This window comes from Pseudomonas sp. SK3(2021), from assembly GCF_016772375.1.
Taxonomy (GTDB): Bacteria; Pseudomonadota; Gammaproteobacteria; order Pseudomonadales; family Pseudomonadaceae; genus Aquipseudomonas; species Aquipseudomonas chlororaphis_I.
Genome location: NZ_CP061943.1, coordinates 5,457,340 through 5,513,650, shown reverse-complemented (window position 1 = coordinate 5,513,650; position 56,311 = coordinate 5,457,340). Strand labels below are relative to the sequence as shown.

The 56,311-nt window shown below is 62.0% G+C and carries 53 protein-coding genes (2 of these 53 running past the window's edge); 29 read left to right on the top strand and 24 right to left on the bottom strand.

What is annotated here, in order from left to right:
* The 4 genes in view from IF690_RS24310 to IF690_RS24295 are tightly spaced (at most 9 nt apart) and all read right to left on the bottom strand, a layout consistent with a single transcriptional unit that may run on beyond the window.
* Window positions 1–1,332, bottom strand: partial view of a heavy metal sensor histidine kinase gene (locus tag IF690_RS24310; RefSeq protein ID WP_202697690.1) — the 5' portion only. The gene continues 33 nt to the left of window position 1, outside the view; the window shows 1,332 of its 1,365 coding nt (coding positions 1–1,332); its start codon is at window positions 1,330–1,332; the stop codon falls past the left edge of the window.
* On the bottom strand, window positions 1,322–1,999 hold the full coding sequence (locus IF690_RS24305) for a heavy metal response regulator transcription factor (RefSeq protein WP_081359866.1): 678 nt from the start codon (window positions 1,997–1,999) through the stop codon (window positions 1,322–1,324). The genes IF690_RS24310 and IF690_RS24305 overlap by 11 nt, the downstream gene beginning before the upstream one ends.
* A gap of 9 nt (window positions 2,000–2,008) precedes the next feature.
* Window positions 2,009–5,104 carry a multidrug efflux RND transporter permease subunit gene (locus IF690_RS24300; RefSeq protein WP_202697689.1) on the bottom strand — a complete coding sequence of 1,032 codons (3,096 nt, stop codon included), beginning with the start codon at window positions 5,102–5,104 and terminating at the stop codon, window positions 2,009–2,011.
* Window positions 5,101–6,270 carry an efflux RND transporter periplasmic adaptor subunit gene (locus IF690_RS24295; RefSeq protein ID WP_202697688.1) on the bottom strand — a complete coding sequence of 390 codons (1,170 nt, stop codon included), beginning with the start codon at window positions 6,268–6,270 and terminating at the stop codon, window positions 5,101–5,103. Before IF690_RS24295 ends, IF690_RS24300 begins: the two co-directional genes overlap by 4 nt.
* A gap of 237 nt (window positions 6,271–6,507) precedes the next feature.
* On the opposite strand from IF690_RS24295, the gene IF690_RS24290 reads away from it, so the two are divergent.
* On the top strand, window positions 6,508–6,750 hold the full coding sequence (locus IF690_RS24290; protein WP_202697687.1) for a hypothetical protein: 243 nt from the start codon (window positions 6,508–6,510) through the stop codon (window positions 6,748–6,750).
* A gap of 122 nt (window positions 6,751–6,872) precedes the next feature.
* Here the strand turns inward: IF690_RS24290 and IF690_RS24285 are convergent, their stop codons facing one another.
* The 5 genes from IF690_RS24285 to norR form a co-directional block, all read right to left on the bottom strand.
* Window positions 6,873–7,622, bottom strand: a complete 750-nt coding sequence (locus tag IF690_RS24285; protein WP_202697686.1) for a YkgJ family cysteine cluster protein — start codon at window positions 7,620–7,622, stop codon at window positions 6,873–6,875.
* 92 nt (window positions 7,623–7,714) lie between these two features.
* Window positions 7,715–8,050, bottom strand: coding sequence for a hypothetical protein (locus IF690_RS24280; RefSeq protein ID WP_202697685.1), 336 nt, complete (start codon window positions 8,048–8,050; stop codon window positions 7,715–7,717).
* A gap of 171 nt (window positions 8,051–8,221) precedes the next feature.
* Window positions 8,222–8,713, bottom strand: a complete 492-nt coding sequence (locus tag IF690_RS24275; RefSeq protein ID WP_202697684.1) for a GNAT family N-acetyltransferase — start codon at window positions 8,711–8,713, stop codon at window positions 8,222–8,224.
* Between the two features lie 3 nt (window positions 8,714–8,716).
* On the bottom strand, window positions 8,717–9,619 hold the full coding sequence (locus IF690_RS24270) for a chemotaxis protein CheV (RefSeq protein ID WP_202697683.1): 903 nt from the start codon (window positions 9,617–9,619) through the stop codon (window positions 8,717–8,719).
* A gap of 268 nt (window positions 9,620–9,887) precedes the next feature.
* The gene (gene norR, locus IF690_RS24265; RefSeq protein WP_202697682.1) at window positions 9,888–11,438 is read right to left on the bottom strand and encodes a nitric oxide reductase transcriptional regulator NorR; all 1,551 of its coding nucleotides are present in this window, start codon (window positions 11,436–11,438) and stop codon (window positions 9,888–9,890) included.
* Between the two features lie 156 nt (window positions 11,439–11,594).
* Here norR and hmpA point away from each other — a divergent pair, with 156 nt between their 5' ends.
* The 10 genes from hmpA (at window position 11,595) to queC (ending at window position 20,566) form a co-directional block, all read left to right on the top strand.
* Window positions 11,595–12,776 (top strand): NO-inducible flavohemoprotein, encoded by a 1,182-nt coding sequence (gene hmpA, locus IF690_RS24260; RefSeq protein ID WP_202697681.1) that lies wholly within the window; start codon window positions 11,595–11,597, stop codon window positions 12,774–12,776.
* Window positions 12,777–13,057: 281 nt separating this feature from the next.
* A complete protein-coding gene (locus IF690_RS24255) occupies window positions 13,058–13,597 on the top strand; it encodes an ester cyclase (protein ID WP_202697680.1) in 540 nt (179 codons plus the stop codon).
* Between the two features lie 24 nt (window positions 13,598–13,621).
* The gene (locus tag IF690_RS24250; protein ID WP_202697679.1) at window positions 13,622–14,131 is read left to right on the top strand and encodes a disulfide bond formation protein B; all 510 of its coding nucleotides are present in this window, start codon (window positions 13,622–13,624) and stop codon (window positions 14,129–14,131) included.
* A gap of 288 nt (window positions 14,132–14,419) precedes the next feature.
* Window positions 14,420–14,581: a hypothetical protein gene (locus IF690_RS24245; RefSeq protein WP_202697678.1), complete on the top strand. Its 162-nt coding sequence runs from the start codon at window positions 14,420–14,422 to the stop codon at window positions 14,579–14,581.
* A gap of 343 nt (window positions 14,582–14,924) precedes the next feature.
* On the top strand, window positions 14,925–15,863 hold the full coding sequence (gene cyoA / locus IF690_RS24240) for a ubiquinol oxidase subunit II (protein ID WP_202697677.1): 939 nt from the start codon (window positions 14,925–14,927) through the stop codon (window positions 15,861–15,863).
* Between the two features lie 3 nt (window positions 15,864–15,866).
* Entirely contained in the window at window positions 15,867–17,885 is a 2,019-nt protein-coding gene (gene cyoB, locus IF690_RS24235; RefSeq protein WP_007929700.1) for a cytochrome o ubiquinol oxidase subunit I, read from the top strand.
* A gap of 3 nt (window positions 17,886–17,888) precedes the next feature.
* Window positions 17,889–18,515, top strand: a complete 627-nt coding sequence (locus IF690_RS24230) for a cytochrome o ubiquinol oxidase subunit III (protein WP_007929702.1) — start codon at window positions 17,889–17,891, stop codon at window positions 18,513–18,515.
* Window positions 18,515–18,850 (top strand): cytochrome o ubiquinol oxidase subunit IV, encoded by a 336-nt coding sequence (gene cyoD, locus IF690_RS24225; RefSeq protein ID WP_053262544.1) that lies wholly within the window; start codon window positions 18,515–18,517, stop codon window positions 18,848–18,850. The genes IF690_RS24230 and cyoD overlap by 1 nt, the downstream gene beginning before the upstream one ends.
* Window positions 18,851–18,861: 11 nt before the next feature.
* Complete coding sequence (gene cyoE, locus IF690_RS24220) at window positions 18,862–19,749, top strand: heme o synthase (protein WP_007929705.1); 888 nt, start codon at window positions 18,862–18,864, stop codon at window positions 19,747–19,749.
* Between the two features lie 118 nt (window positions 19,750–19,867).
* Window positions 19,868–20,566 carry a 7-cyano-7-deazaguanine synthase QueC gene (gene queC, locus IF690_RS24215; protein ID WP_202701708.1) on the top strand — a complete coding sequence of 233 codons (699 nt, stop codon included), beginning with the start codon at window positions 19,868–19,870 and terminating at the stop codon, window positions 20,564–20,566.
* A 93-nt stretch (window positions 20,567–20,659) separates the two neighbouring features.
* Here queC and IF690_RS24210 read toward each other — a convergent pair whose 3' ends face one another.
* Window positions 20,660–21,541, bottom strand: a complete 882-nt coding sequence (locus IF690_RS24210; protein ID WP_081359873.1) for a queuosine precursor transporter — start codon at window positions 21,539–21,541, stop codon at window positions 20,660–20,662.
* Window positions 21,528–22,130, bottom strand: a complete 603-nt coding sequence (locus IF690_RS24205; protein ID WP_202697676.1) for a helix-turn-helix transcriptional regulator — start codon at window positions 22,128–22,130, stop codon at window positions 21,528–21,530. Before IF690_RS24205 ends, IF690_RS24210 begins: the two co-directional genes overlap by 14 nt.
* Before the next feature lie 493 nt (window positions 22,131–22,623).
* On the opposite strand from IF690_RS24205, the gene glyA reads away from it, so the two are divergent.
* Window positions 22,624–23,979, top strand: coding sequence for a serine hydroxymethyltransferase (gene glyA, locus IF690_RS24200; RefSeq protein ID WP_202697675.1), 1,356 nt, complete (start codon window positions 22,624–22,626; stop codon window positions 23,977–23,979).
* Between the two features lie 82 nt (window positions 23,980–24,061).
* Here glyA and IF690_RS24195 read toward each other — a convergent pair whose 3' ends face one another.
* From IF690_RS24195 to IF690_RS24185, 3 genes are all read right to left on the bottom strand, one after another.
* On the bottom strand, window positions 24,062–24,766 hold the full coding sequence (locus tag IF690_RS24195; RefSeq protein ID WP_202697674.1) for a hypothetical protein: 705 nt from the start codon (window positions 24,764–24,766) through the stop codon (window positions 24,062–24,064).
* Between the two features lie 234 nt (window positions 24,767–25,000).
* On the bottom strand, window positions 25,001–26,143 hold the full coding sequence (locus IF690_RS24190; protein WP_202697673.1) for a fatty acid desaturase family protein: 1,143 nt from the start codon (window positions 26,141–26,143) through the stop codon (window positions 25,001–25,003).
* A 14-nt stretch (window positions 26,144–26,157) separates the two neighbouring features.
* Window positions 26,158–27,627, bottom strand: coding sequence for an amidase (locus IF690_RS24185; RefSeq protein WP_202697672.1), 1,470 nt, complete (start codon window positions 27,625–27,627; stop codon window positions 26,158–26,160).
* Between the two features lie 348 nt (window positions 27,628–27,975).
* Between IF690_RS24185 and IF690_RS24180 the strand changes: the two genes are divergently transcribed.
* The 3 genes from IF690_RS24180 (at window position 27,976) to IF690_RS24170 (ending at window position 31,730) form a co-directional block, all read left to right on the top strand.
* Window positions 27,976–29,817 carry a fatty acyl-AMP ligase gene (locus tag IF690_RS24180; RefSeq protein ID WP_202697671.1) on the top strand — a complete coding sequence of 614 codons (1,842 nt, stop codon included), beginning with the start codon at window positions 27,976–27,978 and terminating at the stop codon, window positions 29,815–29,817.
* Complete coding sequence (locus IF690_RS24175) at window positions 29,814–30,683, top strand: LuxR C-terminal-related transcriptional regulator (RefSeq protein WP_202697670.1); 870 nt, start codon at window positions 29,814–29,816, stop codon at window positions 30,681–30,683. Before IF690_RS24180 ends, IF690_RS24175 begins: the two co-directional genes overlap by 4 nt.
* Window positions 30,684–31,328: 645 nt before the next feature.
* Window positions 31,329–31,730, top strand: coding sequence for a DUF6124 family protein (locus tag IF690_RS24170; RefSeq protein WP_202697669.1), 402 nt, complete (start codon window positions 31,329–31,331; stop codon window positions 31,728–31,730).
* Window positions 31,731–31,794: 64 nt separating this feature from the next.
* On the opposite strand, the gene IF690_RS24165 is transcribed toward IF690_RS24170, so the two are convergent.
* Window positions 31,795–32,061, bottom strand: a complete 267-nt coding sequence (locus tag IF690_RS24165) for a bacteriocin immunity protein (RefSeq protein ID WP_202697668.1) — start codon at window positions 32,059–32,061, stop codon at window positions 31,795–31,797.
* Window positions 32,062–33,366, bottom strand: coding sequence for a pyocin-S2/colicin E7-DNase domain-containing protein (locus tag IF690_RS24160; protein ID WP_252189509.1), 1,305 nt, complete (start codon window positions 33,364–33,366; stop codon window positions 32,062–32,064).
* A gap of 349 nt (window positions 33,367–33,715) precedes the next feature.
* Here IF690_RS24160 and IF690_RS24155 point away from each other — a divergent pair, with 349 nt between their 5' ends.
* The 9 genes from IF690_RS24155 to IF690_RS24115 all read left to right on the top strand — a co-directional run bounded on the left by IF690_RS24155 (window position 33,716) and on the right by IF690_RS24115 (window position 43,707).
* Window positions 33,716–33,994 carry an acyl carrier protein gene (locus IF690_RS24155; RefSeq protein WP_009045481.1) on the top strand — a complete coding sequence of 93 codons (279 nt, stop codon included), beginning with the start codon at window positions 33,716–33,718 and terminating at the stop codon, window positions 33,992–33,994.
* Window positions 33,987–36,599 carry an aminotransferase class III-fold pyridoxal phosphate-dependent enzyme gene (locus IF690_RS24150; protein ID WP_202697666.1) on the top strand — a complete coding sequence of 871 codons (2,613 nt, stop codon included), beginning with the start codon at window positions 33,987–33,989 and terminating at the stop codon, window positions 36,597–36,599. The genes IF690_RS24155 and IF690_RS24150 overlap by 8 nt, the downstream gene beginning before the upstream one ends.
* A 28-nt stretch (window positions 36,600–36,627) precedes the next feature.
* The gene (locus IF690_RS24145; RefSeq protein ID WP_202697665.1) at window positions 36,628–37,764 is read left to right on the top strand and encodes an acyl-CoA dehydrogenase family protein; all 1,137 of its coding nucleotides are present in this window, start codon (window positions 36,628–36,630) and stop codon (window positions 37,762–37,764) included.
* Window positions 37,765–37,843: 79 nt separating this feature from the next.
* Complete coding sequence (locus tag IF690_RS24140; RefSeq protein ID WP_202697664.1) at window positions 37,844–39,148, top strand: fatty acid desaturase; 1,305 nt, start codon at window positions 37,844–37,846, stop codon at window positions 39,146–39,148.
* Window positions 39,145–40,176: a ferredoxin--NADP reductase gene (locus tag IF690_RS24135; RefSeq protein ID WP_202697663.1), complete on the top strand. Its 1,032-nt coding sequence runs from the start codon at window positions 39,145–39,147 to the stop codon at window positions 40,174–40,176. Before IF690_RS24140 ends, IF690_RS24135 begins: the two co-directional genes overlap by 4 nt.
* Window positions 40,177–40,202: 26 nt before the next feature.
* Window positions 40,203–41,159 (top strand): fatty acid desaturase family protein, encoded by a 957-nt coding sequence (locus IF690_RS24130; RefSeq protein WP_202697662.1) that lies wholly within the window; start codon window positions 40,203–40,205, stop codon window positions 41,157–41,159.
* 48 nt (window positions 41,160–41,207) lie between these two features.
* The gene (locus tag IF690_RS24125) at window positions 41,208–41,705 is read left to right on the top strand and encodes an HIT family protein (protein ID WP_202697661.1); all 498 of its coding nucleotides are present in this window, start codon (window positions 41,208–41,210) and stop codon (window positions 41,703–41,705) included.
* A gap of 109 nt (window positions 41,706–41,814) precedes the next feature.
* Entirely contained in the window at window positions 41,815–43,320 is a 1,506-nt protein-coding gene (locus IF690_RS24120) for a flavin-containing monooxygenase (protein ID WP_202697660.1), read from the top strand.
* Between the two features lie 3 nt (window positions 43,321–43,323).
* On the top strand, window positions 43,324–43,707 hold the full coding sequence (locus IF690_RS24115) for a hypothetical protein (RefSeq protein ID WP_202697659.1): 384 nt from the start codon (window positions 43,324–43,326) through the stop codon (window positions 43,705–43,707).
* A 373-nt stretch (window positions 43,708–44,080) separates the two neighbouring features.
* Here IF690_RS24115 and IF690_RS24110 read toward each other — a convergent pair whose 3' ends face one another.
* The gene (locus IF690_RS24110; RefSeq protein ID WP_202697658.1) at window positions 44,081–45,355 is read right to left on the bottom strand and encodes a glycoside hydrolase family 68 protein; all 1,275 of its coding nucleotides are present in this window, start codon (window positions 45,353–45,355) and stop codon (window positions 44,081–44,083) included.
* On the bottom strand, window positions 45,339–45,686 hold the full coding sequence (locus IF690_RS24105; protein WP_202697657.1) for a hypothetical protein: 348 nt from the start codon (window positions 45,684–45,686) through the stop codon (window positions 45,339–45,341). Before IF690_RS24105 ends, IF690_RS24110 begins: the two co-directional genes overlap by 17 nt.
* 72 nt (window positions 45,687–45,758) lie before the next feature.
* Between IF690_RS24105 and IF690_RS24100 the strand changes: the two genes are divergently transcribed.
* Window positions 45,759–46,580 carry an amidohydrolase family protein gene (locus IF690_RS24100; RefSeq protein ID WP_202697656.1) on the top strand — a complete coding sequence of 274 codons (822 nt, stop codon included), beginning with the start codon at window positions 45,759–45,761 and terminating at the stop codon, window positions 46,578–46,580.
* Between the two features lie 3 nt (window positions 46,581–46,583).
* Here the strand turns inward: IF690_RS24100 and IF690_RS24095 are convergent, their stop codons facing one another.
* From IF690_RS24095 to IF690_RS24080, 4 genes are all read right to left on the bottom strand, one after another.
* A complete protein-coding gene (locus IF690_RS24095) occupies window positions 46,584–47,834 on the bottom strand; it encodes a 2-aminoadipate transaminase (protein ID WP_202697655.1) in 1,251 nt (416 codons plus the stop codon).
* 122 nt (window positions 47,835–47,956) lie between these two features.
* Window positions 47,957–48,547, bottom strand: coding sequence for a DedA family protein (locus IF690_RS24090; protein ID WP_202697654.1), 591 nt, complete (start codon window positions 48,545–48,547; stop codon window positions 47,957–47,959).
* Between the two features lie 103 nt (window positions 48,548–48,650).
* Window positions 48,651–50,591, bottom strand: coding sequence for an alkaline phosphatase D family protein (locus IF690_RS24085; RefSeq protein WP_202697653.1), 1,941 nt, complete (start codon window positions 50,589–50,591; stop codon window positions 48,651–48,653).
* Window positions 50,592–50,694: 103 nt separating this feature from the next.
* Window positions 50,695–51,252 (bottom strand): hypothetical protein, encoded by a 558-nt coding sequence (locus IF690_RS24080; RefSeq protein WP_180922605.1) that lies wholly within the window; start codon window positions 51,250–51,252, stop codon window positions 50,695–50,697.
* 196 nt (window positions 51,253–51,448) lie between these two features.
* Between IF690_RS24080 and IF690_RS24075 the strand changes: the two genes are divergently transcribed.
* Together IF690_RS24075 and IF690_RS24070 are read left to right on the top strand one after the other, a co-directional pair.
* Window positions 51,449–52,252 carry an NYN domain-containing protein gene (locus IF690_RS24075; RefSeq protein ID WP_202697652.1) on the top strand — a complete coding sequence of 268 codons (804 nt, stop codon included), beginning with the start codon at window positions 51,449–51,451 and terminating at the stop codon, window positions 52,250–52,252.
* A gap of 71 nt (window positions 52,253–52,323) precedes the next feature.
* Window positions 52,324–52,878, top strand: coding sequence for a hypothetical protein (locus tag IF690_RS24070; protein WP_202697651.1), 555 nt, complete (start codon window positions 52,324–52,326; stop codon window positions 52,876–52,878).
* 69 nt (window positions 52,879–52,947) lie between these two features.
* Here the strand turns inward: IF690_RS24070 and IF690_RS24065 are convergent, their stop codons facing one another.
* Window positions 52,948–53,889, bottom strand: coding sequence for a DUF6602 domain-containing protein (locus tag IF690_RS24065; RefSeq protein ID WP_202697650.1), 942 nt, complete (start codon window positions 53,887–53,889; stop codon window positions 52,948–52,950).
* Window positions 53,890–54,364: 475 nt separating this feature from the next.
* On the opposite strand from IF690_RS24065, the gene IF690_RS24060 reads away from it, so the two are divergent.
* Window positions 54,365–54,643 (top strand): DUF3077 domain-containing protein, encoded by a 279-nt coding sequence (locus IF690_RS24060; protein ID WP_106698527.1) that lies wholly within the window; start codon window positions 54,365–54,367, stop codon window positions 54,641–54,643.
* A 299-nt stretch (window positions 54,644–54,942) separates the two neighbouring features.
* Window positions 54,943–56,274 carry an IS4 family transposase gene (locus tag IF690_RS24055; RefSeq protein WP_202696895.1) on the top strand — a complete coding sequence of 444 codons (1,332 nt, stop codon included), beginning with the start codon at window positions 54,943–54,945 and terminating at the stop codon, window positions 56,272–56,274.
* A 33-nt stretch (window positions 56,275–56,307) separates the two neighbouring features.
* On the opposite strand, the gene IF690_RS24050 is transcribed toward IF690_RS24055, so the two are convergent.
* Window positions 56,308–56,311 carry the final stretch of a hypothetical protein gene (locus tag IF690_RS24050; protein WP_202697649.1) on the bottom strand. 392 nt of this gene lie beyond the right edge of the window, so 4 of the gene's 396 nt are visible here — the last part of the coding sequence; the start codon falls outside the window, past its right edge; the stop codon is at window positions 56,308–56,310.

Here is a 56,311-nt window from a genome sequence, read left to right as displayed (position 1 = left end):
ACCTTCATCGCTGCGCACGAACACGTCGCCGCCGTGCATCAGGGCGATGGCCTTGACGATCGCCAGCCCCAGGCCGTGGTTGGCGCCGCTGTTGCTGCGGGAGGCGTCGACCCGGTAGAAGCGTTCGAACAGCCGCGGCAGATGCTCGCGGGCGATGGCCTGGCCAGGGTTGCTCACGGCGATGGCCACCTGGTGTTCCTGCACATCGATCCGCACCTGGATCACCTGCCCGGGCTCGGTGTGCTGCACGGCATTGCTCAGCAGGTTGATCAGCGCCCGGCGCAGGTGGGCGATCTCGATCTGCACCTGGGCATCGCCGCGCACCTCGACCTTGACCTGGGCGTCTTCGAGGATGAAATCCAGGTAGTCCAGAGTGGTGGCCACTTCGCTGGCCAGGGAGGTGCTGGTGAGCTTGGTGGCCTTGCTGCCCTGGTCGGCGCTGGCCAGGAACAGCATGTCGTTGATGATCGAGCGTAGCCGCTCCAGCTCCTCGAGATTGGATTGCAGCACCTCGAAGTAATGCTCGGCGGAGCGCCCGCGGGTCAGGGCCACCTGGGTCTGGCCGATCAGGTTGGTCAGCGGCGAGCGCAGTTCGTGGGCGACGTCGGCATTGAAGGATTCCAGGCGCGAATAGGCCTGTTCCACCCGCTCCAGGGTCGAGTTGAACGAGTTGGCGAACTGCGTCAGTTCCGGCGGCAGCGACGACAGCTGCAAGCGCCCGGAAAGCCGCGGCGGGGTCAGGCGCTGGGCTCCCTCGGACAACCCGATCAAGGGTTTCAGGCCGATGCGCGCCACCCAGTAGCCCAGCGCCGAGGCCAGCAGCACGCCGACGATGGCCAGGCTGATCAGGGCAACCAACAGCTGGTGCTGGGTCTCATAGACGGTCTCGGTGTCGATAGCGATCAGAAAACGCAGCGGCGGACGCAGCTCCTTGGCCGGCAGCTGGCTGACCAGCACTTTCAGCGGATAGGGATGTCCGGGCAGGGTCAGGTCGCGCATGCCCAGCGGGCCCTGGGCGAAGCGGCGGATCTGCGGGTCGGGGTTGCCGTATTCGTAGGCGGGGTCGTCGCTGACCACCCAGAAACGGATGCGTTTGTCTTCTTCGCTGAGCAGCTTGAGCTTGTTGTTGATCTTGGCCCAGTGCTCCGGGGTGCCGAAGCGCGTCAGGGCCGATTCCAGTACGCTGTAGCGCGCATCCAGTTCGGCCTCGGGCAGCAGGCCCAGGCCCTTGTCCACCTGTTGATAGAGCGCGCCGCCGATCAGCAGGAACACCAGCAGGGCCACCAGGGTGAACAGCCCGCTCAGGCGCAGGGCAATCGAGTTACGAGGCACCGCGGTTCTCCAGCACATAACCCATGCCGCGGATGGTGTGCAGCAGTTTCTGTTCGAATGGCCCGTCGAGCTTGGCCCGCAGGCGCTTGATCGCCACTTCGACGACGTTGGCGTCACTGTCGAAGTTGATGTCCCAGACCATCTCGGCGATCGCGGTTTTCGACAGGATCTCGCCCTGGCGCCGGGCGAGCACGCTGAGCAGCGAGAACTCCTTGGCGGTCAGGTCCAGGCGTGTGCCGGCGCGGCTGGCCTTGCGGCTGATCAGGTCGATCCACAGGTCGGCGATGCTGATCTGCACCGGCTCGTGGCCGCCGCTACGGCGGGTCAAGGCCTGCAGGCGCGCCACCAGTTCGAGGAAGGAAAAGGGCTTGCCCAGGTAATCGTCGGCACCGTCGCGCAGGCCCTTGATGCGGTCTTCGACGCGCTCGCGAGCGGTGAGCATGATCACCGGCGTCTGCTTGCGCGCGCGCAGGGCCCGCAGCACGCCGAAGCCGTCGATGCCGGGCAGCATCACGTCGAGCACGATCACCGCGTAGTCGCTTTCCAGCGCCAGGTGCAAGCCCTCGACACCGTCGCGCGCGCGGTCCACGGTGTAGCCTTGTTCGGTCAGGCCGCGGTGCAGATAGTCCGCGGTTTTCTCTTCATCTTCGATAATCAGAACGCGCATGACCCCGCCTCAGGATGTGCTCGCCAGTGCTGGCGCTGGTGTGGGCCGATGGAATAGCCGCTCGAGCCACAAGTATATGACCGGAGTGGTGAACAGCGTCAGCGCCTGGCTCACCAGCAGGCCACCGACCACGGCGATTCCCAGTGGCTGGCGCAGCTCGGCGCCGGCGCCATGACCGAGCATCAGCGGCAAGGCGCCGAGCAGCGCGGCGAGGGTGGTCATGATGATTGGCCGGAAACGCGTGATACAGGCCTGGTAGATTGCCTCCTGGGGCGCCAGCCCGCCCTTGCGCTGGGCTTCGAGGGCGAAGTCGATCATCAGGATGCCGTTTTTCTTGACGATGCCGATCAGCAGCACCAGGCCGATCAGGGCCATGATCGAGAAGTCCTGGCCCAGCAGCCAGAGCATGATCAGTGCGCCGAGGCCGGCCGAGGGCAGGGTGGAAATGATGGTCAGCGGATGGACGAAGCTCTCGTAGAGCACGCCGAGGATGATGTACACCGCCACCAGCGCGGCGAGGATCAGCCATGGCTGGCTGGCCAGGGAACTCTGGAAGGCCTGGGCCGCGCCCTGGAAGTTGCCGGCGATGGAGGCGGGCATGCCGATCTGGTTTTTTGCCTGCTCGAGCATGATCACCGCATCGCCCAGGGCCACGCCGGGCGCCAGGTTGAACGACAGGTTGGCGGCCGGGAACATACCGTCGTGGGCGATGGACAACGGGCCGACGGTGGGCGGGTCGACCTTGGCCAGCGCCGACAATGGCACCATCTCGCCGCTCAGGGGCGAGCGCAGGTAGAAATAATTCAGGCTCTCGGCCTTGCCGCGCTGCCTGGCATCCAGTTCGAGGATCACGTTGTACTGGTTGGTCTCGGTCTGGAATTCGTTGACCTGGCGCTGGCCGAAGGCGTCGTAGAGCGCTTCGTCGACATCGCTGGCGGTCAGGCCGAAACGCGCCGCGGCGCTGCGGTCGATGCTGATATGGGTGATGCTGCCGCCCAGTTGCAGGTCGTTGGACAGGTCGCGAAAGGCCGGGTTGGCCCGCAGCTTCTCGGTCAGGCGCTGGGTCCAGGTAGTCAGCGTCGGCCCGTCGTTGCTCTTGAGCACGTACTGGTACTGGCTGCGGCTCGGCCCGGAGCTGAGGTTGATGTCCTGCCCGGCCCGCAGGTACAGGACGATGCCCGGGACCCTGGCCAGTTGCGGGCGAATGCGGTCGATGAACTGGCTGGCGGAAACGTCCCGCTGGCCGCGGTCCTTGAGGGCAATCCAGAAGCGGCCGTTGGCGATGGTCTGGTTGTTGCCGGTGACGCCGACCGAATGGGAAAAGGTTTCCACCGCCGGGTCGGCACCGAGGATCTTCGCCAGGGCCAGGTGCTTTTCCACCATGTCCGGGTAGGAGATGTCGGCCGCCGCTTCGCTGGTGCCCAGCACGAAGCCGGTGTCCTGGACCGGGAAGAAGCCCTTGGGAATGAACACATAGCCGGCGATGGCCAGGCCCAGGGTCAGGCCGAACAGGCCGAGCATCAGCCGCTGATGGGCCAGGGCCCGGCGCAGCCCGCGTTCGTAGAGCGCCAGCAGGCGTTCGCCGAAGCCCGGGCGATCGTGGGGACGATGCGTCGGGGCGCGCATGAACAGCGCCGCCAGGGTAGGCGCCAGGGTCAGCGACACCACCACGGAAATCAGGATGGTCGAGGTGGCGGTCAGGGCGAACTCCTTGAACAGCCGCCCGACCACGCCGCCCATGAACAGCAGGGGAATGAACGCGGCGATCAGCGAGAAGCTGATGGACACCACGGTGAAGCCGATTTCTCCGGCGCCCTTGATCGCCGCCTCGCGCATGCCGTCGCCGGCCTCCAGGTGGCGATGGATGTTTTCCACCACGACAATCGCGTCGTCGACCACGAAACCCACCGAAATCACGATGGCCACCAGGGTCAGGTTGTTCAGGCTGAAGCCCATCACATACATCAGCGCAAAGCTGGCCACCAGCGACACCCCGAGCACGCTGGAGACAATCAGCGTCGCCGACAGCTGGCGCAGGAACAGCGCCATCACCGCCACCACCAGCAGCACCGCGATCAGCAGGGTGATCTCCACTTCGTGCAAGGAGGCGCGGATGGTCTTGGTGCGGTCCGAGAGCACGGTCACGTCCACCGAGGCCGGCAGCATGGCCTCCAGGCGTGGCAGTTCGCCCTGGATGCGGTCCACGGTGTCGACGATGTTCGCCCCCGGCTGGCGGAAGATCACCAGGTTGAGCCCCGGCTGGTCGTTGGACCAGGCCTGGACGTAGGCGTTTTCCGGTCCGCTGATGACCCGGGCGACATCCTTGAGTTGCACCGGCGCGCCGTTCTTGTACGAGACGATCAACTGGCCGTAGTCATCGGGATGGAACAGCTGGTCGTTGGTCGACAGGGTGGAGATGCTCGACTCGCCATACAGCGCGCCCTTGGCCAGGTTGAGGCTGGCCTGCTGCAGGGCGACGCGGATATCGGCCAGGGTCAGGCCGATGGCCGCCAGTCGGTCGGGCGAGGCCTGGACGCGGATCGCCGGACGTTGCTGGCCGGTGATATTGATCAGGCCGACGCCGTCGATCTGGCTGATCTGCCGGGCCAACAGGGTTTCCACGTAGTCGCTCAGTTCAGTGCCGGGCATCTGCGTGGAGCTGATGCTGAGGATCAGCACCGGGCTGTCCGCCGGGTTGACCTTGCGCCAGGTGGGCAGGCTCGGCATGTCGTTGGGCAGCTTGCCCGAGGCGGTGTTGATCGCCGCCTGCACTTCCTGGGCGGCGGTATCGATGCTCTTGTCGAGGGTGAATTGCAGGGTCAGGTTGGTCGAGCCCAGGGCGCTGCTGGAGGTCATCTGGGTCATGCCGGGGATGGCGCTGAACTGTACCTCCAGCGGCGTGGCCACCGAAGAGGCCATGGTTTCCGGGCTGGCGCCAGGCAATTGCGCGGAGACCTGGATAGTCGGGAATTCCGCTTCCGGCAGCGGGGCGATGGGCAGTCGCGGAAAGGCGATGGCGCCCATCAGCACCAGGGCGAAGGTCAGCAGCAGGGTGGCGACCGGATGATCGACGCACCAGGCGGAGATCGAACCGTGGCCCTTCATGGTTGCGGCTCCGTGTTCGCGGCCTGGACCTGTTGTGGCGGTTCGCTGAGCACTTCGATGGGGGAGCCGGCCTTGAGCCGCGACTGGCCGTCACTGACCAGCAGGTCGCCGGCCTGCACGCCCTTGATGATGTTCTGGCCGCTATCCTGATAGACCATCTGCACCGGGACGATTTCCACCTTGTCGTCCTTGATTCGATACACGAAGTGCTTGTCCAGGCCGCGCTGCACCACGCTGGGCGGCACCACCAGGGCGGCCTTTTCCACGGCGGTGCGCAGCTTGATGGTCACCAGCTGGCCGGGCCAGAGCTTTTGCCCGGGATTGCTGAATTCGGCCTTGGCGCGGATGGTCCCGGTATGGGAGTCGATCTGGTTGTCGATCAGGCTCAGGTGGCCTTCGCCCAGGCGCTCGCCGGTGGCGGAGTCGGTATCGGCGCCCAGGTAGGCGTCCACCGTGGCCGGGTGTTCGGCGACGAGCAACCCCTGCAAGGTCGGCAGCATCTGTTGCGGCAAGGAAAACTCGACCGCGATCGGGTCGATCTGGGTCACCGAGAACAGGCCCTGGGTATCGCTGGTGCGCAGGAAGTTGCCTTCGTCCACGGTGCGGATGCCGACGCGACCGGACACCGGCGAGCGGATCTGGGTATAGGACAGCTGCACCTGCGCCGCATCGATGGCGGCCTGGTTGCCCTGGGCGCTGGCCTTGAGCTGGTTGACCAGCGCTTGCTGCTGGTCGTAGGTCTGCTTGGACACGCCGTCATCCACCGACAGCAGCTTGTAGCGCTTGAGGTTGACCTGGGCCACCTGCAGTTGCGCCTGGTTTTCCGCCAGTTGCGCCCGGGCCTGGTCGAGGCTGGCGCGGATCGAGCGGTCGTCGATGGTCGCCAGCAGGTCGCCGGCCTTGACCCGCTGACCTTCCTTGACCAACAGCCGGGTGAGGATGCCGTCCACCTGGGGCCGGATCAGCACGCTGTGCAGCGACAGCACCGAACCGATGCCACTGACATACCGCGGCACATCCCGCTGGGCGACGCTGATCACTCGCACCGGCACGGCGGTCGGCACTGCCAGTTTGGCGCTGGACGGCTTGAGCAGGTACCACAGGCCAGCGGCGGCGAGAACGGCGAGCACGCCTGCGAGCACAAGGGTTGTTTTTCGATTCCGCATGGATGCCAGCGCCGGGGGCAGGTGGGACGGGAGGATGGTCAGTATCGATGGTCCCTTTATAGCCGGCCGACCCGGTCAGCAACGTGACGCCTGCCTGACAGCACTGTCAGCAAAGGCCGACCGGTGGACCTGGCCCATGCCGGCCGCCGCAGGTCAAAGACCCGCAACGTGGGTATACTGCCGGCCCTCGCGGCCCGCTTCCCCGGGCCCGGCCTTTGCTTTTCACCCGGAGCTTCCATGACTACCCCAGCACAACCGCCTGTGTCCGACGCTCCCAGCGCCGAACAGGTCGATGACGCCAGCGCGCCTGGCGAAGGCAAGCCGGCGATCGCGCCGTTCAAGTTTCCGTTCAAGCCGTCCGAATTCGCCCAGGCCAAGAATGCCCGGCAACCCTGGTACAAGAACGGCGCCACCAACGGCCACACCAAGACCCCAGGCGCGGCGCCACCCGGCACCCGTCGCTCGATGGGCAAGCGCTGAGTCCAGGCTTCTGTAGCCGCTGCCGAAGGCTGCGATAAGGCCGTAGGCCTTCGACAATCTTGAGGTCTTGCGCTCCCTTCGGGCGCGATCGTCCGAACGCGGCCTGCGGCTGCGCCTACAGATCAGGCCGCGCGCAGGGCAATGAAGGCGTAGGTGAGTGGCGCCTCGGTCACCACCTGGGCGCCGGCGTCCTGCACTTGCCCGGCAATGTCTTCACCGGATACATGGAACAGCCACTCGCTGGCCGGTGCGGCCAGCGGTTGCGCCTGGACCCGCTCGATGGCTTCGGCCAGGGCGGCCATGTCCGGCAGGTAGGCGGTAAAGCCGTCGCCCTTGAGGGCGGTGGTGTGAATCCCCAGCTGTTGGCAGATGGCTTGTTTGCTGTGGATGTCGTCGCGGTCGGCCTGGCGCGAACGCTGGATCAGTTCGGCCAGTTCCCGGTCCACCAGTTCACCGCCGACAATCAGCTGCGGGCCTTTTTCCCAGGACTCTGGCGGGCATTCCTTGATCGCCGGGTTGAGCGGGATGTGCGGATTGATTTCCATCGGGTAGATGCGGCACACCAGCGGCCGGCGCTCATAGATCCGGCACAGCTGGTCTTCGTCAAGATTCCGGCAGGGGCCGATGTTATAGGCGGCGAAAGTGATCGCCACATGGGCCTGGGCACTGCCGCTGGGCACTACGCAGGAACGCCGTTCGGCGTGTTCACGCTGCTGGGCCGGCAGCCCCAGGCCGTTGCTCAGGAACCCCTCCACCAGCACGATTACCTGGCCGCCATCCAGCGCCCACTGGCGGGCTTCGCCGAGGGTCAGGGGGACGTGGTGATCGTGGCAGCACTTGCCGCAGCCTACGCAGGAAAAACGAGTATTCATTGAGCCGGCAGCCATAGTCGAAAGGTGGAGGCGGCGACGGAATGACTCACATCGCCCTCTAAATAGCGCTCTCGAAGCAAGTTATGCGCCAGTCACCGGTCCTTGGCCTCGAGGGCGGGGCGGATCGAATCCCATTCGGTGACATGGGCGCTCTTGCGCTGCTTGTCGTACAGGCACAGTTCGGTGCCGGTCTGGCCCTTCATGTGTTTTTGCGGGTATTGGCCCTGGAGCAGCAGGGCGCTGTAGCCGACCCGGTCGTCGAACTGCACGGCATTGCCCAGCACTTTGACATTCTTCAGTTGGCTGGCCTTGATGCAGCTGGCCCGCACCTGCTTGTCGAATGTCGCCCAGGCGTCCGGGCTCGAGGCCTGGACCTGGCTGGCGAGGAGGGCGGTCAGGCAGGCGAGGCTCAGAGGCAGGGCTTTCATGGCGGGGCGTTCCTTCGTTCGCGGGTATGCGCAGGAGTATGCCTGAGACGCTCGCGATGAAAGATCTGTAGCCGCTGCCGCAGGCTGCGATCGCGCCCGAAGGGGGCGCAAGGTTTCAATATCGCCGAAGGCCTTCGGCCTTATCGCAGCCTGCGGCAGCGGCTACAGGTGTTACAGCGGCGTGTGGGGAACCTGCTCGCGGCGGATCACCCGCATGCCGACGCTGTCGTACAGCCCGCGGGCTCGCGGGTTGTCTTCCAGTACCCGCAGGTCGACAAAGGCTTCGCGGCGCTGGCGGAAGACCTCGAAGGCCTGCAGCAGCAAGGCCCGTCCCAGGCCCTGGCCGCGGGCCCGCGGATGCACCACCAGATCCTTGATATAGGCGCTGGTCCAGCACTGGATCACCCCGACGACGCCCTCGGCATCCTGGGCCACCAGGCACAGTTGTGGGTCGTATTCGGCGTCGCTTTCGAAACGCTGGCGCCAGCTGTCCAGCTCCGGCACGCGCCCGCCACCGTCCTGATAGCCAAGGTGCATCAGGCCATGCACCGCTGCGGCCAGCTCCGGCCGATAGCTTTCGAGGCTGAAGGCGGCCGGCCAGCTGGCGGGTATCGCTTGCCCGGTCAGGTCGCGGCGCATCAGCAGGCAGTAGTCGTCGGCCATGGCTCAGGCGCTCTGTGCGGTGACGTGCCGGGCCGCTTCGATCAGGCAGCGGGTCAGGTCCGGCGAGGAAAACTTGGTCAGCACTGCGTTGGCGCCGGCCAGGCGGGCCTTTTCCGCGTTCATGGCGCTGTCCAGCGAGGTATGCAGCAGGACGTAGAGGTGGGCGAAGTCCGGGGTCTCGCGCAGGGTGCGGGTCAGGGCGTAACCGTCCATCTCCGACATCTCGATGTCCGAGACGATCAGGTTGATCTCCTGGGCGGTGCCTTGCAGGTCCAGCAAGCAGTCGATGGCCTCCTTGGCGCTGCGCGCGGTGTGGCATTGCAGGCCGAGGTTGCGCAGGGTATGCACCGACTGCTGCAGGGCCACCTGGCTGTCGTCGACCACCAGGATCCGCGCGTTACCCAGCAGTTCGGCCTCTTCCATGCTCAGCTCGGTCGGCGCGGTTTCGATCTGCGCCGGGGCGATGCCGTGGATGACTTTCTCGATGTCCAGCACCTGCACCAGGGTACCGTCGACCTGGGTGACCCCGGTGATATAGGACTTGACCCCGCCGGAGCCATAGGGCGGCGGGCGGATATCGGTGGTCAGGCAATGCACGATCTTGCTCACCGCCTGCACATGCAGGCCCTGCTTGGAGCGGCTGACGTCGGTGACGATCAGGCAGCCGCCCTCCGGATCTTCCAGCGGCCGTTCGCCGATGGCCCGGCTCAGGTCGATGACCGACAGCGAATTGCCTCGCAGGGTGGCGATGCCTTTCACATGCGGGTGCGATTCCGGCAGTTTGGTCAGCGGTGGGCAGGGGATGATTTCACTGACTTTGAGCAGGTTGATTGCCATCAGCTTGCCGCTGCGCAAGGTGAACAGCAGAAGCGAAAGGGAGTCTGCGCGGGCTTTGTTGGAAGACATAAAAACCTTCTGTGGAAAAGGTGGTTCGCGCCATGGGCCGCGAACAGCTAGCGATAACGGGTTATCGACGCGTGCAGGGCTGGCTTTAGGCTTAATCCCAATATCCGCGACCCGCGCAATCTGTAGCCGCCGTTGAAGGCTGCGATCGAGGACACAGTCCTCGCAAGATCAACCATTGCGTCGTTTCGGTCACCCCTCATGTAGCGGGTTCACGGCCGTGTCGTCGCAATGCCGTCCAGGCTGATCGCAGCCTTCGGCTACAAGTGAGTCACTTCAAGCCTAGCCTCTTTGCCATGCGTCCCAGGTTGGCGCGGTCCAGGCCCAGCTCGCGGGCGGCGCTGGCCCAGTTGTGCCGATGACGTTCAAGGCAGGCGCTGATCAGTTGGCGCTGGTAGTTTTCGGTGGCCTGGCGCAGATCGCCGCTGCCGGGAATATCGGCCATGGCTGCCGGGGCGGGTTGGGACGCGACCGGTGCCGAGGCGTCCGGCAGGTCCAGGTCGGTGGCGCTCAGGCTGAGGATCTTCGGCCGTTCGCGGCAATTGCCCAGGGCCTTGAGGGTGCTGCGACCGATCAGGTGTTCCAGCTCACGGACGTTGCCCGGCCAGGCGTAGGCCAGCAGCGCCGCCTGGGCATCGCTGGTCAGGCGCAGGCTGCCCAGGCCCATGCGCGAGCGATTCTGTTCGAGGAAGTAGCCGCTGAGCAGCAACACATCGCGGCCGCGGTCGCGCAGGGCCGGCACCAGCAGCGGGTAGACGCTGAGGCGGTGATAGAAGTCCGCGCGATAGCGACCGCTGCGCACTTCTTCGGCGAGGTCGCGGTTGGTGGCGGCGATCAGCCGCACGTCGACCCGATGCTCCTGGTCCGAACCCAGGCGTTGCAGCTGGCCGCTTTGCAGCACGCGCAGCAGCTTGGCCTGGACGGTCAGCGACAACTCGCCCACTTCGTCGAGAAACAGCGTGCCGCCATTGGCCAGCTCGAATTTGCCGCGGCGGTCGTTGGTGGCGCCGGTGAAGGCGCCGCGTACGTGGCCGAACAGTTCGCTTTCCACCAGGGTGTCGGGCAGGGCGGCGCAGTTGAGGCTGATCAGCGGCTTGTCGGCCCGGGGCGAGGCGGCGTGGATGGCCTGGGCCACCAGTTCCTTGCCGACCCCGGTTTCGCCGGTGATCAGCACCGTCAGGTCGCTGCCGCCGACCAGGCCGATTTCCTCCAGCAGGCGTTTGTGGGCCTTGCTCTGGCCGATCATTTCGCGGTTCTGGCCGCTGGCCTGGCGATAGACCTCGGCGCGCTGGTGTTCGTCTTCGGCGCGCAGGGCCAGGCGCTCGATGCGCTCGGCGGCGTTGACGGTGGCCGCCGCCAGGCTGGCGAAGGCCTGCAGGGCATCCAGTTCGATGGGTTCGAAGCGCTGTGGGTCAAGGGCATCCAGGGTCAGCAGGCCCCAGGGGCGCTCGTCGATAAACAGCGGGCAGCCCATGCAGTCGTGGACTTCCAGGTGTTCATGCAGGCCATCCACCAGGCCGTCGTAAGGGTCCGGCAAGTTGCTGTCGCTGGCGAAGCGGGTAGGGCCGGGATGGCTGAGCAGGGCGGCGAAACGCGGGTGTTCGCTGACCTTGAAACGCCGGCCCAGGGTATCGGTGCTCAGGCCGTCCACCGCCAGTGGTACCAACCATTCGCCATCCAGGCGCAGCAGCGCGGCGGCGTCGCAGGGCAGCAGGGCGCGCATGGCTTCCAGCAGGCGGCGGTAGCGCTCGCCTTCGGGCAGTTCGCGGGACAGGTCGGAGACCAGGGGCAACAAGGCGGTGAGCAGGGATTTTGCGGTCATAATGACTCCGTATGGTCTTAATGACTATAAGTGCCTGTGTGTCGATATGACTACATTTATTTTAACTAATTGATTTATATTGATTTTATTTTTGGCACGAAAACTGACTGATAAAGGGCAACCTGCAAGAAGTCAGAAAGCTCAGGAGTTGTACTTATGCTTAGCGTCGAAGATCGTGCCATCATCAAATCCACCGTTCCGCTGCTGGAAAGCGGTGGCGAAGCCCTGATCACCCACTTCTACCGGATGATGCTCTCCGAGTATCCGCAAGTGCGTCCGCTGTTCAACCAGGCGCACCAGGCCAGCGGCGACCAGCCACGGGCCCTGGCCAACGGCGTATTGATGTACGCCCGGCACATCGACCAGCTCGACCAACTGGGCGACCTGGTGGCGAAGATCATCAACAAGCACGTGGCCCTGCAGATCCTGCCGGAGCATTACCCGATCGTCGGCAGTTGCCTGCTGCGCGCCATCTCCGAAGTGCTGGGCGAAGAGATCGCCACGCCGGCGGTGATGAGCGCCTGGGGCGCGGCCTACAACCAACTGGCAGACATCCTGATCGGCGCCGAAGGCGCGATCTACGACCAGAAGGCCCAGGCCCCGGGCGGCTGGCGCGGCGCGCGGGAATTCAAGCTGGTCCGCCGGGAGCAGGAGAGCGCGGAAATCACCTCGTTCTATTTCGAGCCTGTGGATAACGGCCCGATTCTCGCCGCCGAGCCCGGTCAGTACATCGGCATGCAGCTGTTCCTCGATGGCGAGGAGATCCGCCGCAACTACTCGCTGTCGGCCCTGTCGGACGCCGGCCAGTACCGCATCAGCGTCAAGCGCGAGGCCGGTGGCCGTGCTTCCAACTACCTGCACGATCAGATGCAGGTCGGCGCCAGCATCCAGCTGTTCCCGCCAGCGGGCGAATTCACCCTGGCGGACAGCGACAAGCCGCTGGTGCTGATCAGTGGTGGCGTCGGCATCACTGCGACCCTGCCGATGCTTGAAGCCGCGCTGGCTACCGAGCGTCCGGTGCACTTTATCCACTGCGCACGCAACGGCAGGGTGCATGCGTTCCGCGATTGGGTCGACGGCCTGTCCGCGCGTCATCCGCAACTCAAGCGCTTCTACTGCTACGCCGAAGACGACGGCGTCAGCCCGGCAGCGGACAAGGTCGGCCTGCTGAGCCAGGAGCAACTGGCCGAATGGTTGCCACAGGAGCGTGACCTGGACGCCTACTTCCTCGGCCCGAAAGCCTTCATGGCGGCGATCAAGCGCCACCTCAAGGCCCTGGGCGTACCGGAGAAACAGAGCCGCTACGAGTTCTTCGGCCCGGCCGCGGCCCTGGAGTAAAACCTGCGCCAGCCTCCGCCCGGAGGCTGGCTTCTTGTAGCCGCTGGCGCAGCCTGCGATCGGTTGCGCAGCGACCGCCAGCCTGAGCTCGCGGTTTACCTGAGGTACTCGGGGATAGTGTTGCGAGCGCTGCGCGCTCGATCGCAGGCTGCGCCAGCGGCTACAGGAGCGCAGGCCGCACTCGTAAAAATCCTTTAAAGGTTAATCCGTTCTTAACCTGTTTATCGTTAATTCCCCGATGCTGATGATAGGCGCTCGTTCGCACTGATCAGGATCATCCCATGCAGTTCTCAGCCATTTCCCGCTTTACCCTGGCCGCAACCTTGCTCGCCAGTCCCCTGGTTTTCGCCGAGCCGGCCTTGCTCCAGCCGCAGACCCTGGTCGTCGATCAGAGCCTGCCCAGGGCCCAGCGCGAGGCCATGGAACTGGCCGCGCGGCGCTACGGCAGTTTCTGGAACAGCGGCGATGAAAGCCTGGCCAAGGCTGCGCTGGCGGAGAACTTCGTCGATATGACGCCGCCTGCAGGGCGGGTCCAGGGCCCGACCGGGCCGCTGCTGGCGTCGCGGTTCTTTCGCACGGCGGTGCCGGACCTGAGTGCACAAATCGAGCAGATGATCGTGGCCGGGGACCGGGTGGTACTGCACCTGCATTTTCGCGGGCACTTCAGCGGGACCTTCAATGCACTCAAAGGTCGTGGTCAGCGTGTAGACTTCCGGGCAACCGACATTTATCAGATCGCCAATGGCCGGATCACCGCCAATTGGCATATCGAAGACAACCTCAGCCTGATGCAGCAGTTGCAAGCGCTACCATCGGGTTGAGCCACAGACAGAAAGGAATTGAGGATGGCTGACGACACACTGCGCTTGGGGCGCGAGCGACGTTTTCTGGTGTTGCTGGGGCTGATCTGCCTGGCGCTGATCGGCGGCGCGCTGTACATGCAGGTGGTGCTGGGCGAGGCGCCTTGCCCGCTGTGCATCCTGCAGCGCTACGCGTTTCTGCTGATCGCGATTTTCGCCTTCATCGGCGCGGCGATGCGCAGCCGTCGCAGCCTCACGGTGCTGGAAGCGTTGGTCGTGGTCAGCGCGCTGTTCGGCGCGGCGGTGGCGGGGCATCACGTCTACACCCAGGCCCATCCTGCGGTCAGCTGCGGCATCGATGTGCTGCAGCCGATCGTCGACAGCCTGCCGTTGGCGAGCGTCTTCCCGCTGGGGTTCCAGGTCGATGGCTTCTGCTCCACACCGTACCCGCCGGTGCTGGGCCTGTCCCTGGCGCAATGGGCGTTGGTGGCCTTTGTGCTGACCCTGGTGCTGGTGCCGCTGGGCATCATTCGTAACCGCCACAAAAGCGCCTGACCCGGCATAAAAAGCCCCGGTCCCGATGTTCGGGACCGGGGCTTTTTTGTGTGTAGGACAATGTGTGAAGAGGGCGTGATATGGGGCAATCGGAGGGGCGATAAAAGTGCGACATGTTGTCACATGGAGGGTGTCGCACCTGTGTTTGTGCTGATGACCGCACGGCATTTTTTTATGTCAGAAACAGAAAAAGTCTGTCAGTTCGTGTGGGCGCAGTGAGCGGCAAAACAAGCATAGCCGGCTATCTAAATAAATCGTTTCAGCCCTCGTTCTACAAGGGATAGCGCGATGCCATCGGTGGATTTTCCATGGCTGGAAGACAGCTTTTTCGACCTGGCGGGAAGGCGTTTTTGGGGCTTTTTATTGCGAATTAATCTCGATATGATCGCGACCCGTTGCAATAATCGCCGCGCATTGTTGCGCGAACCGATAAAAATTATTTCGGGATAAGACATGGTTTATAAAACGCTACATATCTACAATCGCCCGCACTGAATTTCCGGCGCTGCTCACCCCTGAGCTTACGGCGGCGGTCGAGGGGCGTTGGACGCTCCATGCGACCCCAGGTGTCGGCACCTTCCAAATATCCGCACCAAATGGAATTGGTCTGTAACAAGGCCTTTGACCACGAATTCGAATAAGAACTCACTGCTAGCCCAGGATTTGTCAAACAGCGCGTAATGCGCCGGGCAGGCCCTTATTCAATCGAAGAAAAAATGCCAACCCTTGGCACGGTGAAGTGTTGGCGATCAAAACCCAACTGCATTGCGCAAGCTGCTTTAGAGGTCGTGAGATGAGTAAAAACAGGTACCCCCGATTACTAGGCTTTTTGCCGCTGCTCAGCATGTTGTTGCTGGGAGGCTGCAAATGGACCTTGCTCGACCCGAAAGGACAGGTCGGTCTGGACGAACGAAACCTGATCATCACCGCTACCCTGCTGATGTTGCTGGTCGTGATCCCGGTAATCCTGATGACCTTCGCGTTCGCCTGGAAATACCGCGCGTCCAACACCAAGGCCACCTATGCGCCCAAGTGGTCGCACTCCACCAAGATCGAAATCGCGGTCTGGCTGGTTCCGGTGCTCATCATCATTGCCCTGGGTTATGTGACCTACAAGTCCACCCACGCGCTGGACCCTTATCGTCCGCTGGATTCCGACGTGAAGCCGGTGACCATCGAAGTGGTCGCGCTGGACTGGAAGTGGCTGTTCATCTATCCCGAGCAAGGGATCGCCACCGTCAACAAGATCGTGTTCCCGGCCCACACGCCGATCAACTTCAAAGTCACCTCCGATTCCGTGATGAACTCGTTCTTCATCCCGGGCCTGGGCGGCCAGATCTACGCGATGGCGGGCATGCAGACCAAGCTGCACCTGATTGCCAACCAGAACACCGAGCTTGAAGGTATCTCCGCCAACTACAGTGGCGCGGGCTTTACCGGCATGAAATTCAAAGCGATCGCGACGAGCCAGGAAGACTTCAACGCCTGGGTCAACGAAGTCAAGGCCGCACCAAAACAGCTTGAACAAGCTGAATACGAAGCCCTTGCCAAGCCAAGCCAGAACAATCCTGTCGAGCTGTACTCCTCGTACACGCCGGACCTGTTTCAGAAAATCATCGACAAGTATGAAGGCATGAAACCAGGCGCACCGGTCAAGCACGAGAAGAAAGAAGTGGCCGCTGTGGAAGGGACTGATATGAGCTCGCATTCAGCTGCTGGGGCAGAGGAGTAAACGATGTTTGGTAAATTAAGTCTGGACGCGATACCGTTCCACGAGCCGATTGTCATGGTGACCGTTGCCATGATCATCCTCGGTGGTCTGGCGCTTGTCGCGGGTATCACGTACTTCAAGAAGTGGTCCTACCTGTGGACCGAATGGCTGACTTCGGTCGACCACAAGAAAATCGGCGTGATGTACATCATCGTCGCCATGGTCATGCTCCTGCGCGGCTTCGCCGACGCGATCATGATGCGTACCCAGCTGGCCATGGCCACCGAGGGTTCGCCGGGCTACCTGCCTCCTGAACACTATGACCAGATCTTCACCGCCCACGGTGTGATCATGATCATCTTCATGGCGATGCCATTCTTCACCGGCCTGATGAACCTTGCAGTGCCGCTGCAGATCGGCGCGCGTGACGTTGCCTATCCGTTCCTCAACTCCCTGAGCTTCTGGCTGCTGGTTTCCGGCGTCGTGCTGATCAACCTGTCCCTGGGCGTCGGCGAATTCGCCAAGACCGGCTGGGTTGCGTATCCGCCGCTGTCGGGCCTGCAATACAGTCCGGGCGTGGGTGTCGACTACTACATCTGGGCGCTACAGCTATCCGGGCTAGGGACGACGCTGACGGGGGTCAACTTCCTGGCCACTGTGCTGAAAATGCGTACCCCGGGCATGAAGATGATGGACATGCCGATCTTCACCTGGACCTGCACCTGGGCCAACGTGCTGATCGTCGCTTCGTTCCCGATCCTGACCGCTACCCTGGCACTGCTGACGCTTGACCGTTACATGGATTTCCACATTTTCACCAATGAACTTGGTGGCAATCCAATGATGTACGTGAACCTGTTCTGGGCTTGGGGTCACCCTGAGGTGTACATCCTGATCCTGCCGGCGTTCGGTATCTTCTCCGAAGTCATCTCGACCTTCTCGGGCAAGCGCCTGTTCGGCCACCACTCGATGATCTACGCTTCCGGCGCGATCTCGGTACTGGGCTTCATGGTCTGGCTGCACCACTTCTTCACCATGGGCTCGGGGGCCAGCGTCAACGCCTTCTTCGGCCTGGCGACCATGCTGATTTCCATCCCGACGGGGGTGAAGCTGTTCAACTGGCTGTTCACCATCTACCACGGCCGTCTGCGTATCACCAGCCAGGTCCTGTGGACCCTGGGCTTCATGGTGACCTTCGCCATCGGCGGCATGACCGGCGTACTGCTGGCCATCCCGGGTGCCGACTTCGTCCTGCACAACAGCCTGTTCGTGATCGCGCACTTCCACAACGTGATCATCGGTGGTGCTGTATTCGGCTACATCGCGGGCTTCAGCTTCTACTTCCCGAAAGCGTTCGGCTTCAAGCTGCACGAAGGCTGGGGCAAGGCTGCATTCTGGTTCTGGATCTCGGGCTTCTTCGTCGCGTTCATGCCGCTCTATGCCCTGGGCTTCATGGGCATGACCCGTCGTCTGAACGCCACGACCAACCCTGAGTGGGTGCCGTACCTGTACGTCGCCATGTTTGGTGCGGTGATGATCGCCATCGGTATCGCCTGCCAGCTGATCCAGCTGTACGTCAGCGTGCGTGATCGCAAGCAGAACCAGACCGTTTCCGGCGACCCGTGGAATGCCCACACCCTGGAATGGTCGACTTCGTCGCCACCACCGTTCTACAACTTCGCCGTGCTGCCGAAGGCCAATGGCATCGACCCGTTCACCGAAGCCAAGGAAAACGGTACCGCGTACCAGAAGCCTGCTCGCTACGAGCCGATCCACATGCCGAACAACACCGCCACCGGCCTGGTGATGGGTGCTCTGCTGACCGTCTTCGGTTTCGCGATGATCTGGCACATCTGGTGGCTGGCGATCGCTAGCCTGGCCGGTACCGTGATCTATTTCGTGATCCACGCGGCTCGCGATGATCAAGGCTACATGGTGCCGGTCGACGTGATCGAACGCATCGAAGCCGAGCAGCACGCTCGCCTGGTAGCCGAGAAGAAGATTCCGGCCAACCGTGTAGAAACCTCGTTGGAACAGGCTTAAACCATGTCGAACTTAGTGACCAATGCTGGACACACCCATGTCGATGACCATGGGCACGATGACCATCACCACGACTCGGGCGAGATGACCGTATACGGTTTCTGGCTCTACCTGATGACCGACTGCATTCTGTTTGCGTCGATCTTCGCGGTGTACGCGGTACTGGTAAACAACGTAGCGGGTGGCCCGTCGGGCCACGACATCTTCGAGCTGCCTTACGTGCTTGGCGAAACCGCCTTGCTGCTGTTCAGTTCGATCACCTACGGCTTCGCCATGCTGGCGTTCTTCCGGGGTAACAAGAAGCAGGTCCTGGGCTGGCTGGCCCTGACCTTCCTGTTCGGCCTGGGCTTCATCGGCATGGAGATCAACGAGTTCCACCTGCTGATCTCCGAAGGCTACGGCCCTAGCCGCAGCGGCTTCCTGTCCGGGTTCTTCACCCTGGTCGGCACCCACGGCCTGCACGTGACCGCTGGCCTGATCTGGATGGCGATCATGATGTATCAGGTCAACAAGCACGGCCTGACCGCAACCAACAAGACCCGCCTGAGCTGCCTGAGCCTGTTCTGGCACTTCCTGGACGTGGTCTGGATCTGCGTCTTCACCGTTGTTTACCTGATGGGGACTATGTAATGGCTAATGCACACTCCCATGACAGCCATGATGCTGGCCACGGCAGCGTAAAGTCGTACGCCATCGGCTTCATCCTGTCGGTGATCCTGACGATCATCCCGTTCGGCCTGGTGATGTACCCGACCCTGCCGAAATCCATCACCCTGATGATCGTGCTCGCCTTCGCGGTGATCCAGGTCCTGGTTCACCTGGTGTACTTCCTGCACCTGGACCGTTCCGAGGCCCAGCGTAACAACGTGATTGCGTTTGTCTTCGCAGCGCTGGTGATCGTCCTGCTGGTTGGCCTGTCGTTGTGGATCATGTTCAGCATCCACACGTTCATGATGGCGAAGTGAGGTAAGACCCGATGTCGCTGAAGCACTTTATCCAAATCACCAAACCGGGGATCATTTTCGGTAACGTGCTTTCTGTGGCGGGCGGCTTCTTCCTGGCCTCCAAGGGACATGTCGATCTGGCCATCTTCCTGGCCGCGATGATCGGCACGTCCCTGGTGGTGGCTTCCGGTTGCGTGTTCAACAACTGCATCGACCGCGACATCGACCTGAAGATGGAGCGCACCAAGAACCGCGTGCTGGTCCAGGGCCTGATCTCCCTGAAAGTGGCACTGGTCTATGCGACCCTCCTGGGTGTCGCCGGCGTTGCGTTGTTGTATAAGGTGGCCAATCCGCTGGCGGCGCTGTTTGCCGTGATCGGCTTTGTCATCTACGTCGGCTTCTACAGCCTGTACCTCAAGCGCAAGTCGGTGCACGGCACGCTGGTGGGCAGCCTGTCCGGGGCGATGCCGCCGGTGATCGGTTACGTGGCCGTGAGCAACAGCTTCGACATGGCCGCGCTGACCCTGCTGGTGATGTTCAGCCTGTGGCAGATGCCGCATTCCTACGCCATCGCGATCTTCCGCTTCAACGATTACCTGGCCGCATCGATTCCGGTGCTGCCAGTGAAGCGCGGCATCCTGGTGGCCAAGAAGCACATCCTGCTCTACATCCTGGCGTTCCTGGTGGCGACCCTGATGCTGACCTTCAGCGGTTATGCCGGCATGAGCTACCTGGCCGTCGCGGCCGCGATGGGCATGTACTGGCTGTACATGGCCTGGACCGGCTACAAGGCGGTGGACGACACCGTCTGGGCCCGCAAGCTGTTCGTGTTCTCGATCTTCACCATCACCGCGCTGAGCGTGATGATGTCCCTGGATTTCAAGGTACCGAGCGAACTGCTGCTGACCTACGCGCCATAAGTTGCAACCGCTATGAGAAAAGCCCCGCCTTCGACAGAAGCGCGGGGCTTTTTATTGAGTGTCAGTCAGTGGGCTGTTTAAATGTTCAAATAACTCTATTCATGCAGGAAGCAGAATGATGAAGAAAAAAGCTGTTGTCGTATTCAGTGGCGGGCAGGACTCGACGACCTGTCTGATCCACGCATTGCCGCTCTATGATGAAGTGCACTGTATTACCTTTGATTACGGTCAGCGCCATCGTGCGGAAATAGAAGTGGCACAGCAGCTCGCGAAGCAGCTGGGGGCGACAGTCCACAAAGTGCTGGATGCTTCGTTGCTCAATGAATTGGCGATCAGCAGTCTCACTCGGGACAATATTCCGGTGCCGACGGTGAACAGTTCGGGCGAAAGCCTGCCTAGCACTTTCGTGCCGGGAAGAAATATTCTGTTTCTGACCCTGGCCTCTATCTATGCCTACCAGGTAAAAGCTGAAACGGTCATTACCGGGGTGTGTGAAACGGACTTCTCGGGTTATCCCGATTGCCGTGACGAGTTTGTAAAGGCCTTGAACAAGGCCGTCGAGTTGGGCATGGAATACCCCCTGCGCCTTGATACGCCACTGATGTGGCTGAACAAGTCGGAGACTTGGGCCCTGGCGGATCATCACAATCAGTTGAGCCTGGTTCGCGAGCATACCCTGACGTGCTACAACGGCGTGATTGGCAGCGGTTGTGCCAATTGCGATGCGTGCAACCTTCGTGCAAGAGGGCTGAATGATTATCTGGGGAACAAGACAGAAGTCATGAATAGCTTGCGAAGCAAGATGAGTCTGCAATGACGGCTTGATCGACAGCACGTCAATGGATTCAACACTGCATCCACCTGCCGGATGAGTGTTGAATCCATCAGCTTGAGATAAAGAGTGGTTGCACTACTTTGTTTGACTGTCCGTCATGTATCTCTTGAACAGTGACCTTGCTCCATAGGCAGGCAAGATGTTGAAGAAGGCAAAGCACACCTTGATCGCGATCTGCACATAAATCATGTTCAGGATGTCGTTGTTTTGCATCGAGCCATAAAAGGCAATGTAGCAAAACACGAAGCTGTCGATAATGACCGCGAACAGCGTACTCAAGAATATCCGCAAGAACAGGAATCTGGAATTCGTCAGCTCTTTTATCTTGCACAGCAAGTACGAGTTTATGTTTTCAGAAACCAGGAAAGACACAGAGGACGCCACCAGGACAGATGACACATGAATGATCACGTCGTTGTACGGGGTGTCGAGCTTCCAGCCTGGCAGGCCGGGGAGAAAGGTCGAGCCATAGAGCAGGATGATAATCATGGCGTTACTGGCAAAGGCAAAGAAGATCGCTTTTCTTGCCAGCCGGAGTCCAAAGTTTTCGTTCAACAGGTCGACGATCAAGAATGTCAGGGGATAAAGGAAGGTGCCCGGAGTGATAATGATGCCAAGTGACTCAAGATAAATGGGCTTGGTGGCGGCAATGCTGGTGAATATATAGAAGGTAAAGAGCAGGAGATTAAGGATGATATAGATCATCCAGGAGCTTTCGTGGCGGTCATTCAGGTCGTATGCGGTAAGCGCTCCTCCTTGGGAGTAGAACTTCTTGTAGATGTTTTTTACTTCCATTTTGTTCAGGTTTTCCATTATTTCGCTGTTAAGCACTTCGCTTAATTTTATCTTTATGACTTTGCCTGTGGCGATGATCATGATCACCGCCAGGTTCTTGTTGTTTTCAAAGCCCAGAAGTTTATATTTGCTGTTCTCGAGTTCGCCTTCATAAGCTGCCATTGAATCGCTCCTCGATGATGTCACCCACCACAAATACTCGGTCTGAGTCGGAGCATGGCTCATTGATGATGAACAGCTTTCTTGTCTGCCTGTCGTAAACCAGTTTTTCCTTGTCGTCGCTCGATATTCCCTTTTGAATGATCAAGAGGTCGCCAACCTCGTACATGCCCTTGATCTCATTCTCCAGCAGCACCGCTATCAAGTTGTAGGATGCGCCGAAGTAATAGGTCAGTGGGTGAAGTATGGCCAGTTCGCCAATCCGTTTGTCCATGTTGACCATCAGCAGGCTTTCCTTGAGGATCGGAACCGCCGCCGGGTTCATGTTTCCTTGTGGGGAAATACTGCTGTCGATGATTTCCTTCTCTTCAAAATCGACGGTTTCTATTTCTTCGTAGGAGACACCGAAGAAATCGGAGATTTTGCGAATGGTGGATTGTTGTACGTTGCTGACTTTGCCTTCCAGAATGTTGTAGATGGTCGTCCTGGTCAGGCCGCTGGCATTGCATAAAGACAGTTGCGTCTCGCCGCGGCTTTTGATCAGGTATTTGATATTGCTCTTCAAATACTCGGTTCTTTCTCTTCTGTGCATCAAATGCTCACCATTTCCTTATAGTCGCCACGCTTAGGGCTTTCATAGCGTGCGTGGCGTGCATGACATTCAACTGCTCGACACCAGGGGGTGAGAACAGTCGGATTGATGCGGCAAGAGCTTGTCGGCTTCTTTCGTGGTCGGTACCAACTCGCTAGTGCTCCTTTAGCCAGCCTGCATCCATCCTGGAATATTCGCTGTCGGTATGGGGCGCGCCCGGAATCCTTGGGAGGGTTCGGACCGGGGGCGCCGCGGGGGGCAAGTGTTGCATGTCCCCGTCATGACAATAAAGCCCCGAATCCTCGGTGCCATAGCCTTGATGGGCGAACATTCAGCAGCCACGCAGACCTGGTGTCCCTTCCCGCTCCTCGGAAAAGCAGCATTTAATTTGGAAAGTGTTTAATTTTTTGATTAATTAGCTGCCCACGAACGTTAAACCAGGAAGCGTGCTGTCGTTCGTGGCACGCAAATGACAAGGAAGGAACACTGAACGATGGCAGCTTGTACAGAACTACTCAGGGACCAGGCCGACCTGTTGCGACGTGGTTTGGCGGACCTGCGCGCAGAAGACGCCGAACTGGCCGGGATCCTGGATGCTGAAGTCACGCGTCAACACCGCACACTGTCCCTGGCTTCATCTTCCTGCGCGGCCAATCCTCGAATCCTGGCGGCGTCGGCCTCGGCACTGGTCAACGTCACAGCCGAGGGCACACCGGGCAAGCGTCATCAGGTTGGCTGCGAGAACGTCGATCTGGTCGAGTCTCTGGCGATTCGCAGGGCGCGGGAGCTGTTCGGGGCGCAATATGCCAGCGTCCAGTCACACTCCGCCTCGAACGCCAACTACCAAGTGCTGGCGGCCCTGCTCGAGCCCGGGGACACCATTCTCGGAATGGCCCTCGATCATGGCGGGCACCTGACCCACGGCAGCCCTGTCGCATTCACGGGCGCCCACTACAAGGCGATCCGCTACGGCACCACATCGCAGGGCGTGATCGATTACGCAGAGGTACGCCAACTGGCGCTCGCCCATCGTCCGCGCATCATCATCTGCGGTGCGTCTGCCTATTCCCGGGTCGTGGACTTCCAACGCTTTCGCGCTATTGCCGATGAGGCCGGGGCCATCCTGCTGGCGGATATCTCCTATATCGCCGGGCTGGTCGCAACGGGGCGGCATCCGAGCCCGATCGACGCGGCGCATGTCACCACCGCTTGTACCCACAAGCAACTCGCAGGGCCTCGTGGTGGCCTCATTCTTTCCGGCCGGGATGCCGACACCAAGGTTCCCGGCCTGAGGGCGAGCTTCAGTCGTGTCCTTGAGCAAGCGGTATTCCCCAGGATGCAAGGCGCGCCAGCGGTCAACATGATCGCTGCCAAGGCCGCTGCGCTGGGCCACGCGATGTCCCCCGAGTTCGATGCCTACATGGGGCGGACTCGCAGCACGGCCGATGCAATGGCCAGCGCATTCATGGCGCAGGGCTACGAGGTCGTGGGCGGGGGGACGGAGAACCACACAGTCCTGCTCAGGTTGCGTGGTGGCATCAGCGGTTCGATTGCCGCGTCGGCACTGGAGCGATGCGGCATTATCGTGAGTAAAAAACGCGCACTGGGGGAAACCCGGTCTTCATTCGTCGCCAATGGCTTGTGTATCGGCACCGGTTCCATCGCCCAACGCTGCATCGATCCCCAGGGGTGTCTTGAAGCGGTCGCTCTGGTGTGCCGGATACTGGACAAGGTGACGCCCCTCAGCGAGCAGAAGTACAGCCTGGAGCCTGAGTTGCAGGAGCAATTCCGTCTCCAGACCGAAGCATTGTGCGCGATGTATCCCATCGCCGATTACCGGGACAACTGAGGGGGCCCCGGTCTTTCATGCGTAGGAACCAGCCGCCGAGGGGGAGCCTGCGCTGTCGCGCGAGCTGGCTCGCCTGTACGGGTTACAGCTGTTGTTGAGCGCTGTAGCCTTCGAACGCGGTCTGCTGCTGGATCGCGGTGACGATGTTCTTGCGGGTGGCCGGCTGTTCGTTGCCGTCCTTGTCGAGGAACACTTCGCTTGCAAGTTCCGCCTCGTCGCCTTCGCCGACAAAGGCGAAACCGAGGAATTCGAAGGCTTCACGGTCGACGTTGGCCTTGGAGCGCGGGCGGATCGGCAGGGTGACGCTGATGCCGTCCTTGCTGATGGCGAACACTTCCATTTCCTTCTTGGCCCGCGAGGCCTTGCCTTTGCCGCCGCTCGGGTTGCTGATGGCCTGGTGGGTCTGGTTCAGCACTTTCAGCGCCAGGCCGTAGACCAGCTCCTGGAAGCTCGGGTCGTCCTTGTAGCTGGACAGGATGCGGCTGATCGGGAACTTGCTGCTCAGGTCTTCCAGGGCGGCGCTGTCGGCGGCCTCGGCATCCTTGAGCTGTTTGAGCTGGCCCATGAGTTCATAGGCGCGATCGTCGTCGAAGCGGTCGTGAGCCTGGCGGATCTCGGCGCGCAATTCGCGGATCTGGTCGCTTTCCTTGGTGGACTGGAAAGCATCGAGGACCATCTCGCTGATGGTCTTGGCCTGGGACACGTGCTGTGAAAGATTGATGGCGTTTTCGTATTCCGCTTTGGACGACAAGGCGTTTACGGATTCTTCTGTATTGGAATCGGACATTGATATTTCACTACTTCGTTTAACTGGAAATGAGGCTAGAAAAGCACCGGGCCTTTTCAGGGCGCCTAATTTATGGGACCAAGGCCCCATTGTCACGGACCAACGGACCGGTGTGAAAAGGCGTGGCTCTACTGACCCGCGATCGACGGGAAAATTCCGGCGTCGCTCATCCCTGGCGAGCGCTTGCCAGACAACGCCTGGCGTCGCCCGGTAGCTGCTTGTGCCTCATTTCCTTCAACGTTGCGCCTGCTGGTGAAACTCGGCGAACGAGATCATGCGCTGGTGTGCCGGGTCCCAGAGTTTGAGTCGCAGGCAGCGGTGGATATCCCGCGGGTGCAGCGAGGTGGTGATGGGGGATTGCAACGCCGGGATTGCTGCCATGGCTTCTGGCAGGCGGTAGAAGGGGATGCTCGAGTTGGCGTGATGCACATGGTGGTAGCCGATATTGGCGGTGAACCAGGCCATCAGTGGGCCGGTGCGCATGTAGCTGGAGGAGAACACCGCGGTGGCCGCATAGTCCCAGTCGGCGCGCTCGGGGTAACGCACGCCGGGGAAGTTGTGCTGGCAGTAGAACAGGTAGGCGCCCAGCGCCGAGCCGGACAGGCTGGGGACCAGCACCCCGTACAGCAGGATGTCCGGCGCCAGCAGCGCCAGGGCGATGGCGCTCGCCAGGTTCAGCGCCAGGGCCAGCAGCGACCAGAGCCGGTGCCGCGGCTGGGTGATCAGCGACACCATGCAGATGCTGAAAATGAAGATGCTGAATGACGCCAGCAGGATCATCAGCGGGTGCCGGGCGATGCGATAACGCAAGCGCTTGAGGCGCCCGGCGCGGGCATATTCCTCGGTGGACAGCAGGGGAAAGGTGCCCAGGTCTGTGTGGGTGGACAGCAGCGGCAGGCGGTTCTTCTGTGCGCCCACGTACTGGCAGCTGTGGCCGTGGTGGTAGTCGTGGGACTGCTTCCACAGCGTCGGCGGGGCCATCAGCAGCAGGCCGAAGGTCTTGAAGAACACCTCGGCGAAACGCGAGCCCTTGAGGATCGCACCGTGCATGTAGTCGTGGTACAGCACGAACATGCGCACCAGGGACAAGCCCAGCAGCACGCTGCACGCCAGGCGCAGCGGCCACCACAACGGCATGGCCACGGCCGCGCCGAACAGCCCGATCACCAGCAGCGTCGAGTGGAAATGCCACCAGCTCAGGCGGCGGTGTTCCACGGTGAAGGGCAGGGTCTGGCGAATCAGCTCCTTGCCATACCGCGCCAGTTGCTCGCGGTTCAGGCCATCGGTGGGCCAGGGGATGGCCCCCGGCAGGCGCTGCTCCTGGCCAGAGTCGGCAGGGCGACAAGGCGGGGCGGTCGAGGTGTCCAGCGTGCGCATGGGGGCTGCTCTCCTTAGCCGATAACCGCTTCGTCGGGGCTGTGTTGCATGAACAGCTGCGGCCGCCGGTCCTTCCACGGCCGGGCCTGTTCCAGCTGGCCGGCCAGGCGGAACAACAGGCCTTCCTCGCCAAAGGCGGCGCTGAGCATCAGGCCGATCGGCAGGCCCTCGGCGTTCCAGTGCAGCGGCAGGGAGATCGCCGGTTGTCCCGAGGCGTTATGGATAGCGGTGAAAGGGCTGTAGTCGATCAGCGGGCCGTAGGTGTTTTCCAGGTCGCTGGAATGGATATCCACCACCCCGTTGCGTAGCGGCGGCCGGGCCAGGGTCGGGGTCAGCCAGCAATCGTAGGTCTGATGGAAACGCGCCATTTCCCGGCCCACCTGTTGCAGCACCAGCTCGGACATCTGGTACTCCACCGCACTCACCCCGAGGCCGCGTTGATGCACGGCCTGGGTCAGGTTCTCCAGCTCGCCGGGCAGCGGGCCGCGCCCCAGTTGCAGGCTCATCAGTTCCACGGCGAAGGCAATGCCGGAGAACCACAGGGCGCTGAAGGCTTCGGCAAAACTTTGCAGGTCCAGCTGCGGCGCGGCCTCTTCCACATGGTGGCCGAGGGATTCGAGCAGGCGCGCGGTGCTTTGTACCGCTGCGATGCAGTCGGGGTGCAGCGGCCGCCCGGCCGGGTCGGTGCTGGAAAAGGCGATGCGCAGGCGCCCCGGTTCGCGGCCGAGCTGGTCGAGAAAACGCCCCTGCATGGGCGGCGCGCGGTACGGGTCGCCCGGCACTACGCCGTGGGTGGCGTCGAGCAGGGCGGCGCTGTCGCGCACGCTGCGGGTCAGCACATGTTCGTCCAACAGGCCGCTGAGCAGCTCGCCGAAGTCCGGGGCCAGGGAATTGCGCGCCCGGGTCGGCTTGAGGCCGACCAGGCCACAGCAGGAAGCGGGAATACGGATCGAGCCGCCGCCATCATTGCCATGGGCCGCCGGGACCATGCCGGTGGCCACCGCGGCGGCCGCGCCACCACTGGAGCCGCCGGTGGAATATTCCAGGTTCCACGGGTTGCGCGCCGGGCCATGGAAGGCGCCTTCGGTGGTGGGCAGAATGCCGAACTCCGGGGCGTTGGTCTTGCCGACGAACACCAGTCCGGCCTGGCGAAAACGCTTCACCAGCTCGCAGTCCTGGGGCATGACCCGCGCTTGCAGCATGCGCGAGGCCAGGGTCGAAGGCAGGTCCTGGCAGTCGCCGAGGATGTCCTTGAGCAGGAACGGTACGCCGTGCAGTGCGCCCGTCGCTGGCGTCTTGTCCTGCTCGGCGGCCTGTGCCCGGGCCTTGTCGTAGGCTTTGTAGACCACGGCGTTGACCGCCGGGTTGAAGGCTTCGATGCGGCGTATGGCTTCCTCCAGCAGTTCGGAGGGGCGTACCTGCCTGGTTCTGACCAGATCGGCCAGGCCGACCGCATCGAAGGTGGCGTATTCGCTAAAAGACATCCTGTTCTCCCGGTGCTGCGCACGCTGTTGGCGATACCGGAACGCTCCCGTTCCGGCCTGGGTTTTCATGACATCGCCGGTTACACAGGCCTGGCTTGCGCAGGTCCGGATACCGGCATCGAATTCATGAAGAAGGACGATGGCTGTAATGGGCATGGCAAAAAGCCATGCGCGCATCGAACTGTGAGGCGAATATGCGCCGGGGGCGGAAATTGCGGGTATACGCCGTTCGGAGTATTAACTTCGACTGCGCGCTCCCAGAGGATGATCAAGCGTAATGGATGCGCAAGGCCGCAGATTTCGGGCCTTGCGGGAGATGGCTAAGTACGGCTGCCTGGACACAAAATAATGACTACGAACGACCACGATAGCGACGTTCCGTATGCGAATTTTTCGGAATGTCTGCAGCTTCACGCCCATACGATCCCGGACCGATTGGCCTATCGTTTTCTGCACAACGGGCGAGACGAGGAAACCCTGATCACCTTCTCTGAACTGGACCGCGCGGCGAGGGCGGCGGCGGCCCGGTTGCAGGGGCATTGCCGGGCGGGGGACAGGGTGCTGATCCTGCTCAAGCCAGGCCTGGACTATGTGATCGCCTTCATGGGCTGCCTGTATGCCGGGCTGGTGGCGGTGCCGGCCTATCCGCCGGGGGCCACCAAGACCCTGGACCGGCTGGACGGCATCATCGACGACTGCCAGCCGACGGCGGCGCTGGCCAGTGGCGAGGATGTCCCGACCATCCAGGCCCGGCTGGGGCAGGCGCAGAGCCCGCGGTTGCTGGATATGGCGACGCTGGACCTGGCCCTGGCCAGCGAATGGCAACCGGTCCCGGTGACCCGCGCCGATATCGCCTTTTTGCAATACACCTCCGGCTCCACCGGGATTCCCAAAGGAGTGGCGGTGACCCACGGCAACCTGATTCACAATTCGCGCAGCATCAGCCGTGGCTTCCTGACCCACAAGGACAGCCACCTGGTCAGCTGGCTGCCGCCGTATCACGACATGGGGCTGATCGGCGGCATCCTGCAATCCCTGTTCGTCGGCTTCGGCTCGACCCTGCTGGCGCCGATCCACTTCCTGCAACGGCCGCTGCGCTGGTTGCAGGCCATCAGCACCTACCGCGGCACTGTCAGTGGCGGGCCGAACTTCGCCTATGAATTGTGCCTGCGCAAGATCAAGGACGAAGAGCTGGCGGGCCTCGACCTGAGCAGCTGGGAGGTGGCCTTCAACGGCGCCGAGCATGTGCGGGCGCAGACCATTGCCGCCTTCCATGAGCGCTTCGCCCGCGCCGGTTTTGCCAGCACCTCGGCCTTTCCCTGCTACGGGCTGGCCGAAGGCACGCTGATGGTCAGCGCCGGTGGCAGCAAGCGCGAGCCGGTGATCCGCCAGTTCCATGCCGGCTTGCTGGAGGACAACGTGGCGCGCTTGCATGACGGCCAGGGCAGCGACGCCGAGTTGCGCCTGCGCACCCTGGTCAGCAGCGGTCGCGGCATTCCGGGGCAGGGCCCGTTCATTTGCGACCCGCACACCGAACAGCCGCTGGAGGACGGACGGGTCGGGGAGATCTGCATCCTCGGCGACAGCGTTGCCAGCGGTTACTGGCAGCGCCCGGAGAGCACCGCCGCGGCCTTTCGCCCGGCCCCGCCGGCGCTTGGCTGGTCGCGCTACTTCCGCACCGGCGACCTGGGGTTCCTGCTCGATGGCGAGCTGTTCGTCACCGGACGGCTCAAGGACCTGATCATCGTCAATGGCGTCAACCACCATCCTGGCGATATCGAGAACACCGTGCTGCGTACCCATGACAGCTTTCGCCCGGACGGCACCGCGGCCTTCAGCATCGAGGCCGCCGACAGCGAGCAGGTGGTGATCGCCCAGGAAATCGAGCGGCGTGCCTTGCGCAGCCTCGACCTGGCGCAGCTGTTCAGCGACTTGAAGGCGCGGCTGTGGCAACAGCACCAATTGGCGCGGCCGGTGCTGTTGTTGGTGTTTGGCGGGTCGTTGCCGCGTACCTCCAGCGGCAAGATCAAGCGTCAGGAATGCCGCAAGCAGTTCGCTCCCTGGCTGGCGGCACTCGAGGGCACGGCGCCGGCCGAAGCCCACCCGCTGGACAGGTCGGTGGTTGCGGTGGAGAGCAACGGCCGGGTATTGCGTGACATCACCGCCGACAGCCAGGTCGTGGAAGCATGACCAGTCTATCGATCGGCCCGGTGCATGCGCCCAAGCCCGCGGCGTTGCTGTTCGCCCAGCCGGCCTTCTGCGAACCGCGGCTGGAACTGGCCAGCCGCCCGCGGTCGGTGCTGTCGTTGCCGCCCACCGACAGCCAGCAACGGCTGCAACTGACCAGCGTGCTCAACTCCATCACCTCGGCGCGCAGCATCGCCGAGCTGACGCAGCAGACCCAGCTGGCGCTGCCGCAGATCCTGCCGTGCGAGAACTTTGTGTTCGCCAGCGGCAGGGTCCGCGCGCACCGGGTGTTCTTTTCGCACCTGATTCATCCGGACAGCGTCTCCGATGGCCTGATCAAGGCCATCGTCGGTCGCGACGGCATGATTCCGCCGCTGGGCATTGACCCCATCGAGCATTGCGGGCGCCCCAAGTTCACCACCCTGGAGCGCCTGGGCAACTCGCAGGACCAGGTGTGGGCGAAGATCTTTCGCGAACACGGGATACGCAATCTGGGTTGGACCCTGCTGCCCGGATTGCACCGCAATACCTTCACCGGCTACTTCTTTCACAACATCTCGGCCACCGTGGCCCATGAAAGCAAAATGCGCATGATGGTCTTCGCCCCGTACCTGCACATCGCCCTGAACCGGGCGCTGGGCAGCAAGCTGTTGCGCCACAACCCGGGGCCGAACCAGCAACTGTTGTCCATCCTGTCCAGCCGCGAAGCGGAAATTTCGCGCTGGGTGGCCCGAGGCAAGACCAACTGGGAGATTGGCCAGATCCTCGGCATCAGCGACAAGACCGTGAAAACCCATCTGCAGAACATCTTCTCCAAACTCCAGGCGTCGAGTCGGGCGCAGATCGCGGCGTTGTTCTGCGACGAGTGAGTGCTGCCTGCCAATCTTTCATTCCGTAACCACCCCACAGTGCTGGCGAGGCTCAGCGCTTTCCGGTCGCGTGCGCCTCTATTGGCGCGGCCGCGGATGGCCAACGCTAACCCTGTAGCCGCTGCCGAGCCCTAGCGAGGCTGCGATAGGACCGCAGGTCCTCCAGCGGTCTACAGATCCCTGCGCCTGCTTCGCTGTCGATCGCAGCCTCGCAGGCTCGGCAGCGGCTACAGGGATCGCGGGTATATCGGGGCCTTTGTAGGAGCGAGCTTGCTCGCGATCAGATTGTTGGGATGACAGGTTTTGCCTTGTAGGACGCTGTCTGAAAGTGCGGCACTTCGCTTTCTTTTGTAGGGCTTTTCCGAGAAGCTCTGGGCCACTTGTGTCTGGGATGGGTGCTGTCTAGCCTCGGGTTCGTCACTGGTTTTTCAGTGATCGGGTTTAGCAGCTCGATAAGTCTCAGGCGTATAAGCACTCTGTCTCTCCAGCCGGATTTCGTTCTGGCAGGTCTGTCATGGCGGCTGTACGTGGGGCACCTTCGGGTGCGCCGGGTTCCTGAGCCCTGGTCTGCTAACCCGCGTCCAGCTGCCACCCTCCATCGTTTAGCAGCGACGGGTGAAAGCTCCATTGCTCGGGAGTTACACCATGAAAAAGCTCGTCCCCGATCCACCCGTTTCTCTTCCCTCTGCACGCCGCAACCCAGAGCACGACCTGACGAACAAAGCGATCCTGCATTCCTTGGCCAATGGTTCGGGGGAGGTGGTTCTGTTGCAGTCGTTGGGCTCCACCGCGGGTAACGCGGTGGGCCGTGATTCGCTGTTTGCCGTGCGTGAAGGCATCAGCGCCGAAGAGGCGTTGGTGCATGTGTCGATCCTGCTCAAGGCGGCCGAGGAAGTGTCCGACGAGATCACCGAGCGTGCCAGCGGCATCGAGCGCGGCCTGATCTGGTCGATGATCCATTCGGTGGAGATGGCGCGCGCAGTGGTGGATGCGCTGCTCGATGGATCGGCAGGGCGGGGAGGCGATGGACCAAGCGTTCGACGCTAACCCTGTAGCCGCTGCCTCGCCAGGGCTCGGCAGCGGCTACTGTTGTTGCTATGGCTGTATTGGCTTATTTCCCTCGGTGAGCATCCTTGAAACCTGGAAGGCCATTGGCTGCTCGCCACTCCTTCACGGTTTGGGTAATGCCTTCTGGTGAGTCATCAGCTCCTGGCTCGGGGTAGTACAGTAGATCGGTGCCTGCAGGGTGTGGGACAAGTTGATCCCAGCGATCAAGCAGTTCGTCCCGCTCTTGCTCTGTCTTGCAGCTTCCAATCGCCTGTATCAGCTCGATGAATTCCGCCTCGGTATATTCCGACAGGCTGTCTTTCTTCTGCATTTAATTCCCCTCCTTATGAATATCGATGTGACGTCGCACCGTAACTACCCTGAGATTGTCCAGGTCATATACTGCGCCACCATCCTTGATGTGTTCGACATGGTGCATCTCGTATTTTTTTCTTTTTCCAACCTGATCGCCTTTTCTGCTGATCGGAGCTAACCCGTTGGCCATATCTGTAAGGTTGCGAGAATTGAACTGACTGGCAAGCTCGCCATCATTGGCAACAACGGTCCAGACAGCCTCACGGAAAGCGTCGAAGCTGTTGTAGCTCTTACCTCGCAGTTGGTCGGCGATCCGTGCCGGGATCGGTGCGCCGAGGCCTTCGCCGGCACCGGCGAGCCAGATGCCGAATACATCCTCCCCAACGCCTGTAACAATGCCCGGATCGTGCCGGACATTCATCACAATGTAGAGCGGTAACACCCCGGAGCCGATCGGGAAGACCAGGATGAAATCCTGATACTCCGGCGGGTAGATGGGGTTAACGATAATGTTATCCGCCAGCTCGGTCGGCGGAAAAATCCAGATATGTGGTGCCTGGGGCGCCGTCTCCAGAGCAGGGATGCCCAGCGTACTGGCGGGGTCTACCGCTGGCGTCCATATCAACCGTATACCGTCGTCCAGGTCGGCCACCATCTCACCTTTGACCTGGTTGAATTGAACGACCGGAATCATTTCCCAATCGCTGCGAAGCTGGGTGTTGTAGCCGTACCCCTTTAACGTCCCGTCCGGCAATTCCTCTACACGTAGGCGCAGGCGTGTACGCCCCTGGTCCAGAGTGCGTAGCTGCTCTTCTGTGTAGAGCGCACCGTCGCCCAAGCTGGACGGCCAGAGTAGTGCTACCACCCCTGACAGGGCACCCGTGGCAACACTACCGGCGATCGCTGTTGATCCCGTTGCAGCGGGCCCGCACAGGCCACCGCACGAGGCTCCAGCAGCGGAGGCAAGCCCCTGCAAGGCCAGTGCGCCTAATCCCGCTGGGAGCGTGCCGCTGATCTTCTTGAGCGGATGTTTACCTGTTTCGTCGGACTCTCGGGCCCCCAGCAACACCAGATTGCCGTAGTCCTTTGCCGTATCGATCGGAAAGGGCCCACGACCGTTGCTGTAATTGGCTACTGAATTGGGCAGTTTGCTGCACTTGGCGAATACATAGCCGGGCCTCATGGGCTCGGGCTCCGAGAAAATCTTTGTCGGTTCGGGAATAGGCTCAGGCGGTGCCGGCTCCTCGCCTCGATAGACAGGTCCTTTTAGTGGCTTGTTGAGTGGCGCGGGTTGGCAGGGCTGCGGATAGCGTGTGGGCATACAAATCATCCTTGTTTATGTAACAGGCCATCCTGGCCACCGCCGAAACATGGGGAGAATAGGAATTTTCCTAAAAAGTGGACGGAGACCGCTGGAGGACCTTCGGTCTTATCGCCGCCTCGGCAGCGGCTACAGGACTCCGGTCGCCGCTACTCCTTACGGAGTATTGAGCTGAGCCTGCATGACGCCGAGCATCGGGGTGTAGCAAATGGCCTGCTGCGGCGGGTTGTCCACACTCAAAACGCGTTTGCATCATGACGCCTGCCCAAGCGTCGATCCCGTGGTTCGACCACGGGGTGGCGCGGGCCAACGGCCATGCAAAGGAAGCGAAATACGCTGGGAGGCGACTGTGCACATAGACGAAATAACCTTTGCCGTGACCGAAACCCTGGCCAGCCTGCTGGAGGTCGATTCCGGGTCGCTGGACGTCGAGCGCTCGTTCCACGAGATGGGCGTCGACTCGGTGCTGATCGTCGGCCTGTCCGCCGAGTTCGAAGACCGTTTCGGCATCTCCCTGGACCCGGAGCTGGCCTACCTGCACGACACCGTGAGCAAGGTCAGCCAGCACCTGTACGGCGTCATCAACCAGGGTGCGCTCGGCGCGGTGGGGGAGGTCAGTCATGGCTGATTCGTTGCTCAATATCACTCGCCAGGAGCTGCTGGAATTCGTCGGCCTCAACGAGACCGTGGTACGTGCCCAGGGCACCCGTATCGAGACCGCCAGCGGCCAGACCCTGATCGATTTCGTCGGCCAGTTCGGCGCGGTGCCCTTCGGTTATGGCGCGGCGCCGATTACCGAGGCAATCCACACATTCCTCGCCAGTGGCCAGGCCTCGCTGGTCCAGCCGCTGATCAACCCCGGCGCCGAAGAACTCGCGCGGCGCCTGATCGAACTGGCGCCAGGCACCCACTCGAAGGTGACCTTCACCACCAGCGGCGCGGAGACCGTCGAGGCGGCGATCAAGCTGTGCCGCGCCGCGACCCAGCGTGAGCTGGTGATCGGCACCCTGACCGGCTTTCACGGCAAGACCCAGGGCGCGGTCGGGGTCACCGGCAAGGCCATTTACCGCGAGCCGTTCCAGATCCGCGCCGAGGGCTTCAGCCATGTGCCCTATGGCGACCTGCAGGCCCTCGAAGAGCAATTGAAGGGCCGTCGCGCCGCGGCCTTTTTCGTCGAGGCGGTGCAGGGCGAGGCGGGCATGATCACCCCGCCGCCAGGCTACCTGCTGGCGGCGCAGAACCTCTGCCGCCAATACGGCACCCTGTTCGTCCTCGACGAGATCCAGACCGGCCTGGGCCGCACCGGCGAGCTGTTCGCCGCCACCGCCCACGGCCTGGAACCGGACGTGCTGCTGCTGGCCAAGGCCCTGGGCGGCGGTGTCGCGGCCATCGGCGCATGCATCTACGGCGAGCAGTGCTGGAGCCGCGATTTCGACCGGCACCACAGTTCCACCTTCGCCGTGAACGGCTTCAGCGCCGCCATCGGCCTGGCCGTGCTCGACCAGCTTACGGCCAACGACGGCGCCCTGCTCAAGCACGCGGCGCAGCAGGGCGCCTACCTGCACGCCGGGCTGTCGCGTCTGGTGCGCGCCTATCCCGAGGTGTTCCACAGTCTCGACGGCCGTGGCCTGATGCTCGGCCTGAAGTTCCGCCGCTGGAGCGGCGAGCGCCTGTATACCCTGTCCCTGGCCAGCGCTTTCGGCGCCCTGGTACCGATCGTCTGCGGCTACCTGAAAAGCCGGCATGGCGTGTACTGCCTGCCGACCCTCACCGAAGGCAACGTGCTGCGCATCCAGCCGCCGCTGTGCATCGAGCGCGCCGACATCGACCTGCTGCTCGAAGGCCTCAAGGCCGTGGCAGAACGGGTGGTGCACAACCAGCAGCATCGCTTGATTCTCGAAGCCCACGGTTACTCCGGACCACGGGGTGAGCCGAGCCCCTGGATCGCGCCCGGCAAGCCGCGCAGCAGCGGGCGCTGCCTGGGGCGCTTCGCCTTCCTGCTGCACCCGACCACCGCCGAGAGCGTCAACGGCGACAGCGTGGTGGACGGCCTGGGGCTGTCGGCGGCGGAAAAAACCTTCATGCAGGGCTGGCTCGACGACTTCTCCGAATGGGCCAAGCCCGACCTCGATGCCGGTGTGTCCTACCACGCCCGGCGGGTCTACAACGCTGCCGGCGACTACGTCGAAGGCTGGCTGGTCGGCAGCCTGCTGCAACCGCGCGACCTGATGCGCCTGAGCCTGGGCAAGCGGCGCAAGCTGCTGGGCAACTACCTGGACAGCGTCGCCGAGCTGGAGGTGGATTTCGTCGGCCTGGGGGCCTACACCTCGGTGATTTCCAGCGCCGGTGCGGATGTCATCAACGAGCGGTTCCACACCACCACCGGCAACAGCCTGACGGCCATGGTCGGTGTCGACGCATTGCTGAGCACCTGCGCCAATCGGGGGGCGCCGCTGGCCAAGCGCCTGACCGGGGTGATCGGCGCCTACGGTTCGGTGGGGCGCCTGGCCAGCCTGCGTCTGGGGCGCTTCTGCGAGCACCTGGTACTGCTTGGCAATGGAGCCAATCGGGGCGCCATGGACGAGCTGCGGCTGGTGGCCGGCGAGCTGTATCGCGACGCCTTGCTGCAGATCCAGGGCGGCCACAGCTGCGGCATCGCCAAGACCCTGGTGCTGCTCCTGCCGAGCCTGGCCAGCGTCGAGCAACTGCTGGATCGCGACCTCGGCGACGAGGAGCAATTGCGCGAACTGTTCGACTGCGTCGATGCCCTGGCCCAGGGCAAGCCGCAGGTGCAGCCGCCGCTGGTGATCACCGCGGACCTGGGGAGCTGGCTGCCGCGCCTGGAAGCCGTGCTCTCGGCCACCTCCAACGGCTCGGCCTTTATCGACCCGCTGGTCCTGCATCAGAACGCGATCATCTGCGACTGCGCGCAGCCGCCGGACATCGCTCACGTCACCCTGGCGCTGCGCCCGGACGTCACGGTGATCGAAGGCGGGCTGATCCACCTGCCCGACCGCAGCCAGCGTTTCGGCCAGCAGAACCTCACCGGTCTGCCCACTGGGGTGACCTTCAGCTGCCTGGCCGAAACCATGGTCCTGACCATGGCCGGCCTGCAGCGCGACTACAGCATCGGCAAGCGTCCTGCGCTGGAGGATGCCGAAGCGATCTTCGACCTGGCCCGAGCCTTCGGTTTCGCCCCCGCGGTGGAACAGTTGATCGAAAAGGCCGGTTAACCCCGACAACGAGAAAGGAGTCCACACCATGTCGATGCACAACGCCCGCAACGCCACCGAGAAGTACCTGCCGGGCCTGCTCGCCGCCCTCCGCGAGCGTGGCCTGATGGCCCTGGAACAGGCCGATCCGGCCGTGCTCTGCGGGCTGTTTCGCGACTACCGCGCCGCCGGCCTGATCATCCCCGAGACCTACGGCGGCCTCGGCGCCTCGCCGGAGGAAACCGTGGAGATCCTGCGCGCCATCGGTTCGCTGTGCCCGTCCCTGGCGGTGATGATGACCATGCACCACCACACCATCGCCACCATCGTGCAACTGGGCGGGCTGATCCCGGCGGCGGAAGAACTGCTGTGGGGCATCACCCAGAACCAGCTGCTGATCGCCTCGGCCTTCGCCGAGGGCAAGCCGGGCTCGGAGATCTTCAACCGCAGCGTCAAGGCGCGGCCGGTGGAGGGCGGTTTCGTCCTCGACGGCAGCAAGAAGCCCTGCACCATGAGCCACCACATGGATGTGATCGTGGTCGGCGTCGCCTGTGAACAGGACGACGGCAGCGTCAGCCAGGGCTTTGCCGTGGTCTTTGCCGATGGCAGCACGGTCACCCGCGAAACCTTCTGGAACGCCACGGTGCTGCGCGCCACCGACAGCAACGAACTGGTGTTCAACGGCGTGTTCGTGCCCAGCGAGCGCATGCTGCTGGCCGACGGCGCCGACAGCGAAGAGGTGGCTGCCACCGCCATGGAAACCTCGCTCAACGGCCTGAGCTGGTTCCAACTGATGGTCGGCGGCAGCTACCTGGGCGTGGCCTCGGCCCTGGTCGACCGGCTGCTGCGAAAAGCCTTCGCCGACCCCGCGCAACTGGCGCTGCTGTGCATCGAACTGGAAGGTGCCCATCAGGCGCTGCTCGGCACCGCCGGCGAATTGCAGGCGCAACAGGATGCGCCAATGAACACCTACCACAAGGCGCTGTGCACGCGCTTTTCGGTGCAGGCGGCGATCGAGCGTGCGACCAACCTCAGCGTCGAGCTGCTGGGCGGCATGGCCTTCATCGCCTCCGACGAAGTGGCCTATCTGCTGGCGGCCTCCCGGGCGATCTGCTTCCACCCGATCTCCCGCGGCGCCGCCACGCCGTTGCTGGCGCAGTTCCTGCGCGAGTCCTACAGCGCCTGATTCGCCTGCAACCGCAGCCGGAGCATCGGCGCCCCTGGCGTCGCTCCGGCCTCGGCAACATGCCTAATGGAGTAGAAGCATGAGTAGCGATTTTCTCTATCCGCCGCGCCCGGCCAATGTCGGTCGCGGGTTTCACTGCCTGGCTGTTCCGCTGTTCAGTCTGCTGCTGGTGTTCAACACCGCGGCCATCGTTGTGATTCTGGCCCTGTCGTGCACCTTGCAGGCCGGGCGCCGGATGTTGTCGTGGCTACCGGGCATGAAGGCCCTGGGCGGCTGGCTAGTGACTCGCTACCACCGCTTGTTGCAGCCACTGGCCGAGCGCTTGCTCAAGGACCCGCGGGACGAGCCGATCCTGGCGGCCGCCATCAGCCTGGGCCTGACCGCCGGGCCGGTGTTCATCGCCCAACTGTGGCTCAAGGAAATCTCCTGGCTACTGGTGCTGCTGTTCTACGCCTTCGTCTACGGCCCGGACATTCGCGGTTTCGTCCGCTCCTTCAGCGCCATGCATCAGGAAGGCCATGTGCCAGGCGGCATCTTCAAGCGTTCGAGCCTGCTGGATCGCTGGGTCGGCAACTCCTTCCTGTACATGTTCTTCGCCATTCCCATGGGCCTGACTCCCCATGCGGCGGCGCATTTGCAGCAGCATCACCGGGAGAACGCCGGGCCGCTGGATGTCTACGCCACCGCGCGCTACGACCATGCCAGCGCCTGGGATTTCGCCGTGTACATGGTGCGCGAGGTGATGTACCAGCAGTTCATGGTTTCGCCCTGGCTGTACTTCAAGAGCAAGCACAAGCGCAGCCAGGCCCGGGCCATGGTCATGGGCAACCTGGTGCATGGCGGGCTGTTCGTCGCGCTGGCGTTCTACAGCCTGCCGATCGCCGTGTTCTACATGCTGGTGCCCTGGTGCGCGAGCAACTTCCTGATGGGCGTCATCCACTGGAGCCAGCACGCCTTCTACGGCGGCCAGGAAGACCCCAGGGACTGGATGTACAACACCGTGACCCTGCTGGAAACGCCGGTGAACATGCTCAACGAGGGTTACCACGCCTGCCATCATCACTGGTCCGTCGGCCACTGGTCGCAGAGCCCGGCGCTGTTCGAGCAGCTCAAGCCGGAACTGGCGGCCGCGGGTTCCATGGTGTTTCGCGACCTCAGCGTGTTCGGCCTGTTCGTGTTGCTGATGCTGCGCCGCTTCGATGCGCTGGCGGACAAGCTGGACTGGTGGCAGCCGCTGGACCACGCAGGAAAAGTCCGCCTGCTGCAATACCGGGTGCTGCCGGCGCCCATCGCCGCCCATGAACACGCCCATCAACGGCGCCTCGGCACAGCGCACGACGCCCACGATCCCACACCTGCGCACAGCGCCCTGGGCCAGCCATGAACCGTCCCCTGACCTTGAAAGTCGCCGCCATCGAACGGGAAACCGACGACGCGGTGACCATTCACCTCAAGCAGCCGCTGCTGCGCAAAGTCCGCTACAGCGCCGGGCAGTACCTGACCCTGGAGGTCGACGTCGACGGCGCCAAGGGCTGCCGCGCCTATTCCATCAGCAGCACGCCGGGGCTGGACAAGACCCTGTCGATCACCGTCAAGCGCGTGGCCGGCGGCAAGGTCTCCAACCGCCTGGTGCAGGAGTTGAGCGCCGGCGACGCGGTGCAGACCCTCGGCACCCATGGCCGCTTCACCTTCGCCCCGCAGCCGGGCAGGGGCCGGCACCTGGTGCTGCTGGCGGCGGGCAGCGGGATCACGCCGATCTTCTCGATCCTCAAGTCGGCGCTGCACTTCGAGCCGGACTCGCAGGTGTCGCTGATCTACGGCAACCGCAATCAGGAATCGGTGATCTTCCGCGACAAGCTCGACCAGCTGCACCAGACCTTCGGCGAGCGTTTGCAACTGGTGCATGTGCTGTCGCGGCCAGACACCCCGGGGGGCCACGAAGGGCGCCTGACCCGGGAGCGGGTGATGGACATTCTCGGCGCGCTGCCCGGCCCCCAGGCCCGCGAATACTACAGCTGCGGCCCCAGCGGCATGATGGACGAGGTGACCGCCGCCCTGGAGACCCTGGGCATTGCCCCGGAAAGCGTGCACCAGGAGCGCTTCACCCCGGCCAAGGCGCCCGTGGCCACTGGCGAGACGGAAAAGCGCGTGGAGCTGCTGATGCAGGGCCAGGCCTACCGCTTCACCGTCACTCCGGGCCAGACCCTGCTCGACGCGGCCCTGGCCAGCGGCGTGCAGCCACCGTTTTCCTGCCGCAGCGGTTTCTGCACCGCCTGTGTCTGCACCCGGCTCGCGGGGCAGGTCCGCATGCGCGAAGACCACGGGCTGTCGGCGGACGAACTGAACCGAGGCCAGGCACTGTTGTGCGTGGGCTATCCATTGACGGACGACGTGCGCCTGCAAGTCGATTAGCGATACAGACAGAGGAAGGTCAATTCATGAGTCATTCAACCCACCCTGCCGCCGAAGACCAACTGCGGCTGGCCAAGCGCGCCGAACTGCGGGTCGACCGCGAGCGCCAGGCCCAACTGCAGGCACTGATGCAGCCGCAGCCGCTGAAGTTCGTGCTCTGGTCGTTGCTGCATGTGCTGGTCTGGTGCGCGGCGGCGCTGTACATCCTGCTTGGCGACAACCCCTGGGGCCTGGCGCTGGCGGTGCTGGTGCTGGGCAACCAACTGCATGCCTTCACCGTGTTGCAACACGATTGCGGGCATGCCAACGGCTTTCGTTCGGCGGCGCTGAACCTGTGGGTCGGACGCTTCATGGCCTGGTTCATCGTGTTTCCGTTTTCCTCCTTCACCGAATGCCACAAGTACCATCACCGCTACCTGGGCGATCCGCACAAGGACCCCGACGACTGGAACTACACCGGCGGGGTGAAGTGGATGTTCCTGCGTATCGCCGTGTTCGTGCCGCGCTTCATCTACTTCTCCCTGGTGCGCTACGGCAAGGCGGTGCGCAACCGGGTGCTGCGCGAGCTGGCGTTCAATCTGCTGTCGATGGCGGCGATCGGCGCCTGGTGCTACAGCCAGGGGCTGATGCTGCAATTCGTGCTGGTCTTCATCGTGCCGCTGCTGTTGCTGGCGCTGGTGATCAACCCGATTTCCCGGGGCTATGAGCATTTCCCCATGGCCACCCTGGAGGTCGGCGACCCGCAGCGCCTGGACCTGGCGAAAAACACCGTGACCGTCAGCGACCGGCTGATCGGCCTGCTGTGGGCCAATATCAACTACCACGTCGAGCATCACATCTACCCCGGCGTGCCCTTCGTCAACCTGCCGCGGCTGGCGGCGCTGCTGGACAACAAACCCTACCTGCGCGACCGCTGGCTGCTGGCGCGGCTGTTCGCGCGACGTTCGGTAACAACTTGCGCCGAACCTCGGCGAGCGGCGTGAGCTACATTTACAGCGCCCGAAGGAGCGCCACCCACCGAGGATTCACGGATGACCTGTATTTTCTGCCAGATCGCAGCCGGCGAATTGCCCTGCGCCCTGGTCTATCGCGACCCCCACTGCATGGCCTTCATGGATGTACACCCGCTGGGGCAGGGCCACGTGCTGCTGATCCCGCTGGCCCATGTGGAAAAACTCGAGCAACTGCCCACGGTCATCCGCCAGCACCTGTACCAGGTGTTCGATACCTTGCTGGCCGCCCAGCGTCGCGTCGGCTTCGGGGTCGAAGGCACGCACCTGATCGTCAACGACGGCAAGGCCACCAACCAGCACATCCCCCACGCCCACCTGCACCTGGTGCCGCGGCAAAAGGGCGATGGGCTGGGCTTCGGGATGCGCATGCTCATGCATTTCACCGGTGTGTTCGGCCGCCGCACGCCGCTGCAAACCCTGCGCCGCCAGGCCCTGGTGATCGCCGCCGAGCTCGACCCGCAGGCGTTGGAGAACCTGGCGCACCGGACTACCAGGCTGCACGCCGAGTCGACCTGACCGTCAGGGCCGGCCAGCGGCCGGTCCTCGATCCACAGAGGTTTAAAATAAACAGTGCAGGCGCTGCGGACGGTTACGCCCGGCGTTTGTGCCGCCAGGAGTCAGGAACATGAGTGCGCTACTTCAGGAGCAGGCCGATCCGGCGCGGGTCTATCGGGTATTGATCATCGGCGCCGGCTTCTCCGGCATCGGCATGGCGATCAACCTGCGCCAGCGCGGCGAGCAGGACTTCCTGATTCTCGAACAGGAAGCTGGCGTCGGCGGTACCTGGTGGGTCAACCAGTACCCCGGTTGTGCCTGCGATATTCCTTCCCATCTTTATTCGTTTTCCTTCGAGCCCAACCCCGACTGGTCGCGACGCTTTTCGCCGCAGCCGGAGATCCGCGATTACCTCAGGCACTGCGCCGACAAGTATCAGGTGCTGCAACACTGCTGCTTCAACACCACGGTCACCGGCCTGCGCTGGCTGGAAGAGCGCGCCCTGTGGCAGGTGACGGATGCCCGTGGCGGCGTGCGTCTTGCCCAGGTGGTGGTGGCCGGCACCGGGGCCTTGTCGACCCCGGAGTATCCGCAACTGCCGGGGCTTGAGCGTTTCAAGGGCCGGGTCTTCCATTCCCAGCAGTGGGACCATGACTACGTACTGGCCGGCAAGCGGGTCGGGGTGATCGGCACTGGCGCCTCGGCGATCCAGTTCGTGCCGCAGATCCAGCCCCGGGTGGCCAGTCTGGCGGTGTTCCAGCGCACGCCGCCGTGGATCATCCCCAAGCCGGACCGGGCCTTTTCCACGACCGGCCAGCGCCTGCTGCGGCGTTTTCCCGCGGCGCAGCGGCTGTTGCGCGGGCTGATCTACACCGCCCATGAAACCCGGGTGTTCGGTTTCGTGTTCAACCCGCGGCTGATGGCCTTGCACAAATGGCTGGCGCTCAACCTGCTGCGGCGCCAGGTCAAGGACCCGGAACTGCGCCGGCGCCTGACCCCGGACTACGCCATCGGCTGCAAGCGCATCCTGCTCTCCAACGACTACTTCCCGGCCCTGGCCCAGGCCAACACCCGGCTGGTCACCAGCGGCATCCGTGAAGTCACCGAGGACGCGCTGATCACCGCCGACGGCCAGCGTCATGTCCTGGATGCGCTGATCTTCGGCACCGGCTTCAAGGCGCGCACACCATTCCCGGCAGGGATGATCCTCGGGCGCGGCGGGGTGGATATCGTCGATACCTGGCAGCAGGGCAGCGAAGCCTACAAGGGCACCACGGTCAGCGGCTTCCCCAATCTGTTTCTGCTGATGGGGCCCAACACCGGCCTGGGGCACAACTCCATCGTCTACATGATCGAGTCGCAGATCGCCTACATCCTCGGTGCCCTGGACACCCTGCAACGCCTGGGCGTGACCAGCGTCGATGTCGATCCGCAGGCCCAGGCGCGCTTCAACCAGGGCCTGCGCCACAGGCTGCGCGGCGCGGTGTGGAGCGTCGGCAGTTGCCAGAGCTGGTATGTGGACCCTCACAGCGGGCGCAATGTCGTGCTGTGGCCGGGGTTCAGCTGGCAGTTCCGCCAGCAGACCCGTTATTTCGATGCCGAGGCCTATCGCCTGACGTCGCACCCCAAGGAGTAAACCATGAGCCATTCGGGCAAGAGCGTGTTTCTGTTCGGTCTGTATATGTTGTTGCTGGGCGCCGCACTGGTGCTGGCGCCCAACCTGCTGCTGCCGTTGTTCGGTTTCGCCTTGACCGACGAGGTGTGGATCCGGGTGATGGGGCAGCTGGCGCTGTACCTGGGCGTCTATTACGTCTGGGCCGGCTATACCGAGCGGCGCGAATTCATGGCCCTGACCGTGGCGATTCGCCTGTCGGTGCCGGTGTTTTTTGCCGCCTTCGTCGCCGCCGGGCTGATATCGCCGGTGCTGTTGCTGCTGGCCTTGCCGGACCTGTGCAGCGCGCTCTGGACCTGGCGCGCACTGAAAGCCCCGACGGCTTCACACCAGCCACTGGGTCATGCTTGAGCCCTTCAGTCTGGCGCTGACTCGCCTCGCCAACTAACCCTGGCGGGTGTCGCCCATGTGGCGTACCGCTGAAAATGGAACGGGTGCATACCCGGGTGTGGAACAAGGTCAAGACCAGGCGTTGACCCTGGGCAGGCCGTCAACACGGCTGAACGAGGAAGATGCGAGGAGAGAGGAGGGAGCTGCTGCGATTTCCGCAAGCAGGAGCAGAACTGGCTACATCCGTGTAGCCAGTTCCGAAGGGTCGGTACTACGCATTGTTCAATGAAGCTCCTGAGCAAAGTCGCAGTGAGCCAGGCGGGATATCTCGATCATATCCACAACGGGTTCTTCATCGAACTCGAGCCCGCTGCCTGAGCGCCCTGTGTCGCTATTACTTGAGCGTTACATCGAGCATCGGCGGGATGTAACCGTAGTCGTACTCGGCCACCACGAACGTTTGCTGCCCTTTGATCTTGATCCCCACCGTCGGTGCTTCGGTACCGCCGATACGAATCTGCGTGCCGCTTTCGTCGGTCGGTACGCTGTCGATAAAGGAGGTCACCAGGCCGTTGGGCATCACACAGTGCGAGTAGGTCTGGAACGGTTGGGAAGACGGGTTGCCCAGCACCAGGCCGGAACCGTTCAACGGCACGTAGGGGCCGAACAGCGAATCGGCGACAAAACCGTATACCCCGTCCGGCCCGGTCACACCGTCGGCATAGGTGAAGGTGTGGCTGATGGTGAACAGGTAGTACTTGCCGTCCTGGAACACGAAGTGCGGGCGTTCGGTCTGGTCGTTGACGCCGACCGCGGTCAGCAGCGGCGGCAGCATTTCCCAGTCGTCGCCGTCTTCGTCGCGGGCCACGGCGATACCGACACAGGCGGTCTGGAAGCGGGAGTTGCCGACGTCTTCATAACCTGGCGGCACATCGCCGATTTCTGCTTCACCCACTTTGTGCGAGCCGCGCTCGCCGGCCACGTTGCCTTCGAACAGCATGTACAGCTTGCCGTCGTTGGGGTCGCGGAACGGCCATGGATCGCGGAAGCCCCAGAAGGCGTTCTGTGCTTCGGTCTGGTACATCTTGCCGTCGGCCTCGAACAGCGGCTTGACCTTCTCGAAGCCGACCATGCTGACGCCATGCTCGGTCGTCACCACCCGGCCACGCACCTTGACGATGGTCGCGCCCGGAGTGACGGCGGTGTAATACAGGTCCACGTCACCCTGTTCGTTCAACAGGATCGGCGTGCCGGCCCATTCGCGAGCCGTCGGCGAAACCCCTTCGGCCATCACTCGGCCACCCAGTTCCCAGTCTTTGCCGGTACGGGAAAACCAGTAGTACATCTTTGCCCGGCCGTGGCGGTCGTTCCAGTCGCGGGTGATGTCGTAGTTGCCGTTTTCGTCGATGTACTCTGGGTCGTTCGGATGACGATCCGCAGTCAGGGTGAAGATCACCGACCAGCCATCGACGGAGGTGATGTTTCCGTCCAGGTCGCGCAGCGGCATGGTGTCCCAGATGAACACCTCGTTGCTCAATACCGGGAAATCCGCACTGACCAGTGGCTGGGTCGTGGTGGGATCGTCCGCGTGGACTTTCAGCGCATCGGCCCGGGTCCAGAGGCTGGGTTGATGGGGTGTCTTGCCGAATTTTTCAGTGTTGCTTTTCATAGGTAATACCTCGTCCGTGAATGGATTTGCTTATCAAAAATACTGTATGTGCATACAGCAATTTCACCTTAAGCGAGGCGATTTTACGGGTCAAGGATAAATTTGCATTTATGCATAATTGCCGTTTTTGCTGGAGCTGATACGTTTCAGCTAGTTGTGTTTCCAGAAGTTTATTTTTCGGCCTGATCAGCGACGATGCCAGCAAAGTGCGCGCTTGGAACCGCTGGTCGGTCCGACGGGCTGGGAAGGGGAAATGAGGGCGGCGGAACCAGGTGAAGGGCGGGAGCCGAGCCTGGACGGATCGGTCAATGCCGCCGAGCGCTGCGAACATTGTCGCTGTCATGGCGCGGACGTAGCCTGGGCCCTCGTCGTCTGAATCACGGTCAGCAGAGGGGTAGCGCTAATGAAGGGGGCAATCGACGCATGGGCACAACCGGCCAATGGCCGGGCGCGGCAGTTGCTGCCGGAAGTGGCGCGGCTGTTCGAGAAGTCGGGTTCCGCGCATTTGCTGGACCAGCCGTTGAGCATCGAGCAGACCGTCGAGCTGATGGACCAGGCCGGGGTGGAGAAGCTGATGCTGGCAGCCTGGTGCCGGCCGGAGCGCTGGGTGTTCAGCAACGATGAAATCGCCGCCTACACCCGCGCTTATCCCGAGCGTTTTGTCGGCGTGGCCACGGTCGACCTGAGCCGGCCGATGGCGGCGCTGGCCGAGCTGCAGCGGGCGGTGGGCGAGCTGGGCTGCAAGGCCCTGCGTATCGTGCCCTGGCTGTGGAAACTGCCGCCCAACCACCGCCTGTACTACCCGCTGTACGCCAAGTGCGTGGAGCTGGGCATTGCCTTCTGCACCCAGGTCGGCCACACCGGCCCGCTGATGCCTTCGGAAACCGGGCGGCCGGTGCCTTATCTGGATGAGGTGGCGCTGGACTTCCCGGAACTGCGAATCGTCGCCGGGCATATCGGCCACCCCTGGACCGATGAGATGATCGGCCTGGCCTGGAAGCACGACAATATCTACATCGACACCTCGGCCTACCTGCCAGCTTATTACCCGCCGCAGTTGCTGCATTTCATGCGCACCTACGGCCAGGACAAGGTGCTGTTCGGCAGCAATTTCCCGCAGTTGCCGTTCGACAAATGCATGCAGCAGGTCAAGGCCCTGGAGCTGCCGGAGCCGGTACGGGACAAGTTCCTGCACGGCAATGCGCGGCGGGTGTTCCAGCTGTAAGGGCTATTTCAGCCGGGCGAGGCAGTCCTGCAGGATATCCAGCCCTTCCTCCAGTACCTCAGGCTCGATGGTCAATGGTGCCAGCAGGCGGACGATGTGCCGCGACTTGCCGCTGGGCATCAACAGCAGGCCGGCGTCCCGCGCGGCGCTGAGCAGTGCGCTCAGTTGCTCCGGGGCCGGCGAGCCATCGGCCTTGACCAGTTCGATGCCGCGCATGGCGCCGACCCCGGTCAGGCGCCCGAGACAGGGCGTCAGGTGCTCGGCCTGCCAGCGCTGGTAGCGGCTGACGATGGCTTGCTCCTGGCGCTCGCCCCAGGTTTGCAGGTTGAGGTCGTTCATCTCGTCCAGGGTCGCCAGGGCCGCCGCACAGGCGATGGGGTTGCCGGAATAAGTGCCGCCCAGGCCGCCCTTGGGCAGGTTGTCCAGCAGCGCCTTGCGCCCGAGCACCGCGCCCAGCGGCACACCGCCACCGATGCTTTTGCCCAGCAGCACCAGGTCCGGCTCGATCCCCAGTCGGGTGAAGGCGAAGCGCTGGCCGGTGCGGCCGAAGCCGGACTGGATTTCATCGGCGATCAGCAGGATGCCTTGCTCATCGCAGAAGCGTCGCAAGGCGCGGGCGAACTCGACGTCCAGGGCCAGGAAACCAGCCTCGCCCTGTACCGGCTCGACGATGAAGCAGGCCACTTCGGCGACGTCGATTTCCACGCTGAACAGCCGGTCCATGGCCTTCAGCGCCTCCTCGCAGGTCACGCCGTTGTCCGCGCTCGGGTAGGGCAAGTGATACACCGGGCCGGGCAGCACGCCGATCTTCTGCTTGTAGGGCGCGACCTTGCCGTTGAGGTTGAGGGTGGCCAGGGTGCGGCCATGGAAGCCGCCGTCGAAGGCGATCACCGCGGTGCGCCCGGTGGCGCCACGGACGATCTTCAAGGCGTTCTCCGCCGCTTCCGCGCCGCTGTTGGTGAGCATGCCGCTGACCGGGTAACTCAAGGGCATGAAACGCACCAGCCGCTCCATGAACTCGACATAGGGCCCGTGGGGCGCTGCGTTGAACGCATAGTGGGTCAGCCGGGTGGCCTGCTGCTGAATCGCCGCCACCACCCGCGGATGGCAATGCCCCAGGTTGAGCACGCCGATCCCGCCGACGAAATCGATGTAGCGCTTGCCGTTCTCGTCCCACACCTCGGCATTCCTGCCGTGGCTCAGGCGGATGGGATGAACGATGGAAATCGACTGGCTGATGCTTTCACTGCTCATGGGCTAAGGGCTCTGGCTACCTGGAACATGGCGGCTATCTAAGCCAGGAGCGGGGTGGTGCCGCAAACGAAATAAAGTGCGGGGGTCAGTATGAAAATTCTGGATGTCGGGGAGGGGCTGGATCAGTCGTTCAGCGGCGCGACGTTCCTGGCTCTGGTCCGGCGCTGGCGCAGCAGGGCGACCGCCACCACCAGCACCACGACACCGAGGACAATCGGCAGGCGATAAGGCTTCAAGTCGCCGAACAGATGTTCCAGCGCATCGCCGGCCCAGTAGCCGCCGCAGACGAACAGCGTGGCCCAGAGTAGCGCGCCGAGCATGTTCAGCAAGGTGAAGCGCAGCGGCGACAGGCCGCTGGCGCCGATCACCACCGGCCCGACCCAGCGCATGCCATACATGAAACGCACCGCCAGCACCGAGGTCGAGGGATAACGCCGGATCAGCCCGGTCACCCGCTCGATGGCGGCCTGCTGGCCCTTCAGGCGCGGCAACAAGCGCCCACCGAAATGCCGCCCGCTCCAGAACAGCAACTGGTCGCCGAACATCCCGCTGACCGTCGCCACGGCAATCACTGCCCACAGGTCCAGCACCTGCTGATGCGCCGCCATGCCACCCAGGATCAGCACGGTTTCGCCCTCCAGCAGGCAGCCGAGGACAATCACCCAGTAGCCATAGGTCGCAAGCAGGACATGCAGGTCGAGGTGTTCGAACATGGGGGATGAAGGGGCCTTTGAAGAGCTGATTGGATGGTGCGATCAACCTGCTGAACCATAGCGCGTCCGAGCGAGTCCGTTGTCACGAGTCGCTCGGCGGGGTTCAATCCTCATCCGGCGCCAGCATCCGGGTTTTCGGCGCGCCATTGGCGTTGTGCTGGTAGATCTCCCGGGGCTGGCCCTGGTCGTTGAAGAACACCTGGCCAATGCCCGCCGAGTTCCACAGGCGTTCGCCGGCTTCGCGATGTTCGGGGCTGTAGGGCACCACGCGCATCAGCCGGCGGCGGGTGAACCAGTTCAAGGGGGAGCGCGGCGAATACAGCCAGCGATTGAGGCGGTCGAACCATTCCAGCAGGGTCGGCGGGAACTCGTTCTTGATGCCGCTGCTGGTGATCTGCCAGATCTTCGGGCCGCCCTTGCGGTGGCGGATCAGCACTTCGTAGACGAAGGAATAATGCACGTCGCCGGAGAGGATCACGTAGTTACCCGGGGTACGCGAGTGGCGGAAGATATTCAGGATGACCTGGGCCGCGCCGCGGTGGGCCATCCAGTTTTCCGCGTCCACCAGCAGCGGGTGACCGCACCAGCTGAAGACCTTCTGCACCGTCTCGATCAGCTTGACGCCGAACACCGGCGCCGGTGACACGATGATCGCCGACGGGTGATCCAGCAGCTCGTGCTGCAACTCGCTCAGGGCTTCCCAGTCGAGCAGGCCCGAGGGCTGCGACAGGTTGAACTCGCTGCGCCAGCGCCGGGTGCGGGTGTCCAGCACCACCAGTGCCGGGGTGGTGGGCAGCGTGTATTGCCATTGCTGGAAGCGCAGCAGTTCGTCGATCAAGGTGTCCTGGGCGGCACTGTCCAGGTAGAGCGCATCGCCCTGGGCCTCGGCGCTCAGGGCGTGGGTGTGTTGCAGCGGCGTGGCGAAGGCATCCGGGTTGTTGCCCCAGCCCTGGCACAGCATGTAGGCGATCAGCGCGTTGCCGATGATGCGTTTGGAAAACGGGTGGCCGTAGGCAGTTTCTTCCCACTGGGCGCTGAGGTTCCAGTCGTCGGTGATGTCGTGGTCATCGAAGATCATCAGGCTCGGCAGGTGGGCGAATACCCGCGCCACACCGCCCAGACCCTTGGCGAAAGCCTCGATCCGCCGTTGCTCGCGCTGGTAGCGCTGTTGCGCCTTGGTTGCGAGCTGCGGCGGGTGTGGGTCGATCAAACGCCAGGGTACCGGTGACCAGACCAGCAGGTACATGGCCATGACCTCGGCGAAGGTCACCAAATGGTTGTCGGCGCTGCTGCTGGTGAAGATCGGTTTTTTCACCCCGCCGAAGAAGCGCTCGCGCAGGGTCTCGTTGCTTTTCAGCGCCGGCAGCAATTCGGCGCGTTGGTAATAGCTGGCGCGGTGCTGATAGAGCGCGGCACTGTCGCTGACCACCGCGCCTTCCAGATGCTCGCCGAACAAGCCCAGGCGCTCGATCAACGCATGAATCGCCCGCAACATCGGCCCGGCCACATCGTCGGCATAGACCTGGTCGCCGGTCATCAGCAAAAGGGCAGGGCGTTGCTGCGGATCGGGTGTTTCCACCAGCAGGCGATCGACGCAGAGCAAACCCTCGTCCGCCGAATGATGGGGCTTGCGGCAGGAGCCATGGACCAACTGCTGGATACGGCTGTGCAGGATGAAATCCGGCTGCTGCTTTTGCTCATAGAGCAGATGCGGCGCCCACTCGGCGATACCGGAACTCGAGCCATTGGCCTGGGCGATCAGCACGTCGTAGTCGATACGCACATCGCAGGGCAGGGCGCTGTCCAGCGGCAGGTCGATCAGGTGGATAAAGGCGTGTTGACCTACCGGGATCACCTGGCACTGCTCGGCGGTAAGCGGGTAGTCGTGGGTTTCCGCGTCACTGCCCGCCTGCAAACGCAACGTCAGCTCCAGCGCCCGCGAGCCCACCAGCCACAGCACCAGCCGCGTGGGTTCCAGGCGGCGCAGCAGGGGGCCGGCGAGGACAGGGGGAGGGGGGAGTGTCGCTGGAGGCGCTGATTGCATGCGTTAAGTTTTCGGAAAAAATTGAGCCGGGATCATATAGCAGAGGATGTAGAAGTTTTGTCAGTACGAGACGAAAGAGGAGTACTCATCCTCGCTCGGGGTTTCAGTGCTTCTTCTTTTTGGGCGACGTGCTGGAGCTTTTGAACAAGGTGAATCCATGTGGGTTTCTGTAGCGGCCAGCATAAGAATCAAATGCCTTTCGTACGGACTTCTTGGTCTTGAAAAGCTTGTGATAGTAGATGTGTGCAAACAAGGCTGCGTTATAGAAGCTGGGTGAGCCTGTTGGGGCTATATAGTTTTTGCAGCCAAGCTCCTTGGTGAGGAGCCTGGCAAAAGATCGTGAACCTGATTGACAGGCAGTACTGACGATAGTGGTACCTTTCAGGGCTATGGAGCTCTCTCTCAGCTTTGCATGCGAGCCCTCACCATCATGTGTCCACCACCCTGCGAAGCGCTTTTTTTTCGTCACTGCGCCATGGGTCGCTATATGCACGTGGGTCATTTCAGTCTGAGTCAGGGCCTTGAGAAGCTGCTTAATCGACTTCACACGGATCAATTTGGATTTGACCTGCATCAGGTTGAATATTTCTTTGAGGACCTTTCCCTCTGATCCGGGATCGTCCTCACAGACGCACTCGATGATGCAAACGCCTTTGGTCATCTTCAGGACTCTTTAAATGGGCAGTGGGCGAGTATAAGGGAATGCCCGGCTAGCTGGCGGTGGACGATACGATGGCAAAATAGTAGCTTTTATCCCCGGCCCATTGCTAACGGTCCTTCCAGGCCGTTGCTTCCCAGGCTTTCATGCTCGTTAAGGCAGACGCTCTACTCCAGTCGCCAGCTCACAAGGATGAACCATGGCCACCAAGTCCACGCATTCGAACCAGCAAAAACATCTCGCTGTGCTGATCGACGCCGACAACGCCCAGGCGTCGATTGTCGGGGCGTTGTTCGAGGAAATCGCCAAGTACGGCATCGCCAGTGTGAAGCGCATGTACGGCGACTGGACCGTGCCGCAGTTGGGCCGTTGGAAAAAACTGATGCTGAAGCATTCGATCCAGCCCATCCAGCAGTTCTCCTACACCAAGGGCAAGAACTCCACTGACAGTTCGTTGATCATCGACGCCATGGACCTGCTTTATACCCGGCGTTTCGATGGCTTCTGCCTGGTGTCCAGCGACAGCGATTTCACGCGCCTGGCCGGGCGCTTGCGCGAGGAAGGCATGACGGTATACGGCTTCGGCGAAGCGAAGACGCCTGAGTCTTTCGTTAGCGCCTGCGACAAGTTTATTTACACCGAAATTCTCCAGGCCCAGGACGTCACTGAATCCGCCGCCCAGAGTGACAAGACCCAGGCCGTCCCCGGCTCCATCGAGAATGCGGGCAAACAACCAGCCGCTTCATCTTCCAGCAGTCCGACAGAAGTACCGGTGGAGTTCATCGCCAAGATTCTTGATGACATCGCCGAAGAGGACGGTTGGGCGCCCTTGGCCATGTTGGGCACCACCATCAGCAAGGTGAGCCCCGCATTCGACTCCCGGTTGTACGGCCACACCAAACTCAGCGGCCTGATCCGTAGCCAGAGCAAATGGTTCGACCTGGACACCCGTGGCGGCTCACCCACCGGTGGGGTGGTGCTGTACGTGCGCAACAAAAAATAGGACCCCCGACCAGCAGGCTCGCTGAGTTGGCTGGCCACGATCGATTCGATTGACCTTCCCAGGAGTGATCCATGCGTAACCTTTGTGCCAGCCTGTTGATCGGCGCGTCCGTTCTGTTGTCAGGCTGCAACACCACGCCCTATGACAGGGCCACTATCTATTACGACCGCACGCAGTTCACGACTCAAGTCAGCAAAGACTTCCCGGACATCAAGGGGCCGATCCTGCAACACGGTCGCTGCTCGCTACTGATCTCCACTCCAGGCTCTACCACCGGCACCTACCACTTCTGCACCTTCGCCCTGACCCAGGACGAGCTCTACGTCCAGGGCTGGGACGCCACGGCGCTGAAGTACAAGGAAATCCTGCGGGTCGACCTGTCGACCCTGAGCAAGGTCGCTTTGGATTCGTATTTCCGGACCAACCAGGTGCAACTGATCGAACAACGCCGCCAGAGCGCATTGAGCGTGATGATCGATGACGGTGGCTATCACGACACAGCGGCGACGGAACGCGTGTACGAGACCATCAAGAAACGCGGAGTGACTGTGGTGAAGAGCGAAGGGATGATGATGCCGCCGGCCCCGCCGACGCCGGTGGTGATTCCTATTATTGTTCCTCGGTGATGTCAGTAGCTTTGTACAGGGCGGTATAGTTATTTAAGGCATTGTAGGGGGAGGTATGGAGGCAGAGTGTTATTCAATACTTGTGGCCCACTCCTCCCAGTCTATTTTTGGATTGAGTTTTGATAGGGAGATTTTTTTTCGTAATGAGTCTGAATATATTTTTCTACTCCACGATCTCGGAGTACCGGTAGATACCCTGGAAAATTCAACTCCCAGGAAATAGCTTGCTATTTGCCGCAGGGGAGGGTCTTCCCACGCAAGCTTAACTAAAAGCTCGCTGATGAAGACTCCTATCGGACTGAAGTTTTGAAATGTAGTTTTATATATGAAGCTATTCTGACCTGCGTGGCACATATAAGTGGTTGATGGTGTGCCTTTGGGATCTAACCGAGCACGTGCTTCATCGTCAATCTCATCTTTAGGATCGGTTAATGGTTGTTTGCTTGTAACCCAGGTCGCTAGATTGGAAATGCATAGCAAGTCTAATGTTTCTCTCGGATGATTTACATGTTCTAGGTCGGCTGCATAAAGGTGTTTGGATGTGATCTCAATCGCAGAGTCTGAGCTTTGTTTTGAGCTCCAAGAGTGAGCATGAGCCACGACGCCGAAGATGGGGCCAGTCATTAGCTCTAAATAAGGCGTTCCAGTTCTGTGGGTGGACAAGCGTTTTACAGTGGCAGCCGTACGGACTGATTCATAGATATGATTTTTCTTCAGGGTTAATTTGCACTCAAATACAGCGGCTACACCAGCTATGAAGTATTTTTTCTTGTGGTGGAGGGCTGCAGGATATGTCGGTTTTAGGATGATGATGTCAAGTTGCGGGCTGAGGTTTCCCCGTTCGTCAATAAGTTGTCCTTTTGTGACTACTTGATAAGTTTTTGGTAGCCACTCTCTAAGTAGCTGAGCCCAGTTTTCCTCTCCTTCGTCACCAGCAGTTCCGGGGTCTTGCGCTGCAGTTTTTCTAATTCGTGTGTACTCAGCATCCATTTTGGTACGGAGTTGATTCATGTAGTCGTGAAGATCATGGGGTCATAAATTTCAGCCTTTATTAGTTTCTGCTCTGTTTTTATATGTTGATTTTTAGGTCCGTTTCGGTGTGTGCCGGATACGAAATTTTTAGTGTTAATTGTTTTCTATAGGCTGTATTGCAATGAGCCATATCACTAATTATTCTCCTTGTACTGCTGAAAAGTCAGCGGTCGGGCCTGGAAATCCGTAGAAACAATAGGCGCATAGGCGCCGCCTTGCATTAGAATGTCGGCGCTTTTTTGTGTCCGCACACTTTGTTATGGCGGCTGTGCGCGGGAGGTCTTCGGACCTGCCGGGTTCCTATTGTCCCGGTTTCCAGCCTGCGTACAGCTGCCACCTTTCGCCTGGAAACGAATGTGGCAGCTCATCACATAGGAGCTAGTCGCATGGACGTTTTGACTCAGTATCTTCACCTCACAATCTCCAGCCTTCTGGTAATCACCGGAGGTGCACAATGAGTGCTTCAATCAAAACTCTCGGTACCGTCACCTTCGCCCCTACCGGCGAATTCCAGCATCCACTGTTTCGCGTCAACCCCGATGTGCCGCTGCGCGAGGCGTTGGAGCATGTGTCACAGTTGCTGTTCCACGCCAAGATGCTGGCCCTGGATGCGGCCATGGAGCGGGACGATCGTTATGCCTGGGCGTCCCATTACTTCAGTGAGATGGGCAAGGCGATTGTGGATGATCTGTGCCTTGGCGAGTGGCCGGTAGCGGGCGGTCGCCGGCCCTGATGTGATCATCGTCGCCCGGATGTAAGCCCTGAATGAAGGCCCTACTGGTGGGCCTTCATGCCAAAGCAAACGCGTAATGCCAACCGCGCTCGTTGGTTTCCTTCAAGCGCAGATGGAAGCCTCATGAGTGGCACAACAACGTTATGAGGATACCGAAGGGAATTCTGGCTGCTATATGAGAGGGACGGCAGGATGCAAAAAAAGGCCCTTAAAGTAATGCCGATCAGTTAAGCCCTTCTGCTTGACCTTTGGCCGCAAGAAATCAAAATCCGATGCCTGAATAGGCATCGGATTTTTTTATGCGTCTGGCTCGGGCACTGGAACTGACCCACAACATCGTCTCAACCCCCAATTCGCTTGAGGGATTGGACTCGTTGCTTGACCCCTCTCTGGTCGAGCAGGCCCTGGAACAGGCTGGTGTGGCCACTCTGCGCAAGCGCCGTTTGCCCTTGGAGATGATGCTTTGGTGCGTCATCTCCATGGCGTTTTTTCGGCGCATGTCGGCGTGGGATGTGGTCAGTCGCATGAACATCATGCTGCCTGGGCAACGTCCGCTGGTCGCGCCCAGCGCCGTAGTCCAGGCCCGTCGGCGATTGGGCAGCGAGGCCGTACGACAAGTCTTCGATCTGACACAGAAAAGCTGGCATGAAGCGGCCGGCCATCCGACCTGGGCCGGGTTGCGTTTGCTGGGGGTCGATGGCGTCGTCTGGCGAACGCCCGATACACCCGAAAACCGTGCGCGTTACGACTCCGCCAGCAATCAACATGGCGATACCGGTTTTCCTCAGGTACGCATGGTTTGCCAAATGGAGCTGACCAGTCATTTGTTGATCGGCAGTGCCTTTGACGGCTATCGCAGCAACGAAATGAAGCTGGCAGAGCAACTGATCGACACCACGCCGGATCACTCGCTGACGCTGTTCGATCGCGGTTTTTACTCCCTGGGGTTGCTGCATCAGTGGCAACAGGCCGGCACCGAGCGGCATTGGCTGATGCCGTTACGCAAAGGGGCGCAGTACGAAGTGATTCAGCGGTTGGGCCGTCAGGATGCGGTGGTCTCGTTAAACACTTCGCCGCAGGCCCGCAAGCAATGGCCGGGATTGCCGGAGCGCCTGACTGCAAGGCTCCTGAGCAAAACCGTCAAGGGCAAGGTCTGTCAGATTTTGACGTCAATGGCCGACCCGCTGCGCTTCCCATCCGATGAAATCGTCGACCTGTACAGCCATCGCTGGGAGATCGAATTAGGGTTCAGGGAGATGAAACAGACACTGCTCAACAGCAGCTACACGCTGCGTAGCAAGACGCCCGAGATGATCGAACAAGAGTTGTGGGGTGTGTTGCTGGGCTACAACCTGTTGCGTTATCAGATGGTGGAAATGAGCCGCCATTGTCCGGGCATCCATCCGTGCGAACTGAGCTTCACCGCCTGCACCTGGGCGATCCTGGGGTTTATCAACGGGGTTTCTGCGGATCGCTCAGGGAACATCCCCAAATATCTCGCCGAATTGCATGCCTCGACCCCGCACTATGTCTTGCCACATCGCCGGGAAGAGCGTGCTTATCCACGGGCCATCCGGCTCAAATCGCCGAAGTATCCGATCAAAAATAAAAATGCCAGTCAGCTTAACTGACTGGCATTAGGCCCTTAAAGGGCCTTTTTGTATTCAG

Coding starts and splice junctions, on each gene's coding strand:
- IF690_RS24305 (WP_081359866.1), bottom strand. CDS start 1,999: ATGCGCGTTCTGATTATCGAAGATGAAGAGAAAACCGCGGACTATCTG.
- IF690_RS24300 (WP_202697689.1), bottom strand. CDS start 5,104: ATGAAGGGCCACGGTTCGATCTCCGCCTGGTGCGTCGATCATCCGGTC.
- IF690_RS24295 (WP_202697688.1), bottom strand. CDS start 6,270: ATGCGGAATCGAAAAACAACCCTTGTGCTCGCAGGCGTGCTCGCCGTT.
- IF690_RS24290 (WP_202697687.1), top strand. CDS start 6,508: ATGACTACCCCAGCACAACCGCCTGTGTCCGACGCTCCCAGCGCCGAA.
- IF690_RS24285 (WP_202697686.1), bottom strand. CDS start 7,622: ATGAATACTCGTTTTTCCTGCGTAGGCTGCGGCAAGTGCTGCCACGAT.
- IF690_RS24280 (WP_202697685.1), bottom strand. CDS start 8,050: ATGAAAGCCCTGCCTCTGAGCCTCGCCTGCCTGACCGCCCTCCTCGCC.
- IF690_RS24275 (WP_202697684.1), bottom strand. CDS start 8,713: ATGGCCGACGACTACTGCCTGCTGATGCGCCGCGACCTGACCGGGCAA.
- IF690_RS24270 (WP_202697683.1), bottom strand. CDS start 9,619: ATGTCTTCCAACAAAGCCCGCGCAGACTCCCTTTCGCTTCTGCTGTTC.
- norR (WP_202697682.1), bottom strand. CDS start 11,438: ATGACCGCAAAATCCCTGCTCACCGCCTTGTTGCCCCTGGTCTCCGAC.
- hmpA (WP_202697681.1), top strand. CDS start 11,595: ATGCTTAGCGTCGAAGATCGTGCCATCATCAAATCCACCGTTCCGCTG.
- IF690_RS24255 (WP_202697680.1), top strand. CDS start 13,058: ATGCAGTTCTCAGCCATTTCCCGCTTTACCCTGGCCGCAACCTTGCTC.
- IF690_RS24250 (WP_202697679.1), top strand. CDS start 13,622: ATGGCTGACGACACACTGCGCTTGGGGCGCGAGCGACGTTTTCTGGTG.
- IF690_RS24245 (WP_202697678.1), top strand. CDS start 14,420: ATGCCATCGGTGGATTTTCCATGGCTGGAAGACAGCTTTTTCGACCTG.
- cyoA (WP_202697677.1), top strand. CDS start 14,925: ATGAGTAAAAACAGGTACCCCCGATTACTAGGCTTTTTGCCGCTGCTC.
- cyoB (WP_007929700.1), top strand. CDS start 15,867: ATGTTTGGTAAATTAAGTCTGGACGCGATACCGTTCCACGAGCCGATT.
- IF690_RS24230 (WP_007929702.1), top strand. CDS start 17,889: ATGTCGAACTTAGTGACCAATGCTGGACACACCCATGTCGATGACCAT.
- cyoD (WP_053262544.1), top strand. CDS start 18,515: ATGGCTAATGCACACTCCCATGACAGCCATGATGCTGGCCACGGCAGC.
- cyoE (WP_007929705.1), top strand. CDS start 18,862: ATGTCGCTGAAGCACTTTATCCAAATCACCAAACCGGGGATCATTTTC.
- queC (WP_202701708.1), top strand. CDS start 19,868: ATGAAGAAAAAAGCTGTTGTCGTATTCAGTGGCGGGCAGGACTCGACG.
- IF690_RS24210 (WP_081359873.1), bottom strand. CDS start 21,541: ATGGCAGCTTATGAAGGCGAACTCGAGAACAGCAAATATAAACTTCTG.
- IF690_RS24205 (WP_202697676.1), bottom strand. CDS start 22,130: ATGCACAGAAGAGAAAGAACCGAGTATTTGAAGAGCAATATCAAATAC.
- glyA (WP_202697675.1), top strand. CDS start 22,624: ATGGCAGCTTGTACAGAACTACTCAGGGACCAGGCCGACCTGTTGCGA.
- IF690_RS24195 (WP_202697674.1), bottom strand. CDS start 24,766: ATGTCCGATTCCAATACAGAAGAATCCGTAAACGCCTTGTCGTCCAAA.
- IF690_RS24190 (WP_202697673.1), bottom strand. CDS start 26,143: ATGCGCACGCTGGACACCTCGACCGCCCCGCCTTGTCGCCCTGCCGAC.
- IF690_RS24185 (WP_202697672.1), bottom strand. CDS start 27,627: ATGTCTTTTAGCGAATACGCCACCTTCGATGCGGTCGGCCTGGCCGAT.
- IF690_RS24180 (WP_202697671.1), top strand. CDS start 27,976: ATGACTACGAACGACCACGATAGCGACGTTCCGTATGCGAATTTTTCG.
- IF690_RS24175 (WP_202697670.1), top strand. CDS start 29,814: ATGACCAGTCTATCGATCGGCCCGGTGCATGCGCCCAAGCCCGCGGCG.
- IF690_RS24170 (WP_202697669.1), top strand. CDS start 31,329: ATGAAAAAGCTCGTCCCCGATCCACCCGTTTCTCTTCCCTCTGCACGC.
- IF690_RS24165 (WP_202697668.1), bottom strand. CDS start 32,061: ATGCAGAAGAAAGACAGCCTGTCGGAATATACCGAGGCGGAATTCATC.
- IF690_RS24160 (WP_252189509.1), bottom strand. CDS start 33,366: ATGCCCACACGCTATCCGCAGCCCTGCCAACCCGCGCCACTCAACAAG.
- IF690_RS24150 (WP_202697666.1), top strand. CDS start 33,987: ATGGCTGATTCGTTGCTCAATATCACTCGCCAGGAGCTGCTGGAATTC.
- IF690_RS24145 (WP_202697665.1), top strand. CDS start 36,628: ATGTCGATGCACAACGCCCGCAACGCCACCGAGAAGTACCTGCCGGGC.
- IF690_RS24140 (WP_202697664.1), top strand. CDS start 37,844: ATGAGTAGCGATTTTCTCTATCCGCCGCGCCCGGCCAATGTCGGTCGC.
- IF690_RS24135 (WP_202697663.1), top strand. CDS start 39,145: ATGAACCGTCCCCTGACCTTGAAAGTCGCCGCCATCGAACGGGAAACC.
- IF690_RS24130 (WP_202697662.1), top strand. CDS start 40,203: ATGAGTCATTCAACCCACCCTGCCGCCGAAGACCAACTGCGGCTGGCC.
- IF690_RS24125 (WP_202697661.1), top strand. CDS start 41,208: ATGACCTGTATTTTCTGCCAGATCGCAGCCGGCGAATTGCCCTGCGCC.
- IF690_RS24120 (WP_202697660.1), top strand. CDS start 41,815: ATGAGTGCGCTACTTCAGGAGCAGGCCGATCCGGCGCGGGTCTATCGG.
- IF690_RS24115 (WP_202697659.1), top strand. CDS start 43,324: ATGAGCCATTCGGGCAAGAGCGTGTTTCTGTTCGGTCTGTATATGTTG.
- IF690_RS24110 (WP_202697658.1), bottom strand. CDS start 45,355: ATGAAAAGCAACACTGAAAAATTCGGCAAGACACCCCATCAACCCAGC.
- IF690_RS24105 (WP_202697657.1), bottom strand. CDS start 45,686: ATGTTCGCAGCGCTCGGCGGCATTGACCGATCCGTCCAGGCTCGGCTC.
- IF690_RS24100 (WP_202697656.1), top strand. CDS start 45,759: ATGAAGGGGGCAATCGACGCATGGGCACAACCGGCCAATGGCCGGGCG.
- IF690_RS24095 (WP_202697655.1), bottom strand. CDS start 47,834: ATGAGCAGTGAAAGCATCAGCCAGTCGATTTCCATCGTTCATCCCATC.
- IF690_RS24090 (WP_202697654.1), bottom strand. CDS start 48,547: ATGTTCGAACACCTCGACCTGCATGTCCTGCTTGCGACCTATGGCTAC.
- IF690_RS24085 (WP_202697653.1), bottom strand. CDS start 50,591: ATGCAATCAGCGCCTCCAGCGACACTCCCCCCTCCCCCTGTCCTCGCC.
- IF690_RS24080 (WP_180922605.1), bottom strand. CDS start 51,252: ATGACCAAAGGCGTTTGCATCATCGAGTGCGTCTGTGAGGACGATCCC.
- IF690_RS24075 (WP_202697652.1), top strand. CDS start 51,449: ATGGCCACCAAGTCCACGCATTCGAACCAGCAAAAACATCTCGCTGTG.
- IF690_RS24070 (WP_202697651.1), top strand. CDS start 52,324: ATGCGTAACCTTTGTGCCAGCCTGTTGATCGGCGCGTCCGTTCTGTTG.
- IF690_RS24065 (WP_202697650.1), bottom strand. CDS start 53,889: ATGAATCAACTCCGTACCAAAATGGATGCTGAGTACACACGAATTAGA.
- IF690_RS24060 (WP_106698527.1), top strand. CDS start 54,365: ATGAGTGCTTCAATCAAAACTCTCGGTACCGTCACCTTCGCCCCTACC.
- IF690_RS24055 (WP_202696895.1), top strand. CDS start 54,943: ATGCGTCTGGCTCGGGCACTGGAACTGACCCACAACATCGTCTCAACC.